Here is a 57671-nt window from a genome sequence, read left to right as displayed (position 1 = left end):
TTCTCAGCCAGAGCAGCAGAAGCGTGAAAGAACTGGAAGAATACTGTGCAATGAATCTGCTCACGCCGGAGTATGTCAACTGTACTTCTGTAGAGGAACAAAAGGAAGCGCTGCTGTCGGGACGCGCCGATATGATGCTGAATAATAGTATAAATAATGTGGAAGGGGTGCGAACGATCGCCCGGTTTGCATCCAAGCCATTTTTTTTCGTTACCACAAAGGATAAGAATACGGGACTGCTGGAAGATTTGAATAAGGCTATCGTAAGTATCGAACAGTCAAATCCTTATTTTACAACCTCACTGTATGAAAAATATTTTATGTCGACAGACAATAAACTATATCTGACGAAAGCGGAGCGGGAATATATAAAAGAAGCCGGTATTATGAAAGTGGCCGTTCTGAAAGAACAACCGCCTTATCAGTATTGGAATGAGGAAGAGGGTAAGCTTTCCGGGATCTCGGTGGATTTACTGGATTATGTAAGTAAGACTACAGGACTTCAGTTTGAGCTGGTCAGCGTGGATACGCCGGATTTGATTTATCAGCAAATGAACCAGGATGAGATTAAGATGGTGGGAGGTATGCCTTATAATTATGACCTGGCCAGGGAAAGGCGGCTTTCCATGTCCCGGCCGTATGTCTCAGCACAATACCTGATCCTGATGAAGGAGGATTCCACGGAAGCGTCGATACAGGGAAAAAATCTGGCGCTGACTAATGCAGGCAGTTATAAGGGAGAGTATCTGGGAAATATATGCCGGTATGATACCATCAGTGAATGTATACGGGCTGTGGAAAAAGGGGAGGCGGACTATACTTATGTAGATGCCTATACCGCGCAGTTCTTTATCAATAAGCCGGAATTCCATGATCTGAAAATGGTCCCCCAGACTTATGAGGCCAGGAAGATCTGCTTCGGAGTGGTAAAACCAGGATCAATGGAGCTGTTATCGATTCTGAACAAAGTGATCGCGACGATTCCCGATGTGGATATGCAGGGGATCATAAATCAAAACAGTATGAACAAGCAAACCTACACGATTGGTGATATGATCCGGATGAATCCGGTGGAAGCCATCATCATCCTTGTGGCGGGGTTTTTGACTGTGATCGCAGTGCTGTCCTATTTCCTGAGGCAGCGTGCCCGCATGAGTAAAAAGACGGCACTGGAGCTTAAGAAGCACTTCAGGCTCTATGCACTGGTAAACGATTATATTTTTGAATATAACCACCAGACGGGAAAGCTTCTGGTATCGCGGCCGCGGCCTGGAAAAAATACAGAGCCGGAAATGCTCGATTTCAATTTGAAAAAAGAATCGGATACAGATGAGATTAGAGAACAGAAACAAGTGTTCGTGGATCTTATTATGCATAACGATGGAATCGTGGAGGCAAATTTAGCGTGTAATGACGGCCTTCGGCATTGGCTTAGATTTGCAATCGAAAAAGTTTATGATGGCGATGCCCTGATTTATGTTCTGGGTAAGATCAATTTGATTGATGAGGAGATGCAGGAGAGAGATGAACTTCTTACAAAAGCCCAGATGGACAGCCTGACACATCTCTATAATGCCGAAACGATCCGGAATCTGATCATAGAAGACATTCATAATCGGAATGGGGATCATGGTGCATTGCTGATCATCGATGTGGATCATTTTAAAACAGTGAATGACAGTTACGGCCATATGAGCGGCGATGAGGTACTGCGCTGTGTCGCGCAGCTGCTGCGTTCCAGTTTTCGGGCGGATGATATCGTAGGCCGGCCGGGCGGGGATGAATTCGTGGTCTATATGAAGAAAGTGAAAGATATCAAAGGGCTGCAGGATAAATGCAGTGAAATCTGTTCGAAAGCCCGGGAGCTTCTGGTGGAAAACGCGATCAAGATTACGATCAGTGTGGGGGCGGCAATGTCCTGTGACGGGGATCAATACGAAGATTTGTATCAGATTACGGATAAGGAATTGTATGAGGCGAAGAAAAACGGAAGAAATGGATTCAAGGTGGCGGACCGGATAGATCCGCAGAGCGGCTTATAGCAGTCCGACGGCATTTCACCGTCGGACCTGCGGTTGTATATCAACAGTCGGACATAATGCGGATGATCTCTTTGTCAGTGTCTTTCATACCGTCTTTGCCGAGCCGCCCGATATTGTGGAGCGTGTTTTCGATGCCTTTGGCCAGAACTCCGTCCCCGCCGTAGAATTGCTGGCCGTTTAAGTACATTTCGTATCCCAGGATTCCGGCATCCACGGAGGCTGCGATTTTGGCTGCACAGGATGGCTTGGCCCCATCGCATACGATACCGGAAGTGATGGCCAGGGCATTGACGATGGTATGGCAGATGTGGGAGTAGTCGCCGCCCAGGAGATAGGTAATACCGGCTCCTGCCGCGGCTCCGGCGCTGACAGCTCCGCAGTAGGCGGAAAGGCGGCCGATATAAAATTTCTGGTGTATGGCAGCCAGATTCGAGAGAACAAGGGCGCGGTACAGGGATTCCTGGCCGGCGCCTGTTTCTTTTGCGTACTCAATGACGGGAAGAGAAACGGTCATGCCCTGATTGCCGCTGCCGGAATTAATCACCACCGGAAGCTCACAGCCGTCCATCCTGGCGTCGGAACCGGCTGCCGCGGCTGCCTTGGCCCGCGTCCGGATGTCATTGCCATAGGCCTTTAGAAGTACACTGCCGATATTCGCGCCATAGTCCTGTGACAGCCCTTCCCGGGAAATAGCAGAATTGTATGCAATCTGCTGGTCGAGAAGCTGCTGCACATCGGCGATAGAAACGGTCTGCGCAAAGTCATAGATGCCTTCCATGCAAAGCAGCGCGTAGTCATCCTGGCCGGCGGTTTCCATGGCTCCTTCTGTCCCGGGCTTGTCCTGAGGTTCTGATTTTACGAGGACCTCCCCGTTCTTTTCAATCAGCACTATGTTAGTGTGCTCCTGCATGATATGTACCCGGGCAGAGTCCTGCCCCTGATACAGGATTACTTCGATGTCCAGCGGGCATTCGGTGTCTGCATACATAACCTGTATGGGAATGTCGGCCAAAAACCGGGTCATCTGTTCGATCTGATCCGCGCTGACCTGTGCGATCACTTCCAGTTTCCGGGAGGCGTCGCCGGCTACGATACCAGCTGCGGCGGCAGCTTCCAGCCCCTTCTTATTCCCCGTATTCGGGACGATAACGCTCTTTACATTTTTAATAATATTCCCGCTGACATAGATCTCTACCCGGTCGGGCCAGCTGCCCAGGGTGTCGCGGGCAACAGCCGCGCAGTATGCGATGGCAATGGGCTCTGTACATCCCATTGCCGGTATCAGCTCTTTTTCCAGTATCCGAAGATAAGCGTTGTAGCGTTTATCTCTTTTATCCATAGTTTTACCATTCCTTTCTCATCGCAGAAGCAGATGCTCGATCAGCTTCTTGTTCCTTTTGTTTGTTTTAATCAGACTGGCGCTCTTATTATAGAAATAAAAGGCGGCAACCGGGATGTTATTCAGTTTTCCCAGTTTTTGTTTCGTGGTAAATTTGTAATATGTGCCGCCGCAGGAGACTACCTTATGTTCCTGTACAGCGTGGATCAGGTCATTGGCAGAACGGATATCGGCATCGATCCTGGTATAAGCCAGGCCCGCACAGTCCAGCTTATGTGCGTCGCTGCCTCCGAACTGAGGCTTATGATACTTCTCGGCCAGTGATCTGGCCCGGCGGTTGGACTCATCGCTTTCACAGGAATTAAAAGTTTCGATAAAATCAAACTTTTCCACCAGATGATCATTTTTCCGAAAGCGTCCGGTACTCATCATACTCAAAAAGCGTTCCCCGCAGGGATGGGCGGGACCAATAATACCGCCGCTTTTGTGAATGACATCGATCAGTGTCTGAATGGGCAGTCCCCGTACTTCCAGTACCCTCAGTTTTAGATGATCCGGCATAATGATGAGCATGTGCCCGGCGTCCCGGGTATCATACTCGATCCCTTTAATAACCACAAAATTTTTATAGCGGTCATCATTTTTCAACTCATACTTCCATTTCCGGTACCCGTCATAGGTATCGTGATCCGTCACCAGCATCCCCTGGAATCCCTTGTCCATTAAACGGTCAATATATTCTTCCAGTGATACTTTGGCATCGATGGATCCCTCTTTTACATGGCAGTGCATATCAAATTTCAAGTGGATCACCTACTATTCTTATGACTAATTAACTTCTTTACTCATTCCATTATACTATAAATCCTGGGTTCGGGAAGGGGGAAATCTTCTGGTTTTACATCTATTTACAGATTTTGAGGGATTCTGCAGATGGAGCGGGGGGATTTACGAAGATCTGAGAATGTTCCATGAATGTACAGATGCAAAAATGATGCAACTATGATATATAATCGACATAAAAGACAGAATATTAGAAAGAGAATTAGAATCTTTACAAGAGAAAGGATTAGCAAGAGATAAAGACTTAGAAAGTGATAAGGGAGCGGGGATGGATATGATTCATATTTTGGTTGTGGAAGATGAGAGAGCGATTGTTGATTTGATTAGACTGAATCTGGAAATGTCTGGATATGATAGCGATTACGCATTGGATGGGGAGGAAGCGATCCGTAAGATTGATCATTCTGCTTATGACCTGATTTTACTGGATATTATGCTGCCGAAAATAGATGGATTTGAACTGATGAATTATATCCGGTTTCTGGATGTTCCGGTGATCTTTCTCACGGCAAAATCGGATGTGAAGGATAGGGTGGCGGGGCTTAAGCTGGGCGCGCAGGACTATCTGACGAAGCCGTTTGAGATCGTCGAGCTGCTGGCCCGGGTGGAGACGGTGCTGCGCAGGTACCGGAAAATCGGTCAGATTTACAGGCTGTTTGATATCGAACTGGATATGTTGGCGCATACGGTTAAAAAGTCGGGCAGCGGTATCGATCTGACCATGAAGGAGTATAGTATCCTGCTGCTGTTCCTTCAGAATCCGGGAACGGCTCTGTACCGGGAGACCATCTATGAACGGGTATGGGGCGGAAGTTATCTGGGGGACAGCCGCACAGTGGATCTGCATGTGCAAAGACTCAGAAAGAAGATTGGTTGGGAAGAGAGAATCGTCGCTGTCTATAAGGTGGGATACCGGCTGGACATATAAGAAGATCGGAGGCCTGGGATGAAGTTCTCATGGAAAATATTCTTGACAACTATATTGATCGTCTGCTGCACATTTTCCATCGGCGGCATGATCCTGATGTCGTCCTGGCTGCAGCAGTTCCTGGACAGGGAGATCCAGTTCGCGGAAAGTCAAAATGTTATGCTGAACGGTGCGCTGCAGACAGCTTCCCGGCTTCTGCCGAGGGAGGATTATCGTGATATCCATGCGGTGGTAGAACGTGTGCTGTCTTCTGTCCTGGACAAAAACCGGGAACAGCTTCCCGTACTGGTGACTGATGGAGAGGACAGGACCGTGTTTCAGACTCCGGCGTTTACCGCTTACGATTCTGTATTTTTGAATGTATCCGGCCAGCAGTCCGGATATGTAATTCTCAGTGAGGACGGCGCATACCGGATTCATTACCTTAGCCACTGGAAGTTGGGAAGCGAGATCTATGGGCTGGAGACAGTGCGGGATATCACAGAAGTCTTTGAGACGAGAGACGCGCAGTATGGGCTGTTCATACGGCTGACACTGGGGATGACCTGTATTACGGGAGTACTGGTGCTTTTGCTCTCGAAGTGGCTGACGAAACCAATCCGGAGCTTGTCCCGGGCTGCCAGGAAGATGGCGGAGGGTGATTATGGAGTCAGGGCGCGTGGAAAGGGACAGGATGAAGTGGGCATGCTGGCGGAGGATTTTAACCGGATGGCAGAAGCATTGGAACATAAGATGGAACAGCTCAAACAGGCGCTGCGCCGGCAGGAGGAATTCTCAGGAAGCTTTGCCCATGAGGTGAAGACGCCTCTTACTTCCATCATGGGGTACGCGGATATGCTGCGGTCCAGGGAATTACCGCAGGAAATAAGGCTCCGGGCTGCGGATACGATATTCCGGGAGAGCAGGCGGCTGGAAACGCTTTCCTTTAAACTGCTGGATCTGATGGTTTTGAAAAATAGAGAGCTGGCCGTAGAGCGTGTCAGCGCGAAAGCGTTTTTGGAGGAGGTATCCTCGTTTATACGGCCGTCTTTTGACCGGCAGATCATCCGTCTGCTGACTGAGATCGAGGACGCCCCCATTCGTATCGATGTGGTACTGTTCCGTACCTTACTATTGAATCTTTTGGAGAATGCCCGGCAGGCGTTCGGAGAATCCGGGACAGTTCTTTCAGATGACGGGTATGCAGTAGGAGAGACAGGTATGGCAGTGCCGGATAATGGATGCGCAGGGGGCGAATATGGAAAGACAATGCCGGAGTGTGGTCAGGCAGGCGTTGAAGACAGGGTGGTACGGCTGGTGGGACATTCTGACCATGGCCAGTATCGGATTACCGTATCGGATAGCGGAAAAGGGATTCGGCCGGAGGAACTAAGCAGGATCACAGAGGCATTTTACCGGGTGGACAAAGCCAGGGACAGGGCCAGCGGAGGGGCCGGCCTGGGCCTTGCGATCTGCAGCCTTATCGTGGAAGCCCATCGGGGAACGATGTCCTTTTGCAGTGAAGCCGGGCGGGGGACGGATGTGACTGTAAGCATTGGAGGTGTGACGGATGAAGAGTAGATGGAAAAATACGGCAGTTACCGTGATTACACTTGGCCTGATCACCCTTAGTATCTTTGCTCCTTACCGGCTCCAGCTGTACAAAGACAATCAGATTCTGGGTAAACCCCATCTTCAGGAAAATCCCATTGATGACACAGAGGAAGAAGTGCCGGTTCTGACAATACTGGACAAATTAAAACTGCTCTCCAGTGAAAAAATCGCAGACGTATCCACTGGAAACCAATATTCCGGAGACAGCATTATCATACAGTGTACTGCTGAACTAAAAGAGCTTTTCCGCAGAGGTGTGCTGACATTGGATCCTGCCGGAACACAGTGGGAGCAGCGGACAGGCAGCGCTACTCTGGTGATGAATTCCTATGATGACAGCCGGGCGATGATCCTGTGGACCGTTGTCCTTTCCTCGGATACCGCTTATCTCAAGTGCGGGATCGACGATGAGACAGGCAGGATTCTCTATCTTTATACGGCAGATTTTAATGGGGAAAAGGAAACGCTCACGGATGAAAAAGTACTGGCCTTTGCCGATTATCTGGGAGTGGATGTTGGGGAGAACGCAAGGATTAGTGCTCTGATGACTATATTTACAGATGTACTGGCGGCCAGGGATACTATGAAGGAATACTATCAGTATCGATTTAGACAGGGCGGGTCTGCTGTTCTGTATTATGCGGCAGAGACAGAATACGGCTTTTATCTCGGTCACGATGTGATCGATCTGCCGGAGCTTTCGGACTGACCGCCGTTCTTATGTTTAAATAGTTCAAAAATCCTTGTCAGATTGATCCGTGATGGGAAAATGATGCAAACCTCTGATAACATGAAGAGAAATTTATAATAAATTTCATAAAAGGAGGTAAGCACAGATGTGTAAAAAAGCAAGGGCGGCAGCCATAGCGCTCTGCCTGATCCTGGCCGCAGCCGGCTGCGGGAAGGATCAGGCGGCCAAATCAGAGAACAGCAGCCAGGAAGAAATTATTACATCCGATACGCCGACCACCAGCTCGGCAAAACCGGAGACAGAAGTATCCTATGAGGAATTTCAGAAGCCCTTCCATATGTCCCAGGATGATACGTTTAACCGTGGATGTGCTTCCGAGAAGGGATATTATTTTATGGGGAACAGTTACTTGTATTTTGTGGATAAAGAAACGATGCAATCCACGATACTGTGCGGGAAACCGGAATGTCTGCACCAGGATCAGAACTGTAACGCTTATCTGGGGAGTATAAGCCATATCACCTACTATGACGGAAAGCTGTATTATGCCGCCGGGCAGGAGCAGGGGATCCCGGGGGTGGATGAAGGAATGTGGAACCTCTATGCGATGAACGCCGATGGTACCCAGAAAACAAAAGTTCTGACCCTGCGGGCTGAAAATGAAGGATTCTATTCCAATCCCACACAATTTATTATCCATAAAGGACAGGTTCTGTTCCTGTCCGATCTGGAAAACATACTTTGCGTGCCGATTGGCGGAAACCTGGAGGATGCCAAAGTGGTCAAAACGAATGAGCTGGAGCTTGACTATGAGGCTGTGGCCGACTCGCTGGAACTGTGGTATTTGTGGGCGGATCAGGATAAATTTTATTGCTTCGGCAATCCCAAATCAGAGCAATTCCGGGAAGTGCTTTACGAATACGATCCCGGGACCGAAGCGTTAACCCAGGTCTTTACGGTACCCGAATCGGCGGAGACAGGAAAATGGGACACCAGTGATATCTCGGTCAACGGCTGGTATATAGACCAGGGGATTTTGTACTATTTTCTATCCGGAAACGGCTTGTACCAATACCATATTTCCACCAAAGAGACTCAGCAGATTGCCGCAGTCGATGATCCCAAACATACCGGTACAGCGGAATTTGACGGAGAATTGGCTTATATCAACAACAGGGAGACGGATACGATCTATGTCTATACGCTGAAGGGAGAGTATCTGGGTGAATATGGTTACAGGCAGTATGCAAGCCTTGGGAAAGGGCAGGAAGAGGGAAGCGGGGTCGGCCATATCATAGGAAGTGACGCGGACATGGTTTTCCTGTGTGTGGAAAATTTAATGAGTATGACGCAGGATGGTTTCGGAATGGGGTATACGTATTATTATCTTCCGAAGTCGGAGATCCTGTCCGGAACAGGAGAATTCAAGCCGCTGTCTTTTTAAGGGGATAGGAACGGAATGGAAACGCTCCCCATAACTATATGTGCGGGAGAATGCGTGCAGGGAGGAAAAATGCAGCTGGAAATCAGGAATCTGAAGAAACGATATGGGAATCAGTGGGCGCTGAACGGGCTTACGGTCACCTTTGGCCCCGGGGTCTACGGAATTCTCGGCTCCAACGGCGCCGGCAAAAGCACCATGATGAACCTGCTGACGGACAATCTGAAACGTGACGGCGGTGAGATCCTGCTGGATGGGATAGATATTTTGAAACTTGGGCGGGACTACCGGAAAATATTGGGATATATGCCGCAGCAGCAGGGATTTTACGAGCAGATGACGGCGGATACATTTCTATTTTATATGGCGCGGTTAAAAGGGTTGAATCGAAAGCAGGCGGCGGCCGAGATCGATCAGCTGCTTCAGGTCACCGGTCTGGCCGGAGAACGCCATAAAAAGCTGAGCGGATATTCCGGCGGTATGAGACAGCGTGTACTGTTAGCGCAGGCAATGCTGGGGAATCCGAAGATTTTGATCCTGGATGAGCCGACAGCTGGACTGGATCCCAAGGAACGCATCCGTATCCGGAATTTTATCTCGTCCCTCTCCCGGGACCGGATTATTCTTCTGGCTACTCATATCGTAAGCGATATTGAATCCATCTCGGACCGGATTATTATGATGAAAAAGGGGAAGCTGATCGGGACCGGTACTTCCGCGGATCTGATGGAACGGGTGGCGGATAAGGTAAGGGAAATGCCCTGTGAGACGGAAGCGCTTTCCGGGATGCAGAAGAAATACAGGGTGGGAAATGTATTCCAAAGAGACGGAAAAACCTGGGTCCGGCTGGTGGGCGACAAGCTGCCCGGGGAAGGCTGTTACACCACGGATCATCTGAGCCTGGAAGATGTGTACCTGTATTTTCTGGGAGAGTAGGTGGGGGGATGAGAGAGTACTTGCGCGTTTTTACAAACCGCCGCCTCTGGCTGGGATTCGGCATGCTACTGCTTTTGAATCTGTTCTTCTTCTGGCAGGCGCAAAAGGATGGGAACTACGGAATGAACCTGAGTGCCAATTTCTCCAATTCCGCGGATCTGTCTTTTGGCATAAACGCAGAGATCATTGACCGGACCATGGACGCGGACGCGGCCAGGTGCCTTCGGATCTACCGGAATCTGCTGCAAAAATACCGGGATACGGATACCTGGACGGCCCAGGCGGAGCTGGAACAGATGGCAGAAGATTTAGGGCTTCTGACAGAACTGTACATTATTGTCCAGAATAAGGATCAGTATTACTACGCGGATCAATATGAGGAATACAGATTAAAGTACGCTCCCTATATCAAAAAATTGGAACAGCGTACATGGACGAGGGAGGATATAAAATCGCTGACGGTAGCCGTGGATGCACTGCTGTCCCAGCTGTCCTATCTGAACGGTTATGAAGATTATCTGGATGGGATCAGGGAAAATAAGGACAGAATGCTGGCATTTTCTGTTTTTAGCGATACAGACGGGTTTTCGGGGAGAAATATTATCCGGACAGCTGCAGATTTTGAAGATCTTACGGGAGTTCAACTGAGCCTGGGCGCGGACGGTGCGGTGAATGCGCTTCTGGATTTTCCTTTGACAGACTATCTTCTTTTGCTTACCCTGATTCTGGTCTGCTTAAGTTTCCTGGAGGAGAGGGAGAAGGGGCTGTGGTGCGTCATACACGCTGCTTTGTCAGGACGGTTCAGGCTGGCAGCTGCCAGAGCCGGCATATTGTTTTGCGTATCAGCCGGTGCGTCGGTTCTGTTGTACGGCTCTGATCTGTATATGGGAATAGCCATCTATGGGGGAGAGATTGGACTTGACCGGGCGGCACAGTCGGTGGAGCTTTTGGGGAAGCTGCCGCAGGCATGTACTCTGGGCGGATTCCTGGTGCAGTTTTTTATGATGCGTGTTCTGAGCGCCTTTATTCTGGCTTTGCTTTTGTGGCTGCTGCTCAGCGCTGTCCATGACGTAAAACTTACCATTGCAGTCCTGACGATTTTCCTTGGCGCCGAATATGTGCTGTATCGATTCCTGCCGGTTCAGAGTCTGTTCAATATATTTAAATATTTTAATATTTTCTCCTATATTCACCTGTCGGAACTATACACCAACTATCTGAACGTGGATCTTTTCGGATATCCCGTCGGTATCCGGCGTATTTCCCAGACTGCGCTGCTGCCTTTGGGACTGGTCTGCGGGATATGGTGCGCCGTCCTCGCGTGTGTCCAGAAGCCGGCCGGAGGAAAAAGCAGGCTGGTACGGCTCTCCTGGCTGTGGAATTCGGTAAAGGATCGGATGTTGAGGCATCTGGGACTGTTTGGCATGGAACTTTATAAGATTCTGTTTCTCCAGCGGGGAATCGTAATCGCGGCCGTGTTTGTATATGCCGTTTCAGGTCTTACTTTTACCATTCCGGTCCAGGCTGCTACTCTGCCCATGCAGCTGGCCCGGGAATATCTGGTGCAATGGGAGGGCGAACTGAACGGGGAGACGCAAAAACAGATAGCCGCCGTCCAAAAGGAGATCGACACGGCGGAAGATGCCCTCGAACAAGCGCAGCGGGAGTATGATGGCGGTAAGATAGATTATACACAGCTGAGTGCCTGTATCCGGGAAAACGATGCGGCAGGTATAAAGCGGCAGGCGCTGCAGAGCATACAGAACCGTGTGAATGAATTACAGATTCTGTCGGAAGAAAAAGGCAGAGCGCTCTGGCTGCTGGATGAATCGGTCTATGAGAGTATCTACGGGGAAGAGGCGGGGTATCTCAGACAACGGGCTGCCCTTGTGGGACTCCTGGCAGTCGGCCTGCTGCTGGCCGGTTGTTTTGCTTATGAGGCCAGATCCGGGATGAACCGGGTGGCGCGCGCCGGATGGAACGGCAGAGGAAAATGGATGTTTACAAAAATTACGGCGGCCTTGCTGGTGGCTACAGCCGTATGGGGGCTGATCTATGGCCGGGAGGTATATACAATGATGAGTACCTGCAGGGTGGATAGTCTGGGTGCACCGGTGCAGAGTCTAAAGATGCTGACAGAGTTTCCGGTTCCATGCAGTATCGGGACTTTCCTGATCCTGCTCTATGGGTACCGGTGGATCATGCTGGTCTGCAGTGGTTTTCTGGTATTATGGGTATCCTCCCGGATGAAACGGATGGAGCCGGCATACATGGCGGGAGCCGGAGTACTGCTGCCTTCCCTGCTCTATCACTATATTGGAATCAAACCTTTTCGGTATCTGGCACTGTCGATGCCGGTGGCGGCGATGGATCTGCTGCTTCCCGGAAGTGGATCGGCCTTTAGGGCATGTGTAGTGGGCGGCCTGATGACCGCTATGGGAATCGGTTCTTTGTGTCTGATTAGGAGGGAAGTAAAATATGGGAGCAGGCTTGGAAAATAGCGGATATATTTTTAGATTATTTAGGATGTCTGAATGGAGCCGTAAAATTACGGGATTTGAAGGGAAACTATATTTGATGAAAAGTATGAAACAATTATGAAACAAATGAAACAATATTGACGAAGAAATCCTAAAATATTATGATAATAAAAAGATCATAAGGGAGTAGAGAAATGGCCCAAATTATAACAAATTTGACTGTTTTACATAGATATAATTAAAAATCAGACAGAAAACGTGGTGGTGAGATTGGCGGCAACAATACGTGAGATTGCGAAACAGGCAGGGGTATCCCCGGCAACTGTTTCACGATATATTTCAGGGAACAGTATCGTCAGCGATGAGAAGGCAGAAAAAATCGAGGGGGCTATGAAAATGCTGGACTATACCCCAGGCTCCGGAAAACGGCAGAAGGACAAGGGGGTAATCGCCGTCCTGCTCCCGAATCTCCAGCAGGGTTATTTCACAGAAGTATTAAAAGAGTTGATTGAGCAGATTCCCAGGTATCAGTACCGGGTGATGATTATCCCAACGTTTCCGGGGGATGAGAGCTATAAGCTGTTTTTCAAAGAAGTGTCGATAACGGGCGTCATCTATCTGGATGAGGAAGTGGATCAGGCAGTTTTAAATTATATCGGCGCCAAGAATATCAAAAGCGTCATGCTGGGGGGAGCCACCTCGGACAGCCGATGCGAGATGATCCGGATCAATGACCTGTCTGCTGGGTATGATGTAACCCGATATCTTCTGGAGCGTGGGCATGAACAGATTTTATTCCTTGCTCATCGTTCCCAGAGCATCGGGTCCGGTTATCAGAGGCTGATGGGCTGCAGAAGGGCTCTGGAGGAATATGGGATGGTATTTGACGACTCCTGGGTGGAATACGGCAGCCCGACCTATGAGAATGGGTATCGGCTGACCAGTATGAGGATTGAGAGAGGGATGGATTTTACTGCAGTCTTTGCGTTCAGCGATGAGATGGCACTGGGAGCCATCGCAGCCCTGGCGGATCATGCAGATCGGGTACCGGAGGAGATCTCGGTTATAGGATTTGATGGAATCAGTATCTCGCAGCGTGTGATCCCCAGATTGACCACAGTCCGGCAGCCGATCGGACAGTTTGTGACGAAAATCCTGGATGCTTTCCAGAATCCGGAAGAAAGATTTCCGAATATGGAAATCGTGCTTCCTTATTCCATTCTGGAAGGAGGAACCTGCATTTCCAGAAAAAAGGGGCAGGGAAAGGACGGAACAAGGAACCTTTTATAATAATTATGGCGCAGTTTATGCGCCAATGGAGGCAGAAATGAGAGAAAAAGCGAACAAAAAACTTACAGTTGTAGGCGGAGGAGGAGTCCGCTCCATGTTTTTGGCAAAGAGCCTGGTGTCCTGTGCCGGCAGATTGGGATTTGGCCGGATCGTTTTTATGGATAACGACGAACAAAAGTTAAATATTTATGGGAAAATGGCCCGGGAGGCAGCCAGACGGCTGGATCCGGAAGTGGAATTTACACTGACAACCGATCCGGTGGAGGCGGTCCGGGATGCGGATTATCTGATTACCACGATACGTGCGGGAGGAGATGAGATGCGCATCCGGGATGAACGGATCGCGCTGGCCCACGGCATACTGGGGCAGGAAACCACAGGCGCGGCGGGATTCTCCTTTGCCATGCGCTCCATACCGGCCCTGGAGAAATACTGTGAATTGGCCAGGGAATACGCGTCCCCCGGGGTGAAAATCTTTAATTTTACGAATCCGGCGGGAGTGGTGTCACAGACACTACGGGATATGGGGTATGATTTTACATTTGGTATCTGCGACGCCCCCAGTGAATTACTGCGTTCTCTGGCAGATCTGTACGGAGTAAAGCCGGAAGAGGTGACCGGAGACTGCTACGGATTGAATCACCTGTCTTTTTTCCCAAATATTCAGGTGCAGGGGCGGGAAGTAATGCCCGATCTGCTCTCCAGGGATGATATCTACCATTCGACGCAGATGCGCTTTTTTGACAAAGAGCTTGCGATGCATTTTGGCTGTGTTCTGAATGAATATCTGTATTACTATTATTACCGGCAGGAGGCCGTGGAACACATCCTGAAAGCAGGGATCACCAGAGGGGAAGTGATCCGGGACGTGAACCGCCAGATGACAGAGGAACTGTCCGGTATGGATATCGAACAGGACTTTGATGCCTGCCTGCGCGTTTTTGATAAATGGCACGGAAAAAGAGAGACGGCCTACATGGCGAACGAAACCGGAATAGCGGGCAATACCAAACCCTTCCATTTCGATCTGTACGCTCCTGACAATGGGGGATACGCGGGAGTGGCCCTGACTTATATGGAATCGGAGATCACAGGGCATGAGACACAGATGATTCTGTGTGTGCCGAACAAAGGGGCAATTCCCGGCCTTCAGGATAATGATGTGGCAGAGGTCACCTGTACGATCCGGGACGGTGAATATATCCCGCATCCGGTCAGACAGCCAGGATTCATGCAGATGGAACTAATCCGGCAGGTGAAGTGTTATGAGCGCCTGGCCTCGGAGGCGATCAGACAGAAGAGTATCGACCGGGCAGTGGATTGCCTGTGTGTACATCCGCTGGTAAATTCCTATTCCCTGGCCAGGACCCTGGTAAAGGAATATCTGGAAGCGAACCATGAATATACAGAGGGGTGGAAATGATGAAATTTGCAGGGGGAGCGGGATATCTGAATGTAGACCTTCTTTTTACCGGACTGGAGCATCTGCCGGAAGAGGGGAAGGAAATTTATTCCAGGGAATTTGACACCCAGATCGGGGGAGGAGTTCCGGCCACAATGATCAATATGGCCAGACTGGGCATTCCGGTCAAGCTGCTGACCTTTCTTGGCAGGGATTTCTTTTCTGATTTTGTAAGAAAAGAGCTGGACCGGTTCCCTATAGATTATGAGAATCTGTATACCGGGGATCAGATGCCGGTCACGGTAACCGCCGCGATGGTGACGGAGACTGACAGAAGCTTTCTGTCATTCCGGAATAAGAAAACGGTCACACCGCAGATAGAGGAAAAAATATACCAGGAACTTAAGGGAGCCAGGGTGGTGGAGATGCAGGAGGATTTTCTGCATGCTTATCAAAGGCTGAAGCGTGAGGGAACAGTACTAGTCCTGGATACGGGGTGGTCGGAAGAATTGTCCGTTGAGAATTACCGCCCTTATCTGGAGACGGCTGATTTCTATACACCGAATCGGAAGGAGGCTCTTAAGATCACCGGGACAGGGAATCTTAAGGATGCCGCGGAGGTGTTGAGCAGTTTCTTTGAACAGGTAATCATCAAACTGGATGCAGACGGCTGTATGATAAAGGACAGGGCGGGAACCAGGATCATACCGCCGCTTCCCGGAGTCCTTCCAGTCGATGCTACAGGGGCAGGCGATGCATTTTTAAGCGGATTTCTGTTCGGACTGTACGAGGACTATCCGCTGGATGACTGTGTCCTGTTCGGGAACATTACCGGCGGGACCTGTGTCCAGTCGGTGGGCTGCCTGTCCAGTTATGTGAATCGGGAGGAATTGCTCGGGATCGCAAGGAAATTAAAGGGCTGAGGTATTTTGGGTATGGCGGAAGGTATCCGCCGGAAAAACCAAACCGATCTGTCTGCGGGCCTCGTCCATAATCTGCATCTCCATACCGGAAACTCTGAGACATTCCTCACAGGCGGCCGAATCCTGCCCGTTTATCATTTCCGCAAAGCGAATGGCCTCATACAGCATATTGTTGGAATCCTTCTGAAGCGGAAAGCGTTTCTGTTCCCCATTTCTTAAGATCAGGTCGATATCGTGGATGTTGGGAAGCTCCCGGAAGGTCAGCGTGCCCTTTTCCCCCATGATCTGACTGGGCACGAAGCTGTCGCATATTTTAGAATAGACCAGCTGCACCTGAAAATCATCATAATGTGCCAGGATCGTCCCGGCTCCGTCGATCTGATTCGGCAGAAATACGGCATCCGCCTGTATTTTCTTCGGCATGCCGAAGAGCTTAGCCATCAGATGCGTGCAGTACACACCGATATCCATCAGAGATCCATTGGAGAGCTCCGGCCGGAACGCATTTTCAATGATGCCGTTTTTATAGTTGTCATAACGGGAGGAATACTGGCAGTACTGCAGAATCACCTGGCGGACCTCCCCGATGTCATCCAAATGTGCGGCCAACAGATCGAAAGCCGGGTCTATCACACAGCGCATGGCTTCCAGCAGGATCACATGATTCTGCCGCGCGGCCTGCGCCATCCGGGTAAATTCGGCAAAGTTGGATGCGGCCGGCTTTTCCACCAGAACATGCTTGCCAGCCTGCATAAGCATAACCGCCTGGGCGCAGTGGCAGTAATTCGGACTGGCGATGTAGACCGCGTCGATATCGGGATCGGAAGCCAGAGGTTCCAGCCGATCGTAGAATTTCTCCGCTCCGAATTCTGTTCCGAATTCGACTGCCTTTTCTATGGTGCGGGAATACACACCGGTTAACTTAAGAAGTTCTGTTTTTTGCACGGCCTCCAGAAAACGCCGTGTTATTTTATTGGTACCAATAATTGCAATACGTATCATAGGAACACCTCCGTAGATAACTTTACCATATCTGCGGCGGTGTTTCAATTGGCTGTGTTCTGATTCCGTAGGTACCGCCCAGATGGATGAGCCCCATCTCCGGCATTAACCAAGCGCTGTGGAACCCCCCGGTCTGGTGCAATGCGGACGGAACTGTAGCCGAGTGGTAACACGAACGCCTGCTACACCTGGCGGCTCCAGCCCAGGCTGTTCTGCCGGACGTTGACAAAGGTGCGGTAGATGCCGTCCGTGCCGATCAGTTCGTCATGGCTGCCCGACTGGGCGATACCACCGCCGGATACCACAAGGATTTGATCAGCGTTTTGGATCGTGCCCAGCCTGTGGGCGATGACCAGAAGCGTTTTACCGCGGCACAGCTCCGAGATGGCCTGCTGGATATAGCTTTCATTGTCGGCATCTACGCTGGCGGTGGCTTCATCCAGAATGACGATGGGCGCGTCTTTTAAGATACAGCGGGCGATGGAGATACGCTGCTTTTCGCCGCCGGAGAGGGATTCGCCCCCCTCGCCCACCATCGTGTCAAAGCCGTTGGGCAGCGCCATGATAAAGTCGTAGCAGCGGGCTTTCTTCGCCGCTTCGATAACCTCCTTACGGGTGGCATCCGGCCGGCCCATGGAAATATTGTTGTAGATGGTATCCTGGAATAGATAAACCCGCTGGAATACCATGGAAATGTGGTTCATCAGCTCCGACAGGGGGATTTCCCGCACATCCCTGCCGCGGATCAGCACCTGGCCGTCATTCACATCCCAGAATCGGGCCAGCAGATTGGCAATGGTGGATTTGCCACCGCCGGAGGGGCCTACCAGCGCAAACATCTGGTTGCGCGGCAGGGAGAAGCTGACGTCATGAAGTACCTCTTTATCACCGTAAGCAAAACTGACATGCTTAAATTCAATTTCCGGCGCATCGGCGGCTGCCGGGATGCGGGCAGTACCGGTATCCAAAAGCTCCTGCTCGCCGAATAGATTTTCCACGCGGTCAAGGGCAGCGCTCATTACCGTCAGTCGGGTGGACTGGCTGTACAGCATGCGGATCGGGTTGAATAAATCAAACAGAAACAGCATCACGCCGATGAGATAGGAGGCCGTAAGCAGCCCCTGCATATACAGTACAAGGCAGAGAGCCAGCGCCGCCGCCGTACCCAGCCCGTAGACCAGATTCATCCTGCGCTGCCAGGGGGCTGCCGCCTCCTCGAAGTCGATGCTGACGCTGCACATCCGGTCAAAATTGTCTGTCAGTTCTTTGGATCTCTTTCCCAGAAGATTGTAGGTTTTGGTGATACCCATGCCCTCGATATAGTCCAGCACCGCGTCGGTAAGGTTCCCGTTTTGCTCCTGCCGTTTGACGGAGTCCTCCATGGCCTCCTTTTTCATTCCCTTGCCTACCAGCAGAAAAAAAACGAGGATGACCAGTGCCCCAAGCCCCATCCATGGGCTGAGATAGAACAGAAACGCCACCATGATGAACTCCGCGAAAATGTAACTCATTAAGTCGGCCAGCACCATCATGCAGTTCTGCTCAATAAAGCCCATATCCGAGGAGAGCACCGAGCTGATGCGGCCGATATTTCCCTCGGTAAAGTATCCCATGGGCATTTTCCGCAGATGTGTCCCCAATTCCATCCGTTTATCGGCAAACAGTTCAAAACCTGCGCCCGCCTGCAGACGGTCGGCAAGATGCTGAAAGAACACACATAGGAGCAGGCTGACAGCCATGCCGGCAGCAAGTGTGCCGCAGAAGGCCGCGTCCGCCGTGCCTGCCATAAATCTGGTTATGGCAAGAAAAGAGAGCATAATGGGCGCCTTCATCATCATGCCCTTGAGGAAGGAGAATACAAAGGCCCATTTGATTCTTGATTTATATTTTCCGGATGTTCCTAAAATTCTTCGGATGAGTGCAATCATAGCGTTTTCCCTCCTTTTTCTGCCGTGACTTTCCACTGGGCGCTGCCTTCGGCCGCGGCCCACAGCCGCTGATAGTCGGAGGATTGCGCCAGCAGTTCCTTGTGGGTGCCGCAGGCGGCTACCCTGCCTTCGGCCAGCACGCAGATCTGATCCGCATTTACGATGGAGTGCAGCCGGTGTGCGATGACGATGACCGTTTTTTCCCGGATAACCTCTGCAATGGCCTGATTCATTTTCTCCTCGTTTTCCGGGTCCATGAAAGCGGTCGCTTCGTCTAAGACCACGACGGGAGCGTTTTTCAGAATCGCGCGGGCCAGGGATATCCGCTGGCGTTCTCCGCCGGAGAGCATTTTACCGCTGTCACCTGCCATGGAGTAAAGTCCCAAGGGCAGCCGGGCAAGGAATTCGCTACACTGGGCTTTTATAGCCGCGGCCATCACTTCCTCATCGCTGGCGTCCGGCCTGCCCAGCCGGATATTTTCCAGGAGGCTCATGTTAAATAAGAACTGTTCCTGAGCCACATAGGAGATCTCGTTATTTAATGCCTCTACGCTCATGTCACAAAGGTCCTGACCGCCGAGCCGGATGCTGCCGCTGTCCACATCGTAAAAATGCACCAGCAGTTTTGCGAGGGTGGACTTGCCGCTGCCGGATTCCCCCACCAGCGCGGTCAGGCCGCCTTCGGGAATTTCCAGCGACACGCCGTGAAGGACCTCGTCTTGTTTGCCCTCCAGGGGGTCTTGTATTCCGGCTGCGCCGGAATTTGCTTTGTAGGTAAAACGTACATTCTGAAAGGATATGGAATGGTCTCTGCCCTCAAAGGAGCGTGCAGACTGCCGCAGGGGAGGAGCGGACATCATCTCCTCCAGCGCACTGATTTTATAGTTGAGCTGCGGCATGGTGGACATAAAACTCACCGCCTTGATGAGAGGTGCCCCGATCCCAAAGCCCATGCACAGAATCAGTACCAGATCAGCCAGTGTGGAATAACCCTGAATCACGAAAAATGCGCCCAGGGGCAGGGCCGCCATAGCCGCGCAGGGGAGCACTGTGGTGTACAGCGCCATCCAGGGCCAGCTGGCTTTGTACCAATCCAGTGTAAAATCCCGATAATTTTTCACATCGGTTTCAAAACGCTTATAACTCTCGCCGTCCCGGTTGAACACCTTGACGACCTCCATGCCGTTGATATACTCCACGATGGTATTGTTCATCTTTTGACCCGACTCAAAATACTGTCCCATTTTACTCATACCGCCTATGTACATGGCGCCTGTTGCCAGCAGACCAAGGGGCAGTGAGCATAGGGAAAGCAGCGCCAGCTTCCAGTCCACCAGGAACATGGCGATGTAAATAAAAACGGGTACGGCCAGGTTGGCGATGCCTTCTGGCAGGGCGTGGGCCAGCAGCAGCTCCACAGACTCGATATCATCAATGAACATTTGCTTCAGCGCCCCGGAACCGTGGCCCTGGATGGTTCCCAGGGGCTGGGGCTCCAATTTGCCCTGCAGGGAGACACGGATGTTTTTCAGGGTGTGGTAGGCAGATTCGTGGGACAGACCCAGCCCCTTCACATAAAGCACAGCATACAGGACACCGCACATAGCGATGGCAGCTACTCTCCAGATGAGGTCCCCCGCAGCCAGGGCCGGATGGCCGGCGTCCAACAGCGGTTCGATGATCTGATAGATGAACAGAAACGGCAGCACACTGGCCGCCACACCCAGAAGCATCAGCGCTGCCGCTGCGTAGGTGTATTTTTTGTAACTTCCGGTATAGCTCAAAACCTTTTCAAACAATTTGATTCCTCCTTTAGTGAGTTAGTTTGTACTAACCTGCGAATAAAAATTTTGCTCCCCATCAGGGGAGCGTATCTGTATTCGGTATACCCAGCATTCCATACCAATCAAACAGCCGGTTAACCGTGGCGCAGTGGATCTTAAGCTTCGTCCAGTCAAAGTCATGGATGAACGGTTCATAAACAGTCTGCCAGAATGCGGATAGGATGATGTGCATCTCTTCGGGGGAGATGTCATACTTCGCCAGCCCGCGGCGGTATGCCTCCCGGTAATAGGAGTAAGTGCCGACACACATTTTTTCCACGAACTCATGCTCGAAGTTGGAATAGGAAGATCCCGCTGAGCACTTGACAAGCAGTGTGAATCCTTCTTTGAGTCCATAGAGAAACTGAAACCACTGCCGCATACCAGCATTCATATCCCACGCGCCGGTCAGCTGCTGATCCGACATGGCGTGTACGTCGACGTCCGTGCGTTTTTTTGTCTCGGTATCGAGGGCTGTAATCGTATCCGAAACAACCGCGGCAAACAGGTCGTCCTTGCCCTTGTACCGTTTGTAAAGGGCACCGGTGGTGACGCCGGCTTCTTCGCAAATATGCTTCAGGGAAGCCTTTTCATACCCGAGCGATAAAAATTCCTGCTTCGCACATTCCAGAATACGCGGATCAATGGAATGATCAGGAACCGCCATAAAGTTTTCCTCCCTTCATAGATAATTAAATTATCGGTAACTTGATTATCAGTATAATCCAGGAGAACACTCCTGTCAAGATGGATAATAAGAGACTATTTAGTTCCAATCATTTTTTGAATCGCTGCGGGAGTATCCCCGAAAGTGCGCTGAAATACTGCGTAGAAATTGCTGATCCCGTGATAGCCTACTGCCGCTGCCACCGCATTTATAGAAAGTGTATTGTCTTCTAACAAATCAAGCGCCTTTTCCATACGAAGCGTCCGGATATATTCTGCTACACTTTTTCCCTCTGTTAAGCGAAAGACCATCTGCAGCTTATTCTTATTAACTCCTACTTTTTTGCAAATATCAGGTATGGACAATGTGTTTTTTAGGTCTGCCCGGATAATCTTTTTAGCCCGTTCTGCTGCCTGCAGTTCACTGTCATCGAGATAGACAGGGGGCAGGGAAGACAGGTGCTGTACAAGGCCGATCAGATATCCCGCCGCTTCAAATCCCAATCCCTTCAGCCATGTATCGAAGGCAGACCCAGTCAATCGGCATTGTTCGATACGGCGGTAGATGGATACCAACTCTGGCGCGTGGAGATCAGCGCCGTTGATTGTATTCTTTGCGTCCCGCCAAAAACTGTCGTAGAGAGGAATGTTGTTCTCTGTAAAAAATGCCTCTTGAAAATACAAACCTTGAAAACGCAGACACTGCCCTCCGGGGACTTTCATAAAAAAAGGGACGGGAGAATCGAAGACGAAGCAGTTGACTCCTTCTCGAAAGTGCAGTATTTGATTTTTCTGGGTATAGGTTTGGACAGTACCCTGTTCACTAATACCGACGCCAATATACCGCTGGCTGAATTGTGTACGGACAATGGTGTCCTGGGGATAGGTAAAATCGGCATTGGCTGCCGAAAAGCCATGCAGCTCACCCCAAAAACGTACACTGGATTGCCGTTCGGGGAATATATAAGAAAACCCGTTGACGGATTCCTTCCGTATCCCGCCGAAGGAAGTATAGAACATCAACATTTCTTCAATACTGTGAATCGTAATCATTTCTCTGCTCCTTCTATTTCCGTTGTGACATTTTGGTTTCTGTTTTGGCACAAAAAATGGTTAGCATAAAGCAACTCGATATGAAAAGTATACTACAAAAAACGCCAGGAATAAAGGAACTTTGCGATATCCCTATAATTTTAATTTGCTTTTCAGGCACTTTTTCTGCCATTGACAGTCAGGAACAGACAAGTATAATATACATAGGTTAGCTATAACTAACTAAAAATAATTGTACTGATGCTTTGGGTAATCCCGGCGTTGGAAAGGAAAGGAGATATATGAGAGATACAAATAAAAACGCAGTTCTGCGGGTGTTCCGAACTGCGTATTGCAGTCCCGGACGATATGTGTTTGGCGTGTCCTGTTCTGCTCTTAGCGTTCTGCTGTCGGGAGTGCCTTTTTATACCGTCTATCGTATTATTCGGATTTTTCTGACCGCCTCTCTGGAAGGAACCGCTGTTCAATCAAGTGATGTATGGATCTGGGCAGGAATAACCGTCGGCAGTATCGCTGCCGGTATTGTACTGTCTATGACCGGCAGCTTTATGTGCCATGCCTGCGCGTTCCATGCGCTCTATGATTTAAGAATGCGCATCCTTAATCACATGGGCAGATTGAATCTCGGCTTCTATACAGGAGGACAGTCCGGAGCAGTACAAAAGATGATGAATGAGAACATCGAGAAGATGGAAAACATCATCGCACATGATGTTTCTAATATCTTTGGAGCTGGCTTGCTGTTAGCGGCTTTGGCTGTTTTGATGTTTTCCCTGAATATTCCGCTTGCGCTCACCATTTTTGCCGCGTTACTGTTGGCGTTCCTCATACAGTACTCGGCTTTTGGAGGTAAGCAGGGGCAAAAAATCTGGACAGACTTGAACCGTTCTTCGACCGAGCTGGACGCAGCTTTTTCCGAATATGCAGCCGGAATGGAGGAAGAAAAGATATTCGGCAGACCGGAAGCAGCGGCGCGCCGCCTGACAGGCCTGGTAGAAAAAAATCGGGATCATTGGAAAACGTACCTGAAAAGGGTGACTCCTATTTTTGGCGCATACAAGACAATTACAATTTCCGTCCTTGCTTTTCTTCTGGTGACAGGCTGTATTCTGCTGTATCTGAAGCCGGGCGATCATGGGCTTATGATGGAACTGCTGATGTTCCTGATTGTGGGTCCTGCCTGCATCAGCCCGTTAATGGAATTGGTGGAGTTCGGTGCTGACCTCAGAAATTTGTCCGTCCGGATGGATCAGATTGACGGGGTATTGGATATGCAGCCAATGCCGGAGGGAACCTGTAAAGCACCGGAGGGCAGCGTTGGGATTATGTTTTCGGATGTCAGCTTCTCCTATCAGAATGCGGCTGATCCGCTGCGCAGGATGGCGCTTGACCATGTCACGATGGATATTCCCGCAGGAAGCTTTGCTGCGCTGGTAGGTCCTTCGGGCGGCGGTAAATCCACGGCCGGACAGCTTCTTGCCCGGTTTTGGGATATGGAAAGCGGCGCAATTTCCGTGGGCGGTAAGGACATTCGGGATTATTCCACCGAAGCCCTGATGGATACCGTAGCGTTTGTGTTCCAGGATACGTACATATTTGCAGAAAGTGCCTTTGACAATATCGCTATGCACCGCCAGGTAAGCCGTGCCGAAGTGGAACGAGCAGCAAAAGCCGCCCGATGCCATGAATTCATTTTGTCGTTCCCTGACGGATACGATACGAAGCTGGGCGACGGCGGACATAAGCTCTCAGGCGGGGAAGCGCAGCGTATTGCCATCGCACGGGCGATTCTGAAGGATGCGCCTATCGTTGTGCTGGATGAAGCGATGGCGTTTACCGATGCGGAAAATGAGCTGGCTTTGCGCGAGGGAATGGCAGAACTTTTGAATGGAAAAACCGTACTGATGATCGCACACAGGCTATATTCCATACAGGAAGCGGATTGCATTTTCGTGCTGGAAAATGGGCAGCTAAAAGAAAGCGGCACACATGCAGCCCTGCTGCAAAAGAAAGGATTATATTCTCATCTTTGGTCGATTCAGAACGAAACCGAAAGATGGCAGATGAAGGGAGGGCATTCGTATGTATAAGATGATCCGGCAATTCACATTTCATCACCCAAAGGAAATTATTCAGCCTACCTTTTGGCTGTTCTTCTCGCAGGCTTTCAGTATTCTGCCGGCCATTCTTGCGTATATGGCAGTTTATATACTGGGGCAGGCGTTTTCACCGCCCTTCACGCTTGATCTTCCGCTGCTCATAAAAATAGCGGCCATCGGACTTGGTTATGTTGTTCTGCAATACATTGTGGAATTGGTATCGTACTATAACACCTATGGACGGGCTTATAACGACACGGCGGATAAACGCATCGCATATATTCAAAAACTGCGCCGTCAGCCGCTCGGCTTCTTTTCCTCCAGGGAATCCGGTGAGTTGATCAGCTCCTTTGCCAGCGATTTTGCAAATGTAGAGTACACCATGTGTTACTGGCTGCCGTATCCCATTGGTGTAGGACTTCTGCTGCTGGTTTCCTTTCTCTGCATGGCCTTCTTTGACTGGCGGATGGCTGCTGCGATATTCACCATGCTGCCTGTCTGTGCGGTTCTCATGCTTCGGATCGCAAAGGTCAAAGAAAAGCATAGCCGTCAGGTCATGGAAGCAAAAACAAAAGCAGCAACACAACTCAACGAGTATTTGCATGGCATGAAGGATTTGAAAGCGTACCATCATACCGGCAGCGGCTTTGATGCGTTGGAAAAGGCTTTTTCAGATTTGCGGGAGGTATCGCTTCGGGATGAAGCGGTTACCGGAAGCCTTTCGACACTGTGTGCTTCACTGATTAAGTTTATTGTTCCTGTGACGGCGGCAGCGGGTTTGTATCTGCTCATGGGCGGGAGCCTTACTGTGCTGGATTTTGCTGGATTCCTGGTTCTTGCAACGAAGATGACAGAGCCTGCACTAACCCTGGTGAGCAGCATAACCGCGCTTCGGGGAATGGCTCTTTCTGGGGAACGGCTGGACAAAGTGATGACGACGCCTGACCCATCAGGAACAGAAGAAATTTCCCATGGTGAAAGATATAAGTTTGACGGGGTTTCTTTCCATTATACAGGCGGCAGAGATGTCATACACGACGTGACATTACATACTCCGGCGGGGGCGTTAACCGCTTTGGTCGGTCCCTCCGGGAGCGGAAAATCCACACTGCTGCGGCTGATGGCGCGTTTTTGGGACTACCAGGACGGCCATATACGGATGGAGGGGAAAGAACTCCGGAGCATTACCCCCGAAAGCCTGCTGGCGCAAGTTTCTATGGTAATGCAAAATGCGTATCTGTTCCGCGGCACAATCCGCGAAAACCTCTGTTTCGGAAACGAGAGTATCACGGAACAGCAAATGATGGAAGCTTGTCAAAAAGCCCAATGCCACGACTTCATATCTGCTCTGCCGGAGGACTACGATACTGTGGTGGGTGAAGGAGGTGCAACCTTGTCGGGCGGTGAGCGGCAGCGTATTTCGCTTGCAAGAGCATTTCTGAAAAATGTGCCGATTTTACTTTTGGATGAGCCTACAGCCTCCCTTGACGCGGATAACGAGGCGATGGTGCAAAAAGCCCTGGATGATATAGCAAAGGAGCGTACCGTTGTAATGATCGCGCACCGTCTGAAAACCGTGCGAAACGCGGAACAGATTCTTGTCCTTGAGGATGGAAGAATCACCCAAAAGGGAACCCACAGCCAGCTTGTCGGGATGGATGGACTCTACTCCCGGCTATGGGATTTACAAAGTCAAGCGGGAAACTACACGTTTAAACAATCTTAGGAGGAAAGAAATGAAAACAAAGTTTTTGAATCTCAAGGAGTTTGTCCTTACTGTTGTACTGTCTTGCCTGATGATCGGTATCGGCTATGTGATTATGCTGCCCTTCGCAGCAAATATGCAGCTTTTATATTTCCTTGAACCTGGGCTAATCGGCCTGGTGAATGGTATCATTTATGTTCTGATAATCCGCAAGTGCGCGAAGATCGGCACACAGTTTATCATCGCTGCACTCTACGGCACTTATATGCTGATTATGGGCAGTGCAACTGCCGCTTTGTATTTTTACATTCTTGCTGTAATTAACGAGCTTATTATGCTGGGAAGCGGCTATCAGAGCAAAATCCGTCCGGCCGTTCCCCATGTCCTTATGTGGTGCCTGAACGCAATGGGAAGCACCTTTAACCTTTTCCTGTTCAGACAGAGCTATGTTCAGATCTACATGGATGCAGGCATGGATGAGGCAGCGGCAAGAGCGGCTGTCGATCAGACGGCCCAATTCTGGTGCGCTCCGCAGAATATCTTGATTTCTTTGGTTGTCACGGCTGTTCTCTGCGTCGGCGGTTATCTTCTTGGGGTTAAAATGTTGGGCAAGCACTTTAAGCCCGCCGGTGTCGCGTGAGCGTGGAGAGAAAACAGGCTGGAGCGAAAATCGACCCGAGGACCTGGCTGGTTCATCTTCTGGTTGGTGTGGTTGCTATCATATGGATCCATTCCGATCAGGGAGGCTTCTGCCTGTTCGTTTGGTGTATGCTTTTGCAGCTTGTAATCCGGAAAGGGCAGTATGTGATCACATACCTGCTTGCCTACCTGGTTTTTACGGGATTTTTGTGGTTCGGGGTACGGCTTCTGCCAAGCGACAGGCTTTATTTCCTGGGCCTTGCATTTTCCAACATGGGAGTTCTCGGGCGTAAAGCAATGATTCCTTTATCGTTTGCTATTTGCCTGGCAAAAGAACCCACAGGTTCTTTGCTGGCATCTCTGCAGGCGATGCGGCTCCCAAAAGCGGTTGGTATCGGGGTGGCTGTTCTGCTGCGGTTCTTCCCCACGATCGGCGGCGAGTATCGTGCGATTCGCGCATCCCAGAGGTTTCGGGGGATAGGGGTAGGCGTGTTACACACGCTTGCCCATCTTCCCTCGACCGTTGAGTACATCCTAATTCCGCTGATCTTGCGCACCACAAAGGTTGCGGAGGAGCTTTCTGCGTCTATGACTGTGCGCGGTGTGCGCTTTTCGGGAGAAACGACCAGCTTCCGACCCGTCAGATTCACATGGAAGGATACCCTGCTTTGTTTGATTGCTTTACTTGTCTCTGCCGTTGTCTTTTTGCTGGAAAGGATGGAGATACTATGATAGAACTGAAAAACCTCTCTTTTTCGTATGAAAACACAGGCGAAGCCCGCGGACAGCTCGTAAACATTGATCTGCATGTCAAAAAGGGTGAGCTGGTGATCCTGTCCGGCAGAAGCGGCTGCGGAAAGACCACATTGACGCGTGTTCTAAATGGTCTTTGCCCGCAATTCTACCCGGGAAAGATAGAAGGAGGCTATCTTCTGGACGGGCAGGATGCTCTGCAAATGCCTATCCACCAGTTGGGTACAAAAATAGGCAGTGTTTTCCAAGACCCCCGCAGCCAGTTTTTTGCCACAAACACTACAGATGAGGTTGTGCTGGGAATGGAAAATATTCCGCTGGAGCGCTCCGTAATGCAGGAACGATTGACTGCGGTTTGCCGGCAGATGAATATCAGGAGATTGTTAGACCGCAGGATCTTCCCGTTATCAAGCGGCGAAAAACAGCTTGTTGCGATTGCCTCTGTCTGCGCAATGGAGCCAGGGGTCATTGCTTTGGACGAACCATCGGCTAATTTGGACAGCGAAGCGATGGTTCGGCTAGGTTCTCTGCTGTATCGGTTGAAAATGGCAGGACATACGATCGTTCTTTCCGAACACCGCTTTCATTATGTGCGGGATTCCTTTGACCGTCTTATTTATATGGAGGACGGAGCGGTTTCTGCTGTCTATGGACATGAGGAGGCGCTTAAATTACCGGAAGAACAGCTTATCCGCATGGGGCTTCGTCCCTTTGACACGCCAGCTTTTCGTGTAGGCGGTGCTTTTGGACAAAAATCAAGTGATCGTTTACAGGTGTCTGCGGTCTCTTGCACGCTGGACGGTCAGCAAGTCTTAGAGGAAATATCATTTTCTGCGCAAAACGGAAAGATACTCGCCATGGCCGGGCCCAACGGAGCGGGTAAATCCACCCTTTGCAGAATTATCACAGGGTTATGCAGCGCGATGGGAACCGTTCAGATGGATGGCGAACTCCTGAAGAAAAAACGCCGTACGCAGAAATCTTTTTTTGTACAGCAGGATTCAGATTACCAGCTGTATGCGCCGACTGTGCTGGACGAGTTTTTCCTGGGCAGAAAAGAAACAAAAACATTGAAAGAAACAGCGCTTACCCAGATCCGGGAGATGGGATTGGAGGCTTTTCTCACCCGGCATCCGGCATCGCTTTCCGGCGGGCAGAAGCAGCGGCTGCTGCTGGCCCTGGCGGCAGCGAGCGAAAGAAATCTCCTTGTATTCGACGAGCCGACCAGCGGCCTGGACGGGTATCATATGCATCTGACTGTAAAGCTGCTGAAACAGCTTGCGAAGGAAGAGCGCTGCATTCTGCTGATTACGCACGATATGGAATTGATTGCGGAAGCATCGGACTGTGTTTTATATGTGGAAGGCGGCAGAATCCGCTACTATCGAAATGTGCTGCGCAAGAGTGAGCAGGAGGTATAAATAGAGAAATCGCAAAATGCGGAGAAGAGACAGGACACGTTTAGGACTTTGGGCATACGTTTTATATTTTCGTTTCCTCATATTTTCGTTTTCCTATTGACACGGCTGGGAAAATGGGGTAATATATCAGTGATATATATCACTGATACAGATTGCTATATATCCGGCAGGGAAAAGAGTGGGAATAATGCCTGAATATACAAACACCCAAAAAAAGATATTGGAGATCGGCAAAAAGGAATTTCTCAAAAAGGGGTTTAAGGATGCCTCTCTGAGGGGGATTGTCAAAGAGGCCGGCTTCACCCAGGGAGCATTTTACGGTTACTATCCGGATAAAGTTTCGCTGTTTGAGGCGTTGGTATCGGAAGCGGCGGATGGGCTGATGGAACAATTCAAAGCTGCACAAGATGCACACTTTGATCTGATACCTGGTGACAAAGCCGCACAGAGCCGTAATCTTTCTACAGAGTATCTGGAATGTTTTATCAATTATATCTATGATAACTTTGATGCTTTTAAGCTGGTGGTGTGCTGCGCCGACGGTACGAGGTATGCAGGCTATATCCATGACCTGGTGGAGCTGGATGTTGCGCAGACAGAAAGATACCATGCAGAGCTTGAGAAACACGGTAAGCTGGAAGGGCATGTGGGCCGCAAGCTGCATCATATGATTACAAGTGCCTATTTTACAGCAGTTTTTGAAACAGTGGCGCATGATATGTCCCGGGAGGAGGCCGTAGAGTATGTCAGGGAACTGGCTTCTTTTTTCAACTCTGGCTGGGAAGGACTTTTGAGGCTCAAATGAGCCTTAAATTTTTCACATAAGTTAGCATGAACTAACTTATAAATATTCACAGGAAATATAGAAAAGGAAGGAGTGATGGGATGCGCACTGACCCCAAAAAGCTGCTGCTGAAAAGCAAACTCGGCAGGGAGTATGAAAAATTATTAGCTTTTACAATCCTAAGAAAGAAGGGATACGAAATGGAAAAGAAAAATAAATGGGCAGTCAGGGATGTTATTACCACGGTACTGCTCACCATCCTGCTGATCGTGATTCAGCTCATCGTGAATATGATCTGTATGGCCAATGATTTTGTCAGCATGGTGCTTTCCGTGGGCATTACCATGTTATTATGCGCGCCGGTCTATTTTCTTATGGTCAGCCGGGTTCATAAGCGGTTTGTCTCGATGGTCTATATGACCATCCTTGGCCTTGTATTCCTCCTCATGGGAAACTGGTATCTGCTGCCTTATTACATGGTGGCGGGTATCATCTGCGAGGGCATCCTCTGGAAGAACGGCTGGGAGTCCTGCAAAAAGATTACGGCTGCGTGGACAGCCGCCAGCCTCCTGTATAACGGTGTCAATCTGCTGCCAATCTGGTTCTTTTGGGACACCTATGAAACTTTCGCCCTCTCAAGCGGCATGGAGCAGGGCTACATAGATTCTTTTGTCAGATACTACACTTCTGCCGGATGGCTTGTATTTATCATCCTGTTTACCACGGCCTGCGGCTTCGCGGGGAGCCTCATTGGTTCCAGGCTGATCGGCAAGCATTTTAAAAAGGCGGGTGTCCTTTGATGCAGCGCAATAACCTGGCTGTCGGAGTAAAGCTATGGGCACTTATTTGTGTCATTATCGGCGTTTCGCTGACAATTAATATGATGCTGACCTGCGTTCTGACGGGCATAGGCTTTGTATACCTTGTCGTTCAGAAAAACTGGCGGCTTTTGCGCTCCTTCGGGATATTTTATTTGCTGCTGGCGCTGCTGCTATATTTGATCCGCTTTCATGGCCTGCACATGTTGGTTTTCTCGGAGTTTTATGTGCTGATGTTCTGGAGCCTGTCGCCGGCGTTCCTCGTTGCGTGGGATCTCATTACGACCCCGCCTGGTGAATTTTCAGCCTTTTTGTCCCGCATCCATACACCCACTCCCGTGATTTTGGGCCTGCTGGTTATGTTCCGCTTTTTCCCTACTATGAAAGCGGAATTAAAGAGAGTGGGACGCTCTATGCAGAATCGGGGCCTGACGGCACCAAAGCAGATTCTTAGCCACCCGGCAGCGTCCTGTGAATATGTAGTGGTGCCCCTTCTGCTGCGCTGTCTGCAGATTGCCGATCAGCTATCCGTATCAGCGGTCGCAAGAGGCGCGCAGCGGCCGGGTATACGGGGGAGCTATTACGAGAAGCCTGTGTGCCGGCAGGATTGGATATGGCTGGCGGTATGGACAGCGGGAACTACAGCTGTTCTTCTGATGGGAGGGATACGGCTGTGATTGAACTCAGGGATGTATCCTTTACCTATTCAGACTGTGAAGCCGGTATCTCCGGAATAAACCTGACCATACAGGATAAAGAATGTGTTGTCTTAACCGGGCCCTCCGGCGGCGGAAAAACGACACTTACCAGACTGCTCAACGGCCTTGCGCCCTCTTTTTATACTGGTACACTGACCGGGGAGATTCTCATGGACAGCGTGCCGGTTTCCCAAATGCCGGGATGGGCGGTCGGACAGAAGATTGGCAGTGTGTTTCAAGATCCCCAAAGCCAGTTTTTTTCCTCAGAGCTGGCCGGAGAGGTGGCGTTCGCCAGTGAGAACTACGGCTTGAGCGCAGAGAAAATACGGGAACGGACCGATTGCGCTATTGCGGCGTTTGACCTCGAACATCTGCGGGCACGCAGTTTGGATGTACTCTCCAGCGGGGAGAAGCAGCGGGCAGCCATTGCATCCGTTTATGCCCAGCGCCCATCGGCCTATGTCTGTGATGAACCCACCGCTAATCTGGACGGTGAGGGGACAGGGCAGCTGACTAGGATTTTCCATAAACTCAAGGCGCAGGGAAGCACACTTATCGTGGCAGAGCATCGGCTCTCATGGCTCTTGGGCATTGCAGACCGCTATGTCTATGTTTGCGGCGGGCGCATTCTATGGGAGAAAACTGCAGCGGAAATGGAACTGCTTACCCCGGAAGAGAGGGCAGCCTATGGCTTACGGCAGGTGACAAGATCTGTCTCCCCGGCCCTGCCGACGGCTGCAAAGACTGGCGCACCTTTTGTGTGCGCACAAGGTATTTGCTGCCGGCGGAAAAAAACGCAGATTCTTTCCCACATCAGCTTCTCGCTTACGGCCGGGATGATAGCTGCTGTAACCGGGCATAACGGTGCGGGAAAAACCACGCTGGCGCTGGTGCTTTCCGGCCTGTGGAAGGAAAGCGGCGGTACAATAGAAATAGAGGGAGTGAAAATGCCGCCCCGTATCCGCCGCAGGCATATCTGGTACAGCGCCAATGACACAGGGACGCAGTTTTTTACAAATAGTGTCACAGAGGAGCTGCTGCTTCACTCGGATCACACCCCAAGGCATCTGGAAGCGGCCCGGACGGTGCTGAAACAGCTGGGCCTGTATGAGTATAAGGATGCCCACCCTGCAACCCTCTCCGGTGGGCAGAAGCAACGTCTTTCCATCGCCTGTGGGATCCTGTCCGGCCGGAGTGTCCTGATTTTTGATGAGCCCACCAGCGGCCTGGACGGCGGGAATATGTCCATTGTCGCCCAGGTGCTGAAGGAAGCGGCCCGGGATGGCAGGTGTATCCTTGTCATAACCCACGATCAGGAACTGATGGCGGCCTGCTGTGACTGCGAGCTGACAATCCGCACCATAACTTAGGATTCCCGCGTCTACGGGCCATTTTTGCGCATTAAATCAAAAAAGCAGCGTTCCTCCGGAAAAAAGGAGAAGTAAGCCACCGACACACCATAAAATGTGTAGTGGTTTTTTCTTATACCGGTAAACAGCAGGTGCTTATGCAGGTGCCTTACAGAGGAAGGCACAGATCTGGACCATTGGAAGTTCTAAAGAAAATCTGTTGGAAGTTCTAAAGAAAATCCCCATTTGCACAACCAGCCCATATAGGTTATGATAGAAAATATATCGCAAAATACTACATAAATCAGGAAAGCAATGGTGGGATAAACAATGGATGAAAAACAGGTATGGTTGGTTTTGGGCATTGAGCCCACGAAAAACGAAGAAGAAATCAAACAGGCCTACCGGTCGAAGCTGGTAAATGTAAATCCGGAGGATGACCCGGAAGGATTCAAGCGTTTAAGAGAAGCTTATGAGCAGGCATGCAGCCTGGCCGCAGAAGAGCCGAAGGAACAGGAAAAAGGCCCGGAAGGCCCTCTGGGAGATTGGCTGGACAAAGTAAAGGCGGTCTATGGCACATTATCCACAAGAATCGACCCCGAGTCATGGAAAGAACTGTTTCGGGACGACATCTGCCTGGATCTGGAAACCGGTCCCGAAGTGAGAACGGAACTGCTGAAATATTGCATGGATCACTTTAGGCTGCCTTCCCAGATCTGGATGCTGATGGATGAACAGTTCTCCCTGCTGGCGGATATGGAGGAGCTCAAAGAGTCCTTTCCGCTGGATTTTCTCCAGTTTGTAGAAAATAAATGTACTCAGGACGAATGGTTCTCTTATGAATACTTTGAGGGGCCGGATGATGCGGAATATGACACTTATCTGAGCCTGTTTTTTGAAATCCGGAGGAATGTGGAAGAGGGGAAGTTCAGTTCTCTGGATGAACTATTTTCTCAGGCCGAAAGCCTGGGTATTTACCATCCCTACCTGGAAGTTTCCAGGGCCGAGGCGGAGATCAAACAGGATCGGCCCCAGGAAGCAGTGGACCGTCTGGTGCCGCTGAAGGATAAATATCCGGAGGACTGGTGGACCGCCTATGTGACCGGACAGGCGTACTGGGATCTTGAGCGTTTCGAGGAAGCCAATGAATGTTATAAGAAAGTGCTGGAGACGGAAAAGGATCACTATACGGCACGTTTCCGCTGCGCGGAGTATCTTAAGAAGTCCGGGCAGTACGCGGAGGCGAAGGAAAGCTTTATCGCTATTATGAACGACATTTCCGATAATCAGGATGTCCGTGCCAGGTTAAAAGAGGTAAATGAACATCTGATTCCCCAGTTTTCTGAGGAATGCGGGGCCGAGCCGGATAACTTTACGATCCGCTTCAAGCTGGGCTGGTGCCTGCTCCAGAATGAGAGAAATGAGGAGGGGGTAGAACTTCTGGCCGGATTGGAGCCGGACGAGGAAAATGAGGCGGAATATCACAGCCTGAGCGGAAGATTCTATTATAACCTGGCGGAATATGACGAGGCCAGACGGCATTTTGAAGCGTGGATCCAGAGTATCCGGTCGGAAACGCCCAAGAATGAGGAAGAGGAACAGGCGCTGCCAGGGCGCTTCCTGAAGGCTTACAGCCTGTTGGCCGCGTCGGATCAGAAGCTGGGGGATTCCGATGCGAAATATTATGACGAGGCGCTGACGGCCATTGATCAGGCGCTGACCTACATAGAAGATAACGGGGCGCTCCAGCAAAAAGCGGATATTTTGCTGCATATGGAACGCTACCGGGAGAGCGTGGATATCTGTGATCAGATCCTGGAAAATGACAGCCGCTACCTGCCGGCGCTGGTGACCAGGCAGGATGCCTATTTCCATCTGCGCTCCGCCCAGGAGGTCATCGATGATTTCTATAAGATCAAAGAGATATTCCCCTATATACCGAAGACTTACGAGCTTCCGGCAGAGGTGTTTTATATTTACCGGCAGTATGACGATGTGCAGAGTATTCTGGATCAGGCCAAAGAAAACGAGACCAGCAGTCTGAAGCTGGACGTGATCCGGGGAAAGACGATGCGCATGAAGGCATCGGAGGACGAGGAATATGTGGAAGCGCGCAGTTTTGACCGGGAACTGGTCCCGAAACTGCGGGCGGAGAGCGGGATGAAAGAGGAATTAAACCAGATCCTCCGGGAAATCGTCCTGTGCTCTATGGCTCTGGGTGAGTATAAGGACGCGTTAAGCCAGGTGGAGGAGGCGATACAGACAGACCCCTCCGTGGATAATCTGTGGCTCAAGGCGGATGTGCTCTATCGGGACCGAGAGTATGAGAAAGCGCTGAAGCTGTATCAGCAGTGTCAGAGGCATGTGGCGGACAACGAAAATATCTACGAGGATCTGGGGAACTGTTACCGGGAGCTGGGTAAGAGCGAGAAGGCGAAGGAGTGCTTTGAGAAGGTGCTGGAGATAAATCCGGATCACCGCAGGGCGAACAGCCGCCTGGCGGACTACTATTCCGATCTGTATGATGACACGGAGGAACAGCAGTATTTTGAGAAAGCGCTTCCCTATTCCAGCCGTCAGCTGGAGTTGACACCCACAGCCTATTACTATGTGGAGCGGGGGCTTCTGTATATGAGCGCCAGCTATTGGGATGAAGCGGAGGCTGATTTTCGGAAAGCATTCGAACTGGAGCCGGAGGATTCCTATGCTTATAACAATCTGGGCTGCGTCTATAAATATTGCGGGCGCTACGAGGAGGCCCTGCCGATGTTCCTGAAAGCGCTGGAATGTATGACGCCGGGAGAATCTACCGTGTTCTATGGGAACCTGGCCGACTGTTATGAGAGGATGGGACGCTATGAAGAGGCAAAAGAGGCCTACCTGAAGAATATCAAATTGTTTCCGAATAAGCCCGGACTGCGGGAAAACCTGTCGGACATGTATTCTTCCCAGGGACATTTCCGGGAGGCCATACAGGTGGTAGAGGAAATTCTTGAGATGGAAAACAGTAACAAGGCTTACTATCTGTGTGAACTGGCCTATCTGTATGAGTACACCGGGGATTATAAAACTGCCATCCAGTATTGCAAGAAAGCGCTGAAAGAGGATGATTCCTACGCGAAAGCCAACCGGATGATCGGGCAGTATCTGTATTATTATAAGAAGAATCTGAGAAAGGCGGAAAAATACATCACAACCGCGCTGTCTCAGGCGAAAGTGGGCAGCAACGAGTATTCGATTTCCTGCCGTGCGCTGATGCATCTGTATTCGGAGAAGAAGGATGCCAAGAACGTGAAGAAGTATTTTGACATGGAGATAGAAGCCACGATTCAGGAGTACGGCTCCATGGAACATTATCTGGAGACGAAGAAGAGGAAAAATGCTCGTCTTTACATTTTGGGCCGAATGTATTATTATCTGGGGGATATGGAAAAAACGGCGGAGCTTTTCGGTCAGATCGGCTGCCGGGACATGTGCCGCAGCTGCAGCTGCCGGGAGTGCTGGGAATATTATATGGCACAGGGTATGCTGCTGGAAGAAGCAGGAGAGAAAAAGAAAGCGCTTGAGTTATACCGGAAAGCGTACAGTATCGACTGCAGGGATATGGAACTGCGGTTTCGGATGGCCGAATGTGAAAAGTGGTAAAGGCCGCTAAGTGCGTATGCTATAGCAGTGCCTGGAAATATAATTGATCGTATTATTCAGCGATCGGTTTAACAAAATAATTTAATCCTTAGAAAGAGATGAACGACTTATGATAATAGGAATTGACCTGGGAACGACGAACAGCCTGGCGGCCTATTTTACCGAAGATGGACCCAAGATTATCCCGAACCGTCTGGGAAGTAACCTGACTCCATCCATAGTCAGTGTGGATGAAAATAACACGATCTACGTGGGGGAGACGGCGAAAGAGCGGCTGGCTCTCTATCCGGATACGGCGGCCAGTGTGTTCAAACGCAGCATGGGCAGCAATAAGAAATTCCGGCTGGGCAGAAAAGAATTCTCAGCGGAGGACTTGTCTTCTTTTGTACTGCGCTCGCTGAAGGAAGACGCGGAGCATTATCTGGGTGAGCCGGTTACCGAAGCGGTTATAAGCGTCCCCGCTTACTTTAACGACGCCAGAAGGAAGGCCACGAAGAGGGCCGGAGAGCTGGCGGGACTGACGGTGGAGCGCATCATCAGCGAACCGACGGCGGCGGCCATCGCTTATGGGCTGTATGAGAAGAAGCGCAACAATAAATTTCTGGTATTCGATCTGGGAGGCGGCACCTTTGATGTGTCGATCTTGGAGCTGTTTGAAAATATCCTGGAGGTGCGGGCCGTGGCCGGGGACAATTTCCTGGGCGGAGAGGACTTTACGGACGTGCTGGAGAAGATGTTCCTGGAACGCCGGAAGCTTAACGAGGATCAGCTGGATCTGAAAACCAGACTTTACCTGCATAAGCAGGCGGAGGAGTGCAAGATCGGATTCTGCAAGAGCAGAACTTCCGCGATGCGCTGTGTTCTGGACGGCAAGGAAGTGGTGGAGGAATTCCGAATCTTGGAGTACGACGAAGCCTGTCAGCCTCTTTTCGAGAAGATCCGTAAGCCAGTAAAGCGAAGCCTGTCGGACGCGGGGATCAAGCTGTCCCAGATCGACGATGTGGTACTGGTGGGCGGAGCGACCAAGCTGCCCATCGTTCAGCAGTTTATCGGCCGTCTGTTCCGGAAGTTCCCGGATACCGGAATTAACCCGGACGAGGCTGTGGCTTTGGGCGCTGCGATCCAGGCAGCCATGAAGGAGCGCAATGAGGCGATCCGGGAAGTGATCCTGACGGATGTATGTTCTTTTACCCTGGGAACGGAGGTATCGGTAAAGCAGCGCTATACCGACCGCTACGAGCGCGGGCATTTCTGCCCGATCATCGAGCGGAATACGGTAATCCCGGCCAGCCGGACCGAGCGCTTCTATACGATCTACGACGATCAGACCCGGATTTTAATTCCGGTGCTGCAGGGGGAGAGCCGGTTCGCGGATAACAATGTGCTGCTGGGGGAACTGGAACTGACGGTACCTAAGAATAAGGCAGGGGAAGAATCTATCGATGTTACTTATACCTATGATATCAATTCGATCCTGGAGGTGGAGGTTACCATTGTATCCACCGGGGAGACGAAGAAGCAGATCATCAAAGGGGAAAATAACCAGATGACCGATGAAGAGATCGAAGAGCGTATGAAGGAGCTGGCCTTCCTGAAGATCCATCCCAGGGACCAGGAGGAAAACAAACTGCTGCTCTTAAAGTGTGAACGGCTCTTCGAGGAGAGCATCGGCCAGGTGCGCCAGGTGATCGAGCTGGAGATCAGGCGCTTCGAGGAAGTGCTCAACACGCGGGATAATGGGAAGATCGAGAAGGCCAGGGAGGAATTAAAAGAGACACTCCGGGAGCTGGAGGATTTTGTGGAGGATGAATAGGTTGAAACCGGATATTTTTAGCTCGAGAACTGCTCCATCTTTCCAGTCTGCCGGGACGAGCGGCTCGTCTGTTTTCGGATCCATTGGACGGATGCGGCCGGCATTGATGTAGATCCGGCTGTTCCAGGTATGTAATTTTTAATTCGTTAAATATGATTTATGGTTATTATAGGACAGGAAAAAATTCTGGCCTGGGAACCGCTTGGAAAGCGGAGAAACTCATCATTTGGAAGATATTGTTAATAAATTTCTTATAAAATGATCAGAAAATCATAAGGAAATCATCACATTTTGGGCACAAAATGGACACAATCTTCCGGTATGATAGGGTCTATCAAATCGAAAGGAGGATAGGGGCACTACTGTAAACATCTACTGTAAACAATATGGAACTGGATTTTTGACAGAATTTAAAGACAGGAGTGAGTATTATGAAAAAATTTAAAGGTTTTAGAATTTTAGTAGTTGCAATGATGCTGGTATTATCAATCGGGCTGTTGGCTGGATGCGGAACCAAAGATGACGAGAAAGACGCGACACCTGCTGGGAACAATACCGAAGCAAATGCGGAAGATACGGCTAAGAAAGATGATGCCAATGTAACTCCGACCCCGGAAGGCACTGCTGCTCCGGAGGGAACCGCTGCACCTGACGCTCAGGATGCGGATGCAACCCCGAATCCTGCTGATGGGGGAGCGACAGATGGCACAGAGCCTGCAGATACATCCAAACCGGCGGATTCTAGCACAAGCGGAGCCGGAGAGACCAATGGAGCCCAGGATCAGCCTTCTACAGACGCGGCAGAATAACAACAGATATTAACATAAATGAACGCAATTTGGGACATGTCCATTTCAATTTGGACATGTCCCCCTTTGTCGTCCCTTTATTCTTTTATCCTGTGAATTCTAACCAACTGAATCCTAACTCTTGAGTTCCGTCCGTGAAACCCCTGTCCACTTCCATGAGAACTTGATCTTACGTGAATTTTGGGATAGAATGGAGTCTGTGAATTTGTGAATAAACAGACAGTAAAGCAGAGGAATAGAAAGGCAGAGGAGATATGGAATTTGAAAAATTGTATGAGCTGAGAAAGGACCCGACCGAATTTGCCATTCAAATGGGGTTTAGGACAGTGGAAATCAGGCAGGGATATGCCAGAGGGGAACTGGAAATCACAGATCAGCATAGGAATTCCCTGGGGACGGTCCACGGCGGCTGCATTTTTGCTATCGCGGACACCAACGGCGCTACGGCGGCTATGACTTGCGGACATTACTGTACGACGGTGAATGGGGACATTCATTTTCTGCGGGCGGCCAGAAACATCCGGAAACTGATCGTAGTGGCAAGGGAGGCAAAGGCAGGCAAGACGATATCCGTCTATGATATTGAAGTGTCTGACGAAGAGGGACGGCTGATCGCAAAAGGATTGTTTTCCTATTATACGCTGGATCAGCCAATTTGAGTTTACATAGAAATAGTAAATAAAATAAAAAAGCCGCTTCCGGGATATCACGGGACAGCGGCTTTGCCTATTTATCAGGATCGTCCTCACTTCTGCTTAAAGCGGGGGCGTGATACGGCAGCGCGTTCTGCTGTTCACAAAGCTTTCAGCCGGCGGTGCTGTAAACCTGGCCGACTTGAAGTTCGCTATCTGGCGGCTGATTTATTTCTAATATAATGGAAAAGGCATCTGGCAATACCGTATATAACATAGAACAGCATCGTGACCAGCAGTACCGCAAGCAGATCATGCATGGCGGAATAGGAAGTGACAGTGGTTCCCAGGATGAGAAAATGACTCAGCAGATAGAAAACCGGAAGCGGTATCATGTAAAAAAGGATCTTGCGTACTCCGGTATTTTTCCGGAATATGAGAAAAAGCACTCCGCCCAGGAATAATGCGGTAAGGGAGGCTAAAAGGCAGACAGACAGCTTGGGCTGGCGGATGAGCATCCCACTGGGATTCTGCTTATCCCCATACAGCAGCTTCTCACCGGTTCCGTTTGTTTCGTAATAATAAACTGCGGAAATTTTCTCGCCGTTTGGATTCAGCACCGTATTACCGCCTGCGGTCCGGACAAACGAGCTGTTCCATATACTATCCCAGGCCACAATGTGATACACATAACCGGAACCGTCATCTGACGGGGAAGAACTGACGCCATACCCGGTTGCTTCCTTATTGAATACCGCTATCAACGCATTATCTTCCCGTTCCGACAGAGTAACGGGTTGTTTCTCATAAGGCAGGTAGACGGGAGATACGAGGTAAGCGATCGCAGCCACGGCCAGCGCCAGGGCAGCCAGGCAGGTAAAAAAAATTGTCTGCATTTTCTTTTTCCAGAGGGTTGTTTTTAGTTTCAGAAACGGCGAGATATCTTGGTCAGCCGGCAGTTTGGCTGGCAGCCTCATTTCCTGCAATTGTTCCCTGCAATCCTTACAGGTGCTTACATGATCTTCCACAAACAGACAGGTATCTTCGCTGGCTACGTTTTCAACATACAGGGGCAGCAAATCCTGTATAATGGCGCAGGTTATTTTCATAGATCTTCCTCCATTTTCTCACGGATTTTATTTTTTGCACGGTGATAAGTGACGCAGGCCCAGTTTTCTGTCTTCCCGAACAGATGGGCAATCTGGCGAAAGCTCAGCTCCCCGAATACCCTTAGGGTAAAAACCTCCTTATAGGGTTCGGTTAACTCATGGAGGATCTCATGAAGCTTCTGGCTTAACTCCGCAGAACACACGAACTGTTCCGGACCGCGGTTGTGGTCCTGTTCAGGCAGTTCATCCAGACTTACGATCCTTTTGCGCTTGCGCAGATAAGAAAAATAACAGTTTTTCGCGATCTGACACAGCCAGACGCGCACATCGCAGGTACCGCGGAACGTATCGATGGATTTCAAAGCTTTCAAAAATGTCTCAGACGTAATTTCTTCTGCCATATGCGAATCATTCGTAAGACTTTTTAAATACAGATAAACATCTTTGAAATAATTCCGATATATTTCCTCAAATTCTGTCACTTTCCCACCTCCTACAGATAAGACGCACAAATTCTGATAATCTTACAACAATTTTAAATGATTCGTACCCTGAAGGCAACACAACCGAAATTAACAATGAATGGAAAGCAGCCATTAATTAACAAAACCCGGCAAAGCAATCTCAACATAAAAAACTCCATTGCTGACCATACTTTTATATAGGAAATCATTCTGCAAATGTTAAATACAAGCAAGAAATGAACAAGAAAATAGAATCTGGAGCATGGGAAAATGGAAAAAAAACGGAAGCAATTTTTTAAAGGATGGTATATCAAAGTTCAGAGCGGTAAGACAGAGCTGGCATTGATACCGGGGATCTGTATGACGGCGAAGGGGCAGGGGAAAGCGTTCATTCAGGTGTTTTATGATAACAAGACCTATTTTATACGATATCCGCTGAATCAGGTGTGGATGCAGCCCAACGGCTTCGGAATGCGCATCGGGGAAAATATTTTTACGAAAGACGGGATGAAAATCCGGATTCGCAGTGATAAGTTGAAATTAAGCGGCCATTTTACGTTTTATGATTTCAGAAAACCGGCCTATCCGATCATGGGACCTCTTACCCTGCTGGCAAAACAGATGGAATGCAGTCATCAGATTGTCAGTATGGCCCACCGGGTAGAAGGGATTCTGAAAGTGGATGGAAAGAAACAGACGGTAAAAGACGGGATCGGCTATATTGAGGGAGACAGCGGCTGCCGGTTTCCTCGGGAATACATGTGGATCCATACATTCGAGCATCCGACGTACGGTATTTTCGGCAGAAACAGAAGTATTACGGCTGCCATCGCCGATATTCCGGTGGGGCGCATGAGCTTCCGGGGCTGCTTTGCACTGATCAGTAATGGGAAAAAGGAGATAAGGCTGGCATCGTACAAAGGGGCCAGGGTCCTCTATCGCGATGAAAAAGGATTCGCTATCGCGCAGGGAAAATATCTGTTCAGTGGAAGGATATCCGACAGCGGGCAGGGGACACGCACGCTAATGGCACCTGACACGAAGGGAATGGGGAGAAAAATCAGGGAAAATCTTTCCGGTAAAGTGGAACTGGAATTATTTATACACGGACGCAGAGTGTTGTCATCTGTCTATCCTCAGGCCAGTTATGAGTTAGAAATGCGGGAATCGTAAAGCTTTGCTATATCACGATAGTATCTTTTGGAACTGTAGGTTTCTCAAATGTGTCTACTTTACAAAAAGTTGTTTTTGACTTATCATAACTCCAAGAGCTGATTTGTAAAAAACTGTCTGAAAACGGGGTTTTATGTAAAATTGTGCGTAATTTAATATTTGCGTGAAAGGATTGTGCAGAAATCCGGAAGGCCGTGAGATACCTATGATGGAAAAGATAATGGAATACTTTATGAATAATATGGATAGCTATCTTCTGGCAGTGCGGCAGCATATTTGGGTCAGTTTACTGTCTGTGGCCTGCGCGCTGTTGATCGGTGTTCCATTTGGTATTCTGAGCACCAAAAATGACAGGGCATATCAGCTGGTGACCAGCGTGTTCAATACGTTTCGGATTGTGCCAAGCCTGGCGGTATTAATACTGCTGATCCCTGTGATGGGAACGGGTGTAAAACCGGCGGTAGTGGCGCTTGTCCTGCTGGCGATCCCGCCGATTCTGATCAATACGGCTCTGGCCTACCGCTCTGTTCCGGACTCGGTCGTGGAGTCTGCCAGAGGGATGGGAATGTCTGACGGGCAGCTTTTCTGGAAGGTGCGGATTCCGCTGTCGCTGCCTTTTATATTTACGGGCCTTAAGACGGCGGCGGTGGAAGTGATCGCCAGCGCAACCCTGGCCACTTATATCGGAGGCGGAGGCCTGGGTACGATTATATTCACCGGATTGGGATTGAACCGGACGGACCTGTTGCTGATCGGCGGTCTATCGGTGGCGGTGCTGGCGATATTGGTCAGCGGTATCCTGAATCTGCTGGACAGGAGAATCTTAAGATATACACATCTGGGAACCTCTCAGTAATGATAATCACCATACCTTCGCGTGTATGCGAAAATAGGTTCCGTGAAACTGGTTTTTCAGAATTAAGGGCGTAGTGTATGCGCCAGAGGAGGAAAAAATGAAGAGACTTATGAAGAAAATGGTTTTGCTTTGTATTGCAGGAGTATTGCTTACCGGGATGTTAGCCGGCTGCGGTGGGAAAAAGACGGAGGCGATCCGGGTTGGGACCAAAGATTTTACGGAAAACCTGATCGTGGGCGAGATTTATGCGCTGGCGCTTGAGGACGCGGGATATGAGGTGGAACGCATCTTTGATATCGCCGGAAGTGTGGTGCATACTTCTATAACCAACAATGAAATCGACCTGTATCCGGAATATACAGGGACGGGGCTGCTGACGATTTTACAGCTGCCTATGATTACGGATGCACAGCAGGTGTACGATACCGTAAAAGAAGAATATAAGAAGAAATATGACTTGGTTTGGCTTGATTATGCCCAGGCAAACGACGGGGAAGGCATCGTGATCCGCACGGATGTGGCCGAGAAGCTGGGAATCAGCACCCTGTCCGATCTTCAAAAGCACGCGTCCGAGATCCGCTTTGTGTCCCAGGGGGATTTTGACCAGCGGGAAGATGGGCTGATGGCTTTGGAACAGGTATACGGCCCCTTTGACTGGAAGTCGTCCACCGTCTATGACGGCGGTTTGAGATACTCCGTCCTTTCCAATAACGAAGGAGACGCGGCGCCGGCCTACACTACAGAAGGACCGCTGGTAAAACCGGAATTTACACTGCTGGAAGATGACAAGCATGTATGGCCGCCTTATAATCTAGCTCCGGTGGTACGGCAGGATCTTCTGGATAAATATCCGGATGTGGCGGATATCCTCAACAAGATCAGCGCCGGTCTGGATACGGAGACAGTGACGGAACTGAATGCGGCGGTGGATGTTGATAAGCGGGAATATGAAGAAGTGGCCAAGGAATATTACGATTCCCTGAAATAAATTACAAACGATGCAGACGCGGTAAAATGGAGGCACAGTGTGAGCATATCCATAGAATTTAACGATGTAAGCAAGAAGTTTCAAAATACTTCGGAATACGCCGTGGATCACATCAGTTTTTCGGTAACTCACGGGGAGCTGATCACGATCCTGGGGTCATCCGGCTGCGGAAAGACTACCCTGTTAAAGATGATCAACCGGCTGTACGAACCGGACAGCGGGGTGATCCGGTTTTTCGGTGAGGATATCAGCAGGAACGATCCAGTGGAATTCCGCCGGAAGATCGGCTACGTGATCCAGCAGGTAGGTTTATTTCCCCACATGACCATAGAAAAAAACATAGCCACGGTTCCCAGAATTCTGAAATGGGACAAGGATAAAATCCGCAGCAGAATCGACGAATTGCTGATTCTGGTGGGCCTTGACCCGGAAGAGTACCGGAAGAGATACCCGTCCCAGCTGTCCGGCGGCCAGCAGCAGAGAGTGGGGTTAGCCAGAGCGCTGGCCGCAGATCCGGAGCTGATGCTTCTGGATGAACCTTTTGGCGCCATTGATGCCATCACAAGGTTAAAACTTCAGGATGAGCTGTTGAAGATCCATCAGGCGTCCCGCAAGACTTTTTTATTCGTGACTCACGATATCAATGAAGCGTTTAAGCTTGGCAGCCGGGTATTGATTATGGACGGCGGGAAAATCCAGCAGTTTGATAATCCCAGGAATATCGTTACTAATCCTGCCAATGCCTTTGTGGAATCCCTGATCGACTCGGTCAGGCAGCAGGAACTGTTATGGAAGGAAACCACCTCATGATAGAATACCTGATAAAATACCATGGAAAGCTGGAAAAGGCTCTGTATCAGCATCTGGAGATCGTGCTGCTGACATTGGTTATCTCCATACTGGTGGCGGCGGTGCTGACGGTACTGCTGTTACAGTTCAAACGTCTTTCCGGTTTTGTCATTCATTTGTTTGAGATGATCTACTGTATACCGAGCCTGGCGCTGTTCGCCATCATGATTCCGCTGACCGGCCTTGGGAAAACGACAGCGGTGATTGTTCTGGTGGTATATAATCAGTATCTGCTGCTGCGGAATTTTCTGGACGGCCTGTATCATGTAGATCCGGCCGTTGTGGAAGCTGCTACCGGCATGGGGATGAGCAGGAATCAGATTCTTCTGCAGGTCCGTCTGCCCCTGGCCCGAAAAGCCATCTTCGCGGGCATCCACCTAGCGGTGGTGTCTACGATCGGAACCGCGACCATTGCCGCGACGATCAACGCGGGAGGAATCGGGAGCATCCTGTTTGACGGGCTGAGAACTCTGAATACGGTGAAGATCGTCTGGGGCGCCGTCATGGCCGCCGGACTGGCGGTTGTCGTGAACTGGATCTTAAATGCGGTGGAAAAAAAGATAGGATAATACAAAAGGGGACATGTCCATTTCGGTCTGGGACATGTCCATTCCAGTTTGGACATGTCCCAAACCGAAATGGACATGTCCCCTTTTACTTAAATAGGAGTGACGCGAGATGAAGTATGATTTTGATGAAGTGATAGACAGAAGGGGAACTTACAGTATAAAATGGGATTCCGGCGAGCAGCTGATCCGTAAGGGACTGGCGGTCCGGGTGGACGATGACACGATTCCGCTGTTTACGGCGGATATGGATCTGGCCTGCCCGCAGCCGGTTCTGGAAGCGCTTCGCCGGGTGGTGGATCACCGGATATTCGGGTATTCGGACTGTACGGTAGTTCCGGAATATTACGAGGCGGTTATAAGCTGGTTTCATCGCCGATATGGCTGGCAGATAGAAAAGGATGAGATCCTGTATGTCAATGGAACCGTGGAAGCACTCCAGATCGCGGTGGAAGCTTTCACGCAGGAGGGAGACGGAATTATAATTCAGCGCCCGGTATACGGCCCTTTTTCCGGTACGATTGACAATACACATAGAAAGCTTATCAATAATCAGATGCTTGAACATGAGGGCTATTATACGATCAACTATGAAGATCTGGAGCAAAAGGCGCGGGATCCGCAGAATAAAATGATGTTTCTTTGCAGTCCGCATAATCCGGTTGGCCGTGTCTGGACACCGGAGGAGCTGCGAAAGATTGCCGGTATCTGCAGGAAGAATGACGTCCTTTTGGTGGTGGATGAGATTCATGGAGATATCATCCGCAAGGACGTAAGGTTCTATCCGATGGCTGCCGTAGCGGATACGGATCGCATGATAATCTGTACTGCGGTTAATAAAACCTTTAATCTGGCAGGTCTGCAGTGCTCAAATATTATTATAAAAGATCCGGAGCTTAGGGAGACATTCCGCGCCCACGCCGGGTACAGAGCGCCGACGCCCTTTGCCATAGCTGCCTTGATCGCGGCGTACCAGGAATGCGATGACTGGGTGGGCCAGATGAACGATTACATCGACGGGAATATCCAATGGGTGTTGGATTTCCTGAAGGAGAGGATGCCCAAAGTTAAGTGCGCGCGTCCGGAAGGAACCTATATCCTCTGGATGGATTTTCGCGGGTACGGGCTGCCGGCTGAAGAGATCAGGGACCGCATCTATAACCGGGCTAACGTAATCCTGGAGGCAGGCAGCGTTTTTGATCCGGAGTACGCAGAAGGATACGAGCGGGTCTGCCTGGGAACTCGCAGGTCGCTGATACAGGAGGCTTTTGAAAGGATCGCCCGGCAGTTTTAATGGTTACAATATTTGCTGCCTTGCATGGGTGGATCTGATCTGTCAGGGAAACGGAGAAAACGTATTTACCATTTTTTGTAAAGTTATCTTGAAAAAAGGGCGGTCGTTTGATAAAATAGGCAAATATTATTGGACGATGGAAAGAGCTGACAGTTGTGGTATCAGGATACAGACTTTGCGCAGGACTGTCTGCATCTGTAATTGACCATCAGGTGTTATATCCTATTTGCAATAGAAGTTTAAGTTGTAATTTTGAAGGGTGTAACCTGTCCATTGTTCAATAAGAGGCGGGGAACACCCTTTTAGGATCGCCAATAGGGAAGAATGAAAAATCTGAAAGGATAAGAGAATGGGAAAAACGAAAAAAAGACTGCTGGCCCTGGCGCTGACAGCGGCCGTGTCCATGACGCTGCTGCCGGGAACGGTATATGCGGAAGAAACAGAGGGCGAACAAAGGACTACAGACCCGTGTGTGATCACGGAGGGATGCATGCTGGAGAACAGCCATGAGGGGGAGTGCCGGACAGCGTCAATAAACGGGGAAAATTCATCCCTAATGGCAGGTGGCCAACAAGAAGCTGCTTTTGACAGCTCTATATCGTTGGATATTTATTCTTCTGCTGCGGGGGATGGATATACTTGGGATCATGTTTCCCGTACCCTTACTCTAGCGGGATTGGATCTTCACACGGATAATACATCGCTGTCTCTTCCGGACAAGGCGACGATCGTTTTAACGGACGGAACCCAGAACACGATCACTAACACTCGGGGAGATGGTATTTCGTGCTCCGGTGATATGACGATAACAGGCGGAGGTTCCCTTGATGTTACCAGCGCACGAAATGGAATATTCGGCGGCGTTACGATAAAGGGCGACAGTACGTTAAAAATTCATGCGGGGGATTCCGGTATTTACGTTTTTGATGATAAAGAGCTCTCTATATCGGAAAACGCGGTTCTTGATATTACAGCACAGAAACATGGCCTGTCGACTTCCATTTATATTCCCGTTACGATATCAGGAAGTCCTACGGTAACGATTTCGGCAGGGGAGGATGGAATTTTATGCGGCGATGTCATCCAGATTCTAGGCGGTACCATAGACATCACCGCTGTCAACAACGGAATGTATGCTGACTGGGGCGAGCTTCTCATCGAAAACTGTGCTAAGCTTTCGGTAACCTCTGAAAACAACGGGATTTATTCCGCTGTCGATATGACGATAAAAAACACTCCTTTAGACATGAAAACAAAAGGATGCGGTCTAAGCGCGGAAAATGATCTGAAACTAATAGATATATCGCAGGGAGCATTCTATGCCCATGAGCATGGTGAGGCTGTGGAGGCGGAACACGTCATTTTGGATAACTCTCAGATAACGGTGGAAGGTGAGGGACGCGGGATCAGCTGTTTTGGCAGCGATGGCAGCGTTTCGTTCACGAACGGTTCCGATGTCGGTATCCGGACTACAGAGGCCGGTGTAATTTCAAAGCTCATACTGGGGGATGGCTGCGCACTGGAACTTTCAGGAGGAACCTCATCTGCAATAAGTCAAAGCAGCGTATGGACCATAGAACAGGGAGCTTCCCTGACGAACCGCGGCAGCCTTTCTAATAAAGGCACCCTAACAGGTGCGGGCAGTTTCCGAAACGGCGGGGTTTTTATACAAGAACCGGAGGGCGCATTTTCTCTTACCGGCCAGCTTCAGAGCGAACCGGGAAGTAAAGTATTTATATCGGGAGCGGAGGAGGAACTTGAAAACAGGCTGTCCCAGCTTGGGACGGTTTACCGGATATGCGAGGCTATCCTCGATTACACACAAGAAACACCGCCTGCGGACGGGGATGGATATGCATGGGATCAGGAAACAAAAACGCTTACGCTGTCCGGTTTCAAGATGGATCTCTCTTCTCTGAACGAAGGCGAAACGGCGATACATCTTCCTGAGGGAGCAAAAATAAAACTTATATCCGGAACTGATAATACAATAATAGTAAATGGCAATGAGAAAAAAGCCCTTCGTTCTGAAGGTGGTCTGCTTATCTATGGTGGCGGCTCGCTTTTCATAAACAATCAAAAGGGAATTGCCGTGGATGCCGGCAATGAGCTTACAATCGCGGACAGCGCCGTGACAATCAGCTCCCCGTTTGGAATTGCGGCACAGTCGCTCAACGTATCCTACGCGCAGCTGATGGTGATGGCGACAGAAGGGCCCTCTGTTTCTGCGACCGCCGGTATTCGAATCAAAGACTCCAGGCTGGGGCTTTACAGCCTTGGGGATACGGTGGTTCGGGTTCTGAAGTCGGATTTAGGACCGGATGCTATAAATATGAAAGGTCTGCCGGACAACATGACGGTATCGGAAGTGGGTGGAGTCTATATTATTACGGATCAGGACACAAACGCGATTCAAACGCTGGAATTGTCCGATTATAAATTAGGCCATGTAATTATTTTTGAAAGTAATTGCGGTATAGAGGTGCCAACTGCGCTGGTGGAACATAATGGAAGCGGAAAACAGCCCGAATTGTCAAGAGACGGTTACACTCTGACCGGGTGGTACGCGACAAAGGACTTTTCAGGCAGCCGCTATGATTTTGCAACCCCGGTTACGCAGGATCTGACTCTCTATGCAAAGTGGGAGAAGACCGTTTATGAGGTAACGGTACTGACCGACGGCAATGGCACGGCTTACCCCTCGCACTCCCAAGCCCCGGAAGGAACGGAAATTACTTTAACTGCCGCAGCGAATGAAGGTTTCCGATTCAAAGAATGGCAAGTTGTGTCCGGAGGTGCGGCCGTCATAGGAAATAAGTTCATCATGCCTGCCGGGAATGTTACCGTGAAGGCAATATTTGAAAAAGACAGCATCATCCCTCCGGACCATACGCACAGCTGCAGTACCGGTTGGAAGTCGGATGCGGTATATCATTGGCATGAATGTACTTGCGGGGAAAGGATCGACATGGCCGCCCATACCTTTGGCGATTGGACGGTGACGAAGGCGGCCGGGGCTAACGAGGCAGGCAGCCGTGAAAAAAGCTGTACGGTCTGCGGATACAAAGTGACTGAGACGATCCCGGCCACGGGCGGCGGACCGGATTTGAAGGCGGGCAGCCCGCAGACGGGTGATAACGGCAATATGGAGCTTTGGATCGGTCTGCTTATTCTGGCAGGCGCGGGTCTGACCGGTACTTTGGTTTATACTCGGAAAAAGAAATACAGCTGAGGGGACTTTCACGTGTTTGTGTATACCCGCTGCTTGAGGCAGGGCACAGAGACAGTATAAAAGCCAGGTTCAGAAACCGAGCCTATTCACCGGAAACACATCATGTGTTCCTGGTGAATAGGCTCTTTATTTATATACCTGAAGAATCGGTAACAGTGATACCATAGTCCGCCAGACAATGTTTCAGGCCGCAGACCGAATCAGAGAACCGGATTCCAAACGAAGTAATTTTGCTGTTGTCGATCATAAGATTTCTGGGCCGATTCATGAACCGTGTCCTGTCCGGCAGCAGCAGATCCTTGCGATTCCCGCATCCGAGCACATCCATCCATTTTTGTACGGTTTCCAATGTGCTGAATTCATTTGCGCTGCCAAAATTATAAACGCCGCCCGGTATAAAGAGAGCCTTCCTAAGCCCGGTTACCACCTCATGGACCCAGGTGATTCCCCGGAAATCATAGACAGGAAGCGTAAGCTTCTCACCCCGGATCAGGGCGTTCAGAAGCTGAAGCAGCAGATTCTGATGCGTCCGCTTCCCCAATGCCGGCAGATCATACATCCAGGTCAGACGCAGACAGACTGTGTCCGGCAGCAGAGAGAAAAGCTCCTGCTCCGCCCGCAGCTTGCTGATTCCATAGACATTGGTGGGAGCCGCGGCATCTTCTTCCCGGTTGGGGGCCATTTCGCCGCTGTTATGGTAAATCTGGTCGGAACTCATAAAAATCAACCGGGCCGCGTTTGCCTTACAGGCCTCGGCCAGATACAGCGGCCCCATAACATTTACCTGTTCACAAAGAGACGGATGTTCTTCACAGAATCCTACATCCGACAGGGCAGCGCAGTGAAGCACAAAGTCCGGCCGCAGTTCCTTCACAACATCCGCGACTTCCTGCCGGTTCGTAATATCCAGCCGGGAATGCCCGATCCGGTATACCGTACAGAGTTTGTGCAAATCATCTGCCAGGCGGGAGCCGAGGAATCCGTCGGCTCCGGTAACCATGATTTTTGTGTTCCGGTCTATGTTATGGGAAACCTCATGGTCCCTGTAGAAATTTTCCTGCGATTCTTTATCGTTCTTTAATTCTGTCATAAAACCTCCCGGAGACATCCGACTTCTCATTTATTTTCTTCAACCCTGCGATTCCACAGTAACCGTGCCGTCTTCTTCCACCGTAATTTTCATCCCTGAGTTAACATAATCTAAAAAATCTTCCCCCAGGTTATCCACGGTGGGCATGGACTGGTCCGTCCACACATCCGCCAGGATAGCGCCGGCGGCGGCCAGAGAATCGATCGGTTTGGAAAAAAGCAGGCAGGCAGGCTGCCGATGCATGGAGGCAGCCGTATATAAAACCATGCCGCCGGTGGTGGAACCGATGGTCTGAGGCAGGCACAGAGCTTTGCCGGCCATCTGTTTCCCGTTCAGATCGGGATTATTCTGATCCGAACAGGTAGCGTTCTTATCTCCGAACATGAGGCTCTTCTGAAAACTGGCCAGTGTGTTAAATCCCGCGTGGGTGACCAGAGCCTCAGCGGTAACCCGGCCCGGAACTACCGGACGGCCTTTGAATGTCTTTTTCATAAGCTGCCTCCTTTCGATAGGTAAGAGAGTATCTGTTCATCCCGGAAATACCGGGCGCTGGTATAGGTGCGAAGCTTATTGGAACTGGTAATAACCGGCATTTTCCCACACATCGGATTGTTCATGTACATCAATGGGCAAATATAGCTTAAGACAACGCCGGCCTCCCTCAAACGGGCGGCTTCCGGCGTGGCGGTAAACTTCTTAAGCACAGCCGGGGACGTAGTCATCACGGTCGGGACCGCTACCTTACTGCGGCCTGCCTGCCGAAGGGATTCCGGCAGCGCCTTGCTCCAGTGAACCAGCTGTTCGTAGGATAAATGCGGACATCCGATGAAACAGAGCTTCGGAGCGGCGGACGGATCTTTCCAGATACAGGGATATTCCCGCTGCACCCGTTCCAACTCCGCGTCGTCAATCACATACGTTTTGGCATCGGCTTTGATCAGGGAGCCGCCTAAGCGGACGGCCTCCGGGGTCAGGTTTTCGATGTGATACAGCCCGACCGCTCCGTTGGAAGCGGTGGCGGCGCCCATATCCTTCAGATAATCTCTGGCATCCTGATTCAATTCGGCGCCAAGCCAATGGTCCAATCCTTTGATGTAAGGGACATCCTCCATCACTTTCATGCCGATGGCGCTGCCCAGGACCTGGGCCTCCGGTTTCTTAGAGGTTCGGATCTCCACGATCCAGTCCGCCTGCCTGCCCTCGTCGGTCAGCAGGCCGAAATACGGAACCCGTCCGGCGATACTGCCGAACAGCTCGATGATACCGGAGTTCCGGTTGCACCTGGCTCCCAGGACGCTGTTGGCGTAGACCACGGCGCTGCTCTCCGCCCAGGAGAGGATCTCCCCTTCTTTGGGCGTATTGCCCACCTGGTCAAAATAACAGGCGCAGGTGAAAGGATCATTGTCCAGAAGGCCCAACTGTGTCAGCTGCCCTTCGTACATCTCCTGTTTGGAGTACATGATCTTAAAAAATAGTTTTTGTATCAGGTTCGCCGGAACATTTTTATCCAGCGGACGGGGATCGATGCTGAATTGCTGCTTGGACAGTGCGCCGCCTTTGATTAGTTCGTCCATCAGGCCGTACACCGGGTCCAGAACAGACAGGCCGAAGCTGGTGACCAGATGGCCGTATTTACCTGTGACAGGAACCATTTTGGATGCGCCGAAGGTTTCGCCGTACATGACCAGGGTTTTCATCACCTTGGCCATGGCTTCTCCCTGGCGGCCGTCCAGCATTTCCTGTTCTTCCGCCGTTAACTGCATGGATGCCATGAGCATTCTCCTTTCTTGATTTCCACGGGAAAGTGCGCCTGTGGAATAAATAAGCCCCCTTTAAATTTTGCTGCCCAGGGTATAGGCGGCTCTGACAGCCTCCAGAACCTTGCCGGGAGCAAAACTGTCCCCGATCTGGTAGAGCTCCGGGGCAATATGGTTTCTCTGAGCTTCCAGGAACAGGGAAGCGTCCTCGCGGCCGCCGGCAGCCAGTACGATCAGATCGGCCTTCAGAACCTTCGAAGTGGTTTCGGTGCCAAGCTTGGGCGCCAGGGGATTTTCTATGTTTTTCGGCAGGATAGGCTGCCAGGTTATGTAGGGATCGGGTACCCCCTTGGAAATATTTTGCTCTACCGTCACCTCGTTACCGTGGAAAGATACGACCTTACAGCAGTTTAATAAGGTGACGCCCGCCTGCTTCATATAATGGATCAGATGACCGCGGTTGGCGGTACAGGTGCCGTCCATGAAGTAGCTGGTCATCTCGACTACGGTAACCTCGCAGTTGTGCTCATAACTCAGCCAATATGCGGTTTCGCAGCCCACTACACCGCCGCCGACCACAAGGATTTTCCTGGCATTGCCAAGCTTCTCGGGATGGCAGAGAAGATCGGAGGCCTCCACCGTGGGCGCTGCGTCGATGCCGGGAACCGGCAGAGCGGAGGGTTTGGTGCCGGTGGCAAAGATGATGCTGTCATATTGTTCCTGCCGCAGCTGTTCGGGGCTGGCCTCGGTATTCAGGCACAGGGTCAGGTTGCCTTCGGATGCCGCCTTGATGGCCTGGCGTTCCAGATAGAGGCGGTAGTTATCCAGGTCGAATTTGATCTTTGGAACAGATCCGGGGATCAGTTTGCCGCCCAGCCGGTCCTCTTTTTCGAACAGGGTCACCTGGTGTCCACGGCCGGCGGCAGTGGTCGCGAAGAGGATACCGGCCGGCCCTCCGCCGACGACAGCGATCTTCTTCGGCTTTGCAGGCGCGGGAGGGACCTCCGGCAGGAGATGTTCGAAGGAAGTCCGGGCATTGACCGCGCACTGGGGATGGCCGCCGTCCACGAATTCATTGATGCAGCCCTCCTGACAGCCGATGCAGGGAGTAATTTCTTCCACATGGCCGGAATAAGCTTTGCGGGGCCAATCCGGGTCGGCCAGAAGAGGGCGGCCCAGCATGACCATATCGCATTTTTCATCCCGCAGCGCCTGTTCCGCCAGATCCGGGTAGCCAAGCTTGCCAACGGCGACTACCGGAACCGGAACTCCCGCGTTTGATACAATGTCATGTTCTGAGAAATATTGTTTGACGGTCCGGGCTACATCAAGGAAACAGCCCGCAGGCATTCCGGCGGGGGGATGGGGCAGCCACCAGTTGTCATAACAGCCCAGATCCACATCAAAAATATCCACGCCGGCTTCCACCAGATGCTTCATGTAATCCAGAGTCATTTCCACGGTCCGTCCGTTTTTGAATTTCTTTAACGGATTTCTCTCCATGGTGTCCCCGTAGGTTTCATTCAGGGCCAGGGACAGATCGATCCGGTACATGATCGGATAGTCGTCGCCAACCCTTTTGCGGATCTCCCTGACGGAGTCCAGACCGAACGCCTGCCAGTCCGCGAAATGCCCCAGCTTCCGGTGGTTGAACGCGGGATTGGTAAGCTGTTCCATGAGGTAGCCTTCGTGTCCGTGCAGATAGACGCCGTCCAGTCCGGCGGCTTTGGCGTCCGCGGCGGCCTGGCCTGTGTTCTTGACAATTTTCTTGATTTTGTGTCCGGACAGGCGCATGCAGGGAATTTGCGACATGTAAAAATTGGGATTGAAGGATGCGCTGACCGGGAATTTTAACTCATTGATCAGGCACTGGGGATTTCCCACCCGCCCCAGCCCGGCGGTCAGCTGCACGAAGATTTTGGCGCCGTAGACATGGACGCCTTCCGCCAGATCCCGCCAGCCCGCGAACACGGTGCGGCTCCGGTCGATACGGGGAAAATAGGTCAGTTTGCCAAGCTCGGTGATGGAATGGTCAATGCCGTGACTGATGGGAACCAGGCCGGTGGTGAGCAGGCCGGTTCCGCCTTTGGCCCGGGCGAAAAAGTATTGGAGCATTTTGTCGTTGGGCCTGCCGGTCTCCTCGCACATATCGATATTTCCCATGGGAGCCATAACCAGCCGGTTCTTAACGGTCATGCGGTTGATCCGGATCGGGGAAAACATCGAGGTGTAAGGGTAGAGATTCTGCGTCATTCTGGCACAGCCCGCGCGGACCGCGGAGTCGTCGGTGACCCAGCTGCCGTAGCTGTCTACCAGGCGCTGTACGAGAGCATCTGTTTTCATGGGGGAATTCCTCCTTCTCTAGAGAACGAATATTCTTCTACTATGATTGTATCTGGGTTGGAGGAGGATGTCAAATAATTAACAATTCCGGTGTTCTTAACGAATGTGGAAAAATGATGCGGCTCATGATACAATGAAGCGTAGAAAACGACTGCGAAAAGGAGAGGATGAGCGCAATGAAGATAACCTACATCGGTCACAGCGGTTTCTCTGTGGAGCTGGAGGAGGCCGTATTGATATTTGACTATTATCAGGGGACGATCCCGGAGTTTGACGGCAGGAAGCCGATTTATGTATTTGTCAGCCACAAGCATCACGATCATTTCAATCAGGAGATCTTCGCGCTGTCGGATCAGTATCCGGATGTAACCTATATATTGTCCTCGGATACCCGAATGAACGAAAAATACATGGAACGCAGGGGCATACCGGCAGCGGCCAGAGAACATATAATATATATAGGTAAAAATGCGGAACAGGTTCTGCAAGGCCCGGGTGATACGAGAGTGACGGTGGAGACGCTGGCCTCCACGGATGAAGGCGTGGCTTTCCTTGTCGGTATGGGAGACAGATGTATTTATCATGCCGGAGATCTGAACTGGTGGTCCTGGGAAGGAGAGAACGATGACGATGAGCGCCGCATGGAGGAAAATTTCAAGCGGGAAATGAAAAAGCTGGAGGGCAGGCGTTTTGATGCCGCATTCCTGCCGCTGGATCCAAGGCAGGAGGACCGGTTTTCCTGGGGATTCGATGTGTTTATGAGAACGGCGGATGCCGGAAAGGCGATTCCCATGCATTTCTGGGGAGATTACTCCGTGATTCCCAAGCTGCTCTCCCTGGATTGCTCGAAGCCTTATCGTGACCGGGTGGTAGAGATTACACGGGAGGGACAAGTGTTTGAGTTTTAGAGCGATGAATGAAGGCGGCGCAGGCGGATGGATATAGAATAAGGAATATGTGAAATAAGCTGCGACAGACATAGAGATAAGCCCTGGGCAACAGATTGGCTGTAAATGAGGAAGATAGGAAGAAAGGAAGAGGAGACAATGCCCCCTTTATATCTATTGATAAAGCCGGCATCATCTAATTGCAATATGCACTGTGATTATTGCTTTTATTGTGATGAGGCAAAGAAACGGGAACAATATTCTTATGGATACATGGAAGCGGATACGGCGGAAAATATGGTGAAAAAGGCGCTGGAAGAGGCGGAGGGCCAATGTACCTTTGCCTTTCAGGGCGGGGAGCCGACACTGGCCGGCCTTCCCTTTTTTCAACACTTCGTGTCGGCGGTGGAACAATATAATAAGAAAGGGCTGCCGGTCAGCTATGCGATTCAGACCAATGGGTTTGACCTGGCGGAGGAATGGTTTCCGTTTTTGAAGAAACACAAGTTTTTGGTGGGCGTATCCCTGGACGGGCCGAAGAGCTGTCAGGACATGCACCGCCATGGGCCGGGCGGCGCCAGTACGTTCCAGCGGGTCTGGTCTACCATACGTAAGCTTAAGAAGTACGGGATCGAGTTTAATGTGCTGACGGTGTTAAACGGTTCCAACGCGCCGAAAATCGGAGAGATCTACCGGTTCCTGACCGAGAAAGAGATCTGGTATCAACAGTATATTCCCTGTCTGGACCCACTGGGAGAGGATAAGGGAAATGAGAGGTACTCGCTTTCGGCGGATCAGCTGGGGGAAGCCTTAAAGGAACTGTTTGATCTGTGGTATGAAGATTTGATCCACGGCAAATATGTGTATATCCGCCAGTTCGAGAACTGGGTCGGAATCCTGAAAGGATTTGTGCCGGAGAGCTGTAATATGTGCGGCAGATGCAGTGTCCAGACTGTGGTAGAAGCCAACGGGGATGTGTATCCCTGTGATTTTTACGTGGTGGACCGGTACCGGATCGGAAATGTGAACGCGGACAGTTTCGCGGATATGAGAGATTCCGATACCGCCAGAGAATATCTGGAGCCGTCACTGGAGACAGATGAGGCGTGTAAAGACTGCAAATGGTATCCCCTGTGCAGAGGCGGATGCAGAAGAGAACGGGATTACGGGGAAGAGAAACTGAGACTGAATTGCTTTTGCGGGGCATACCAAGCGTTTTTCCCTTACGTGATCGAACGCCTGGAACAATTGGCATCTGCCCAGTAGAGAGGGGACTGGCACATTCCGTCAGAAGGATTGGCCAGTATGCAACAAATGGCGGAAGGGGCCTGTCCCCGGAAGCCGGCATAAGTGGAAAAGCTTCGCCTTCCGGGAAGACGAGTGCGGTAGCGTATATAAAGAGGGGACTGGCACATTCCGTCAGAAGAGTTGGCCGGTGTGTAACAAATGGCGGAAGGGGCCTGTCCCCGGAAGCCGGCATAAGTGGAAAAGCTTCGCCTTCCGGGAAGACGAGTGCGG

The 57671-nt window shown here is 50.5% G+C and carries 45 protein-coding genes (1 of these 45 cut by a window edge); 32 read left to right on the top strand and 13 right to left on the bottom strand.

The window, feature by feature from the left end; translation table 11 throughout:
- Positions 1-2042, top strand: the 3' portion of a protein-coding gene (locus KTH90_RS11405) for a transporter substrate-binding domain-containing diguanylate cyclase (protein WP_238726822.1). It extends 454 nt beyond the left edge of the window; the window shows 2042 of its 2496 coding nt (coding positions 455-2496); the start codon falls outside the window, past its left edge; it ends in the stop codon at positions 2040-2042.
- 40 nt (positions 2043-2082) lie between these two features.
- Here the strand turns inward: KTH90_RS11405 and KTH90_RS11400 are convergent, their stop codons facing one another.
- The gene (locus tag KTH90_RS11400) at positions 2083-3381 is read right to left on the bottom strand and encodes an L-cysteine desulfidase family protein (RefSeq protein ID WP_238726821.1); all 1299 of its coding nucleotides are present in this window, start codon (positions 3379-3381) and stop codon (positions 2083-2085) included.
- Positions 3382-3399: 18 nt separating this feature from the next.
- On the bottom strand, positions 3400-4185 hold the full coding sequence (locus KTH90_RS11395) for a PHP domain-containing protein (protein ID WP_158352523.1): 786 nt from the start codon (positions 4183-4185) through the stop codon (positions 3400-3402).
- Positions 4186-4498: 313 nt separating this feature from the next.
- Between KTH90_RS11395 and KTH90_RS11390 the strand changes: the two genes are divergently transcribed.
- From KTH90_RS11390 to KTH90_RS11350, 9 genes are all read left to right on the top strand, one after another.
- Complete coding sequence (locus tag KTH90_RS11390) at positions 4499-5152, top strand: response regulator transcription factor (RefSeq protein ID WP_238726837.1); 654 nt, start codon at positions 4499-4501, stop codon at positions 5150-5152.
- A gap of 18 nt (positions 5153-5170) precedes the next feature.
- Complete coding sequence (locus tag KTH90_RS11385; RefSeq protein ID WP_158352522.1) at positions 5171-6712, top strand: sensor histidine kinase; 1542 nt, start codon at positions 5171-5173, stop codon at positions 6710-6712.
- Entirely contained in the window at positions 6702-7454 is a 753-nt protein-coding gene (locus KTH90_RS11380; protein WP_158352521.1) for a hypothetical protein, read from the top strand. Before KTH90_RS11385 ends, KTH90_RS11380 begins: the two co-directional genes overlap by 11 nt.
- 127 nt (positions 7455-7581) lie before the next feature.
- On the top strand, positions 7582-8880 hold the full coding sequence (locus KTH90_RS11375) for a hypothetical protein (protein WP_238726820.1): 1299 nt from the start codon (positions 7582-7584) through the stop codon (positions 8878-8880).
- Between the two features lie 69 nt (positions 8881-8949).
- Positions 8950-9813, top strand: a complete 864-nt coding sequence (locus tag KTH90_RS11370) for an ABC transporter ATP-binding protein (RefSeq protein WP_238726819.1) — start codon at positions 8950-8952, stop codon at positions 9811-9813.
- Between the two features lie 8 nt (positions 9814-9821).
- Positions 9822-12314, top strand: coding sequence for a hypothetical protein (locus KTH90_RS11365; RefSeq protein WP_238726818.1), 2493 nt, complete (start codon positions 9822-9824; stop codon positions 12312-12314).
- A 249-nt stretch (positions 12315-12563) separates the two neighbouring features.
- Positions 12564-13583: a LacI family DNA-binding transcriptional regulator gene (locus tag KTH90_RS11360; protein ID WP_238726817.1), complete on the top strand. Its 1020-nt coding sequence runs from the start codon at positions 12564-12566 to the stop codon at positions 13581-13583.
- Positions 13584-13620: 37 nt separating this feature from the next.
- Positions 13621-15006: a family 4 glycosyl hydrolase gene (locus tag KTH90_RS11355; protein WP_158352517.1), complete on the top strand. Its 1386-nt coding sequence runs from the start codon at positions 13621-13623 to the stop codon at positions 15004-15006.
- On the top strand, positions 15003-15908 hold the full coding sequence (locus tag KTH90_RS11350; protein ID WP_238726816.1) for a carbohydrate kinase family protein: 906 nt from the start codon (positions 15003-15005) through the stop codon (positions 15906-15908). The genes KTH90_RS11355 and KTH90_RS11350 overlap by 4 nt, the downstream gene beginning before the upstream one ends.
- On the opposite strand, the gene KTH90_RS11345 is transcribed toward KTH90_RS11350, so the two are convergent.
- From KTH90_RS11345 to KTH90_RS11325, 5 genes are all read right to left on the bottom strand, one after another.
- Positions 15897-16910, bottom strand: a complete 1014-nt coding sequence (locus tag KTH90_RS11345; protein ID WP_158352516.1) for a Gfo/Idh/MocA family protein — start codon at positions 16908-16910, stop codon at positions 15897-15899. The genes KTH90_RS11350 and KTH90_RS11345 overlap by 12 nt on opposite strands.
- Positions 16911-17092: 182 nt before the next feature.
- Positions 17093-18838, bottom strand: coding sequence for an ABC transporter ATP-binding protein (locus KTH90_RS11340; protein WP_158352515.1), 1746 nt, complete (start codon positions 18836-18838; stop codon positions 17093-17095).
- A complete protein-coding gene (locus KTH90_RS11335) occupies positions 18835-20637 on the bottom strand; it encodes an ABC transporter ATP-binding protein (RefSeq protein WP_158352514.1) in 1803 nt (600 codons plus the stop codon). Before KTH90_RS11335 ends, KTH90_RS11340 begins: the two co-directional genes overlap by 4 nt.
- 61 nt (positions 20638-20698) lie before the next feature.
- Positions 20699-21328 carry a TetR/AcrR family transcriptional regulator gene (locus KTH90_RS11330; protein ID WP_158352513.1) on the bottom strand — a complete coding sequence of 210 codons (630 nt, stop codon included), beginning with the start codon at positions 21326-21328 and terminating at the stop codon, positions 20699-20701.
- Positions 21329-21423: 95 nt separating this feature from the next.
- On the bottom strand, positions 21424-22380 hold the full coding sequence (locus tag KTH90_RS11325) for a helix-turn-helix domain-containing protein (RefSeq protein ID WP_158352512.1): 957 nt from the start codon (positions 22378-22380) through the stop codon (positions 21424-21426).
- A gap of 281 nt (positions 22381-22661) precedes the next feature.
- On the opposite strand from KTH90_RS11325, the gene KTH90_RS11320 reads away from it, so the two are divergent.
- The 13 genes from KTH90_RS11320 to KTH90_RS11260 all read left to right on the top strand — a co-directional run bounded on the left by KTH90_RS11320 (position 22662) and on the right by KTH90_RS11260 (position 39572).
- Complete coding sequence (locus KTH90_RS11320; RefSeq protein ID WP_158352511.1) at positions 22662-24470, top strand: ABC transporter ATP-binding protein; 1809 nt, start codon at positions 22662-22664, stop codon at positions 24468-24470.
- Positions 24463-26205, top strand: a complete 1743-nt coding sequence (locus KTH90_RS11315) for an ABC transporter ATP-binding protein (RefSeq protein ID WP_158352510.1) — start codon at positions 24463-24465, stop codon at positions 26203-26205. The genes KTH90_RS11320 and KTH90_RS11315 overlap by 8 nt, the downstream gene beginning before the upstream one ends.
- Before the next feature lie 10 nt (positions 26206-26215).
- The gene (locus tag KTH90_RS11310; RefSeq protein WP_238726815.1) at positions 26216-26824 is read left to right on the top strand and encodes an MptD family putative ECF transporter S component; all 609 of its coding nucleotides are present in this window, start codon (positions 26216-26218) and stop codon (positions 26822-26824) included.
- A 2-nt stretch (positions 26825-26826) separates the two neighbouring features.
- A complete protein-coding gene (locus KTH90_RS11305; RefSeq protein WP_238726814.1) occupies positions 26827-27555 on the top strand; it encodes an energy-coupling factor transporter transmembrane component T family protein in 729 nt (242 codons plus the stop codon).
- Entirely contained in the window at positions 27552-28997 is a 1446-nt protein-coding gene (locus KTH90_RS11300; protein WP_238726813.1) for an ABC transporter ATP-binding protein, read from the top strand. Before KTH90_RS11305 ends, KTH90_RS11300 begins: the two co-directional genes overlap by 4 nt.
- A gap of 187 nt (positions 28998-29184) precedes the next feature.
- Positions 29185-29802, top strand: a complete 618-nt coding sequence (locus tag KTH90_RS11295) for a TetR/AcrR family transcriptional regulator (protein WP_158352506.1) — start codon at positions 29185-29187, stop codon at positions 29800-29802.
- 179 nt (positions 29803-29981) lie between these two features.
- Positions 29982-30581 (top strand): MptD family putative ECF transporter S component, encoded by a 600-nt coding sequence (locus tag KTH90_RS11290; protein WP_158352505.1) that lies wholly within the window; start codon positions 29982-29984, stop codon positions 30579-30581.
- Positions 30581-31276 (top strand): energy-coupling factor transporter transmembrane component T family protein, encoded by a 696-nt coding sequence (locus KTH90_RS11285; RefSeq protein WP_158352504.1) that lies wholly within the window; start codon positions 30581-30583, stop codon positions 31274-31276. Before KTH90_RS11290 ends, KTH90_RS11285 begins: the two co-directional genes overlap by 1 nt.
- Positions 31273-32667 carry an ABC transporter ATP-binding protein gene (locus KTH90_RS11280; RefSeq protein WP_158352503.1) on the top strand — a complete coding sequence of 465 codons (1395 nt, stop codon included), beginning with the start codon at positions 31273-31275 and terminating at the stop codon, positions 32665-32667. Before KTH90_RS11285 ends, KTH90_RS11280 begins: the two co-directional genes overlap by 4 nt.
- A 309-nt stretch (positions 32668-32976) precedes the next feature.
- Positions 32977-36291, top strand: a complete 3315-nt coding sequence (locus tag KTH90_RS11275) for a tetratricopeptide repeat protein (RefSeq protein WP_158352502.1) — start codon at positions 32977-32979, stop codon at positions 36289-36291.
- Positions 36292-36400: 109 nt separating this feature from the next.
- Positions 36401-38104, top strand: coding sequence for a molecular chaperone HscC (locus KTH90_RS11270; RefSeq protein WP_158352501.1), 1704 nt, complete (start codon positions 36401-36403; stop codon positions 38102-38104).
- Between the two features lie 431 nt (positions 38105-38535).
- The gene (locus KTH90_RS11265) at positions 38536-38913 is read left to right on the top strand and encodes a hypothetical protein (protein WP_158352500.1); all 378 of its coding nucleotides are present in this window, start codon (positions 38536-38538) and stop codon (positions 38911-38913) included.
- 254 nt (positions 38914-39167) lie between these two features.
- Entirely contained in the window at positions 39168-39572 is a 405-nt protein-coding gene (locus tag KTH90_RS11260; protein ID WP_158352499.1) for a PaaI family thioesterase, read from the top strand.
- Between the two features lie 185 nt (positions 39573-39757).
- On the opposite strand, the gene KTH90_RS11255 is transcribed toward KTH90_RS11260, so the two are convergent.
- Positions 39758-40654 (bottom strand): zf-HC2 domain-containing protein, encoded by an 897-nt coding sequence (locus KTH90_RS11255; RefSeq protein WP_158352498.1) that lies wholly within the window; start codon positions 40652-40654, stop codon positions 39758-39760.
- Positions 40651-41136, bottom strand: coding sequence for an RNA polymerase sigma factor (locus KTH90_RS11250; RefSeq protein ID WP_158352497.1), 486 nt, complete (start codon positions 41134-41136; stop codon positions 40651-40653). The genes KTH90_RS11255 and KTH90_RS11250 overlap by 4 nt, the downstream gene beginning before the upstream one ends.
- 252 nt (positions 41137-41388) lie before the next feature.
- Between KTH90_RS11250 and KTH90_RS11245 the strand changes: the two genes are divergently transcribed.
- The 7 genes from KTH90_RS11245 to KTH90_RS11215 all read left to right on the top strand — a co-directional run bounded on the left by KTH90_RS11245 (position 41389) and on the right by KTH90_RS11215 (position 50076).
- On the top strand, positions 41389-42291 hold the full coding sequence (locus KTH90_RS11245; RefSeq protein WP_158352496.1) for a hypothetical protein: 903 nt from the start codon (positions 41389-41391) through the stop codon (positions 42289-42291).
- Positions 42292-42496: 205 nt separating this feature from the next.
- Positions 42497-43147, top strand: coding sequence for an ABC transporter permease (locus KTH90_RS11240; protein WP_158347008.1), 651 nt, complete (start codon positions 42497-42499; stop codon positions 43145-43147).
- A gap of 97 nt (positions 43148-43244) precedes the next feature.
- Positions 43245-44135 (top strand): glycine betaine ABC transporter substrate-binding protein, encoded by an 891-nt coding sequence (locus tag KTH90_RS11235; RefSeq protein WP_158347007.1) that lies wholly within the window; start codon positions 43245-43247, stop codon positions 44133-44135.
- Positions 44136-44174: 39 nt separating this feature from the next.
- Positions 44175-44945 (top strand): ABC transporter ATP-binding protein, encoded by a 771-nt coding sequence (locus tag KTH90_RS11230; protein WP_158352495.1) that lies wholly within the window; start codon positions 44175-44177, stop codon positions 44943-44945.
- Positions 44924-45553 carry an ABC transporter permease gene (locus tag KTH90_RS11225; protein ID WP_330655976.1) on the top strand — a complete coding sequence of 210 codons (630 nt, stop codon included), beginning with the start codon at positions 44924-44926 and terminating at the stop codon, positions 45551-45553. The genes KTH90_RS11230 and KTH90_RS11225 overlap by 22 nt, the downstream gene beginning before the upstream one ends.
- A gap of 109 nt (positions 45554-45662) precedes the next feature.
- Positions 45663-46844, top strand: a complete 1182-nt coding sequence (locus tag KTH90_RS11220; RefSeq protein WP_238726812.1) for a MalY/PatB family protein — start codon at positions 45663-45665, stop codon at positions 46842-46844.
- 349 nt (positions 46845-47193) lie between these two features.
- The gene (locus tag KTH90_RS11215; RefSeq protein ID WP_238726811.1) at positions 47194-50076 is read left to right on the top strand and encodes a carbohydrate-binding domain-containing protein; all 2883 of its coding nucleotides are present in this window, start codon (positions 47194-47196) and stop codon (positions 50074-50076) included.
- A gap of 130 nt (positions 50077-50206) precedes the next feature.
- Here the strand turns inward: KTH90_RS11215 and KTH90_RS11210 are convergent, their stop codons facing one another.
- The 4 genes from KTH90_RS11210 to KTH90_RS11195 are packed head-to-tail and all read right to left on the bottom strand — an operon-like array spanning position 50207 to position 55266.
- On the bottom strand, positions 50207-51166 hold the full coding sequence (locus KTH90_RS11210; protein ID WP_238726810.1) for an SDR family oxidoreductase: 960 nt from the start codon (positions 51164-51166) through the stop codon (positions 50207-50209).
- 39 nt (positions 51167-51205) lie between these two features.
- A complete protein-coding gene (locus KTH90_RS11205) occupies positions 51206-51658 on the bottom strand; it encodes an aconitase X swivel domain-containing protein (RefSeq protein WP_158352491.1) in 453 nt (150 codons plus the stop codon).
- Complete coding sequence (locus tag KTH90_RS11200) at positions 51655-52938, bottom strand: aconitase X (protein ID WP_330655975.1); 1284 nt, start codon at positions 52936-52938, stop codon at positions 51655-51657. Before KTH90_RS11200 ends, KTH90_RS11205 begins: the two co-directional genes overlap by 4 nt.
- 60 nt (positions 52939-52998) lie before the next feature.
- The gene (locus KTH90_RS11195; protein ID WP_238726809.1) at positions 52999-55266 is read right to left on the bottom strand and encodes an oxidoreductase; all 2268 of its coding nucleotides are present in this window, start codon (positions 55264-55266) and stop codon (positions 52999-53001) included.
- Positions 55267-55442: 176 nt separating this feature from the next.
- Between KTH90_RS11195 and KTH90_RS11190 the strand changes: the two genes are divergently transcribed.
- Both KTH90_RS11190 and KTH90_RS11185 read left to right on the top strand, forming a co-directional pair.
- Positions 55443-56174, top strand: a complete 732-nt coding sequence (locus tag KTH90_RS11190) for an MBL fold metallo-hydrolase (RefSeq protein ID WP_158352489.1) — start codon at positions 55443-55445, stop codon at positions 56172-56174.
- Positions 56175-56312: 138 nt separating this feature from the next.
- Entirely contained in the window at positions 56313-57419 is a 1107-nt protein-coding gene (locus tag KTH90_RS11185) for an anaerobic sulfatase maturase (protein WP_238726808.1), read from the top strand.
- The last annotated feature ends 252 nt before the right edge of the window (positions 57420-57671 follow it).

Origin of the sequence: Diplocloster modestus (assembly GCF_019042245.1) — a bacterium.
Lineage (GTDB): Bacteria > Bacillota > Clostridia > Lachnospirales > Lachnospiraceae > Diplocloster > Diplocloster modestus.
Note: the sequence above shows the minus strand (reverse complement) of the source record. Positions and strands in the feature narration are given on the sequence as shown.

Bases quoted from the DNA above. Each gene is read 5' to 3' on its own strand.
- KTH90_RS11185 (WP_238726808.1), top strand. From the start codon at position 56,313: ATGCCCCCTTTATATCTATTGATAAAGCCGGCATCATCTAATTGCAAT.
- KTH90_RS11385 (WP_158352522.1), top strand. From the start codon at position 5,171: ATGAAGTTCTCATGGAAAATATTCTTGACAACTATATTGATCGTCTGC.
- KTH90_RS11270 (WP_158352501.1), top strand. From the start codon at position 36,401: ATGATAATAGGAATTGACCTGGGAACGACGAACAGCCTGGCGGCCTAT.
- KTH90_RS11290 (WP_158352505.1), top strand. From the start codon at position 29,982: ATGGAAAAGAAAAATAAATGGGCAGTCAGGGATGTTATTACCACGGTA.
- KTH90_RS11370 (WP_238726819.1), top strand. From the start codon at position 8,950: ATGCAGCTGGAAATCAGGAATCTGAAGAAACGATATGGGAATCAGTGG.
- KTH90_RS11245 (WP_158352496.1), top strand. From the start codon at position 41,389: ATGGAAAAAAAACGGAAGCAATTTTTTAAAGGATGGTATATCAAAGTT.
- KTH90_RS11350 (WP_238726816.1), top strand. From the start codon at position 15,003: ATGATGAAATTTGCAGGGGGAGCGGGATATCTGAATGTAGACCTTCTT.
- KTH90_RS11215 (WP_238726811.1), top strand. From the start codon at position 47,194: ATGGGAAAAACGAAAAAAAGACTGCTGGCCCTGGCGCTGACAGCGGCC.
- KTH90_RS11210 (WP_238726810.1), bottom strand. From the start codon at position 51,166: ATGACAGAATTAAAGAACGATAAAGAATCGCAGGAAAATTTCTACAGG.
- KTH90_RS11255 (WP_158352498.1), bottom strand. From the start codon at position 40,654: ATGAAAATAACCTGCGCCATTATACAGGATTTGCTGCCCCTGTATGTT.
- KTH90_RS11295 (WP_158352506.1), top strand. From the start codon at position 29,185: ATGCCTGAATATACAAACACCCAAAAAAAGATATTGGAGATCGGCAAA.
- KTH90_RS11375 (WP_238726820.1), top strand. From the start codon at position 7,582: ATGTGTAAAAAAGCAAGGGCGGCAGCCATAGCGCTCTGCCTGATCCTG.
- KTH90_RS11195 (WP_238726809.1), bottom strand. From the start codon at position 55,266: ATGAAAACAGATGCTCTCGTACAGCGCCTGGTAGACAGCTACGGCAGC.
- KTH90_RS11275 (WP_158352502.1), top strand. From the start codon at position 32,977: ATGGATGAAAAACAGGTATGGTTGGTTTTGGGCATTGAGCCCACGAAA.
- KTH90_RS11200 (WP_330655975.1), bottom strand. From the start codon at position 52,938: ATGGCATCCATGCAGTTAACGGCGGAAGAACAGGAAATGCTGGACGGC.
- KTH90_RS11265 (WP_158352500.1), top strand. From the start codon at position 38,536: ATGAAAAAATTTAAAGGTTTTAGAATTTTAGTAGTTGCAATGATGCTG.
- KTH90_RS11235 (WP_158347007.1), top strand. From the start codon at position 43,245: ATGAAGAGACTTATGAAGAAAATGGTTTTGCTTTGTATTGCAGGAGTA.
- KTH90_RS11310 (WP_238726815.1), top strand. From the start codon at position 26,216: ATGAAAACAAAGTTTTTGAATCTCAAGGAGTTTGTCCTTACTGTTGTA.
- KTH90_RS11300 (WP_238726813.1), top strand. From the start codon at position 27,552: ATGATAGAACTGAAAAACCTCTCTTTTTCGTATGAAAACACAGGCGAA.
- KTH90_RS11240 (WP_158347008.1), top strand. From the start codon at position 42,497: ATGATGGAAAAGATAATGGAATACTTTATGAATAATATGGATAGCTAT.
- KTH90_RS11345 (WP_158352516.1), bottom strand. From the start codon at position 16,910: ATGATACGTATTGCAATTATTGGTACCAATAAAATAACACGGCGTTTT.
- KTH90_RS11340 (WP_158352515.1), bottom strand. From the start codon at position 18,838: ATGATTGCACTCATCCGAAGAATTTTAGGAACATCCGGAAAATATAAA.
- KTH90_RS11225 (WP_330655976.1), top strand. From the start codon at position 44,924: ATGGAAGGAAACCACCTCATGATAGAATACCTGATAAAATACCATGGA.
- KTH90_RS11400 (WP_238726821.1), bottom strand. From the start codon at position 3,381: ATGGATAAAAGAGATAAACGCTACAACGCTTATCTTCGGATACTGGAA.
- KTH90_RS11365 (WP_238726818.1), top strand. From the start codon at position 9,822: ATGAGAGAGTACTTGCGCGTTTTTACAAACCGCCGCCTCTGGCTGGGA.
- KTH90_RS11325 (WP_158352512.1), bottom strand. From the start codon at position 22,380: ATGATTACGATTCACAGTATTGAAGAAATGTTGATGTTCTATACTTCC.
- KTH90_RS11355 (WP_158352517.1), top strand. From the start codon at position 13,621: ATGAGAGAAAAAGCGAACAAAAAACTTACAGTTGTAGGCGGAGGAGGA.
- KTH90_RS11285 (WP_158352504.1), top strand. From the start codon at position 30,581: ATGCAGCGCAATAACCTGGCTGTCGGAGTAAAGCTATGGGCACTTATT.
- KTH90_RS11315 (WP_158352510.1), top strand. From the start codon at position 24,463: ATGTATAAGATGATCCGGCAATTCACATTTCATCACCCAAAGGAAATT.
- KTH90_RS11205 (WP_158352491.1), bottom strand. From the start codon at position 51,658: ATGAAAAAGACATTCAAAGGCCGTCCGGTAGTTCCGGGCCGGGTTACC.
- KTH90_RS11380 (WP_158352521.1), top strand. From the start codon at position 6,702: ATGAAGAGTAGATGGAAAAATACGGCAGTTACCGTGATTACACTTGGC.
- KTH90_RS11260 (WP_158352499.1), top strand. From the start codon at position 39,168: ATGGAATTTGAAAAATTGTATGAGCTGAGAAAGGACCCGACCGAATTT.
- KTH90_RS11390 (WP_238726837.1), top strand. From the start codon at position 4,499: ATGATTCATATTTTGGTTGTGGAAGATGAGAGAGCGATTGTTGATTTG.
- KTH90_RS11330 (WP_158352513.1), bottom strand. From the start codon at position 21,328: ATGGCGGTTCCTGATCATTCCATTGATCCGCGTATTCTGGAATGTGCG.
- KTH90_RS11320 (WP_158352511.1), top strand. From the start codon at position 22,662: ATGAGAGATACAAATAAAAACGCAGTTCTGCGGGTGTTCCGAACTGCG.
- KTH90_RS11220 (WP_238726812.1), top strand. From the start codon at position 45,663: ATGAAGTATGATTTTGATGAAGTGATAGACAGAAGGGGAACTTACAGT.
- KTH90_RS11190 (WP_158352489.1), top strand. From the start codon at position 55,443: ATGAAGATAACCTACATCGGTCACAGCGGTTTCTCTGTGGAGCTGGAG.